Raw genomic sequence first — 57,671 nt, 5'->3', positions numbered from 1 at the left:
ATTTTACTTTTTGGCTTGAGTTTGGCTTTCCCTGCCATAGCTCAACAAAAGGACACGACTGCAAGCTTTAGTCTTCAAGAAGCTATCTCTTATGCGCAAACACATCAAACCAGCATTTTAAATGCAAAAATTGATGAGCAGATTGCAATTAATACTGTTAAGAAAACGATTGGAATTGGATTACCACAGGTTAGCGCAAATGCTAGCTTTCAAGATTTTTTAAAAGTAGCTACAAGTTTAGTTCCTGGAGAATTTTTTGGAGCTCCAGCAGGCACATTAGTTCCTGTAAAATTTGGAGTTAAATATAATTCATCAGTGGGATTAGATATTAATCAATTATTATTTGATGGAAGTTACTTAGTTGGCCTAAAAGCCTCTAGAACTTACAAAGAACTTTCTGTAAAAAATACTGGAAGAACCCGAATTGAAACTAACGTAGCTGTAACTAAAGCTTACTATTCTGTGTTAGTTAGCAACGAGCAACTTGCTTTGATTGATGCTAACCTAGAACGTTTAAAAAAGTCTCTAAACGATACTGAGCAGATGTTCAAAAATGGTTTTGTTGAAAAAATTGATGTCGACAGGTTAAGTGTTTTAAATAACAACTTACTAACAGAACGTGAAAACGTTATCAGATTATTGGCCTTAAATGTAAACCTACTAAAGTTTCAGATGGGGATGACAGTAGGTAGCAACTTAACTTTAAAAGACAAGATTAGCGATATTAAAGTAGATCAGGCACAAGTTTTATCTGATGGACAGGTTTATAACAAAAGAATTGAATATTCTTTATTGCAAACCCAGAAAAAATTAAATGAACTAGATGTTAAACGATATAAAAGTTTGTTTTTACCGAGCCTATCTGCTTTTGGAAGCACTTCTGCAAATTTCCAAAACGATAAGTTTTCAAACTTATACGATACGCGCTTCCCAACTTCTGTAGTTGGCCTAAGATTATCTATCCCAATAATTTCTGGTGGACAAAAGCTTTACGACCTTCGCAATGCGAAATTAGAATCGCTAAAAACAGACAATAATTTAGTTAACCTCCAAAACACAATTGAACTAGAGGTTGCACAGGCACAAACCATTTACTTAAACGGTCAGAAATCTCTAGAAAACCAAAAAAGAAACATGGATTTAGCCAAAGAGGTTTTACGTGTTACAAAAATTAAATACGATCAGGGTGTTGGTTCTAGTTTAGAGGTAACCACTGCAGAAACTTCATTAAAAGAATCTCAAAATAATTACATCAACGCTTTATATGATATGCTGATTAACAAAGTAAATCTAGATAAAGCTTTAGGAAACATAAACTACTAACCTTACAAAATCCCAATTTATAATGAAAAGAATATTATTTATAGCAGCCATCGCATTTTTAGCGGCATGTTCTAGCAAGAAAGACCCGAAAGCTGAGTTAGCAGACTTAAAAAAACAACGTACAGAGTTAGATGCTAAAATTGCGAAATTAGAAACTACAGTTGGTTCTACTGATACTACTAAAGCAGTTGCAAGAGACATTTCGGTTTATGAAGTTACAGAGACCAACTTTAAAAATTATTTAGAAATTCAAGGAAGAATTGACGCCGAAGAAAATATTCTTGTCACATCAGAAACTCAAGGCGTTGTTACAGCAGTTTATGCAAAAATTGGTCAAAATGTTAGAAAAGGTCAAGTTTTAGCTCAAATTGATGACAAAGTTTTACGTCAGAACATTGCTGAACTGCAAACACAATTAACTTTAGCTACAAGTTTGTACAATAGGCAAAAAAATCTTTGGGATCAAAAAATTGGCACAGAAGTTCAATTTATTAATGCAAAAACTCAAAAAGAAGCTGCAGAAAATAGAATTGCAACCTTACGCTCTCAAATAGCGATGTACAAAATTAAATCGCCAATTAATGGTACAATTGACGCTATGGAATTAAAGGTTGGTGATGCTGTTACTCCTGGCCTATCTGGCATTAGAGTAATAAATGCAAGTAATTTAAAAGCAAAAGCTCAAGTTGCAGAAACTTATGCAGCAAGAGTAAATCAAGGTGATGAAGTAAATATTATTTTTCCTGATGTACCAGATAGCTTGAGAACGAAAATCAATTTTGCTTCTAAAACCATCGATCCAGCTTCTAGAAGTTTCGAGGTTCAGGTTAACCTGCCATCAAGCAAAAAATATCGTCCTAACATGTTAGCCGTGCTAAAAATTGTTGATTATCAAAATGCAAAAGCTATTGTAATTCCTATTGCAGCAATTCAAAAAGCAGAAAATGGAGATTTTGTCTTCATTGCAGTAAATGGAATAGCTAAAAAAGCGGTAATTAAAGCTGGTAAAACTTATGAAGGCAAGGTAGAAATTCTATCGGGTCTTAAAGTTGGCGACAAAGTAGTTACTGCTGGTGCCCAGAATTTAAACGAAGAAGATACCGTTAAATTCTAATTATAAACACACAAAATATTTACGCTTAATCTTAAAATAGATGAAAGACGATTTTAAAAAAGAATTTGGTCCCTCAAGTTGGGCAATTGATAACAAAACAGCCGTTTATGTCTTAACTGCTATCATTGCTATAATGGGATATCTAGGATATCAAGGATTACCTAAGGAAAATTTTCCTGAGGTTTTAATTCCGAAGATATTTGTATCTACGATTTATCCAGGTACATCGCCGGCAAACATGGAGACTTTAGTTACCAAACAGATTGAAAAAGAACTAAAATCAACCAAAGGATTAAAAAAGGTTACTTCTAATTCTTATCAAAATTTCTCGATAATTACTGCTGAATTTAATACAAATGTAGAAGTTGCAGATGCTAAACAACGAGTTAAAGATGCGGTAGATAAGGCAAAGCAAGACTTACCAAACGATTTGCCAAATGACCCTACGGTTAGCGACATTAACCTTGCGGATATGCCAATCATGTATCTTAACTTATCAGGAGATTATGACCTGAAAAGCTTAAAGAAATATGCGAAAGAGCTGCAAGATCGAATTGAAAGCTTTAAAGAGATTTCTGGAGTAGACATAGTTGGAGCATTAGAACAAGAAGTTCAAATCAATGTAGATTTAAATAAAATGAGTGCAGCTAAAATATCATTTACTGATATTGAAAATGCTGTTAAATACGAAAACGCAACTATTTCTGGTGGAGACATTAAAATGGATGGTTTACGTAGAACATTAAACGTTAAAAAGGAATTTACAAATGCAGATCAAATTGCAAATTTGATTATTAAAACTCCAACAGGTTCGTCTGTATATTTAAGAGATATTGCCGAGGTTAAAGATAGTTTTAAAGAGCAAAATAGTTATGCCAGTTTATATGGCAAAAACGTAATTACTTTAAATGTTAAAAAACGTAGTGGAGAAAATTTAATTGAGGCATCCGACAAAATCAATGCTCTAATTAAGGAAATGAAAGGTACCTCATTACCAAAAAATCTAAATATAACAGTAACTGGTGATCAATCTGACCAAACTCGTGTTACATTACACGATTTGATCAATACCATTATTATAGGCTTCATTTTGGTTACCATCATCCTAATGTTTTTTATGGGTGTAAAAAATGCGCTATTTGTTGCATTATCCGTTCCACTATCAATGTTTATTGCTTTTATAACCATGCCTGCATTAGGTGGATTATTTGGCTTCAACTTTACCATGAACATGATTGTACTCTTCTCTTTCCTTTTGGGATTGGGTATAGTAGTAGATGATGCTATTGTGGTAATTGAAAACACACACCGTATTTTTAATAATGGTAAAGTGCCAATTGTAAAAGCAGCCAAGGCCGCAGCTGGTGAGGTATTTATGCCAGTTCTTTCAGGAACCTTAACAACACTTGCACCATTTGTACCACTGTTATTTTGGCCAGGAATTATTGGTGAGTTCATGTTCTTTTTACCAGTAACATTGATTATTACTTTATTGGCATCGTTAGTTGTTGCTTACATCATTAATCCTGTTTTTGCAGTAGATTTTATGGAAATTGAAGACCATGAAACCCACAAACCTAAGTTCGATAAAAAGGTAAAGAAAACAGTGTTGATTATGGCTGGTTTAACCCTCCTTGCTTATCTCATTGCATTCGGATTAGGAAACTTTATGGTTTTAATGATTTTACTTTATTTATTAAATCATTTCTATTTAGAAAATGCGGTTAAAAATTTCCAAAATAATTTATGGCCACGTTTTCAGGCTAGTTACGCAAGACTTTTAACAAAGGCATTAAATTGGCCAAGGGCTATGCTTTTTGGAACTTTCGGCCTTTTGGTATTCTCATTTGTGCTAATGTTTGTAGTGCCTCCTAAAGTTGTTTTCTTTCCAGAAGGAGACCCTAACTTTATATATGTTTACCTAAATCTTCCTATCGGAACTGATCAAGCACATACCAATGAAGTTATCCAGCAATTAGAGAAAAAAGTAACTAATGTTGTTGGTAAAGACAATAAAGATGTATCATCAATTATATCTAACGTAACTGTTGGTGTTACAGACCCACAAGATGAGGATCAAGGCGAATATACCAACAAAGGAAAAATTACCGTTGCCTTTGTAGAATTTGGTAAAAGAACTGGCGCAGAAACATCTAGTTATTTAAGTAAAATTAGAGAAGCTGTTAAAGGTGTGCCTGGAGCAGAAATTACGGTAGCAAAAGAACAAGGTGGCCCACCAACGGCAAAACCAATTAGTATTGAAATTACTGGTGATGATTTAGACTCTTTGGTTAAAACATCCGAAAGTCTTAAAAAATACATCGTCTCTAAAAAGATTGATGGAATTGAAGAACTAAAATCAGATTTCTTAAATAATAAGCCAGAAATCGTTTTTGATCTTGATCGTGAAAGAGCTAATAGAGAAGGTTTATCTTCTGGCCAGATTGGATTAGATTTACGTACTGCAATTTTTGGAAAAGATATTTCTAAGTTTAGAGATGTTGATGAAGATTATGATATTACTTTACGTTCTCAAGAAAATCAACGTAATAACCTTGATGCTTTAAGAAACATGAAAATGACTTATCGTGATATGGGTATGGGTGGTATTATTCGTCAAGTTCCATTGTCATCATTTGCCAATATAGATTATGTAAATACTTATGGGGGTATTAAACGTAAACAACAAAAACGTATCATTATTTTATCATCAAATGTATTGGCATCTGCTAACCCAAATGAGGTTGTTGCTAAAATTCAGAGTGAAATAAATGAATTTAAAGTACCAACCGGTGTAGAAGTAAAAATGGCAGGTGAGCAAGAAGAGCAATTAGAAACAGCAGCATTTTTAGGTAGGGCGATGCTAATTGCCCTAGGCTTAATATTGGTTATTTTGGTAGCACAATTTAACTCTATTACAAAACCAATGATTATTTTAAGTGAAATCTTATTTAGTATTATTGGTGTTATTTTAGGTATAACTATATTCGGTATGGAAATGTCTGTAGTAATGAGTGGTATTGGTATTGTTGCCCTTGCCGGTATAGTTGTTCGAAACGGTATTTTGTTAGTAGAATTTACAGACTTGCTAATTGAACAAGGTATGCCAATTAAAGAAGCTGTAATTGAGGCTGGCCGTACGCGTATGACACCAGTATTATTAACTGCAACTGCGACCATGTTGGGCTTAATTCCTTTAGCAGTAGGCTTAAATATGGACTTCACCACTTTGTTCACCGAGTTTAATCCACACCTTTATTTTGGAGGAGATAACGTAGCTTTCTGGGGCCCATTATCATGGACAATGATTTTCGGTTTAGCTTTTGCTACCTTTTTAACTTTAGTTTTAGTACCATGTATGTATTTACTGGGTGACGTTAATTCTAAATTAATTAAAGGCTGGTTTAAGAAAAAACCAGAAGCTGTTGATCCTTTTGCTAAAACAGCAGAAGAGCCAGCTCACTAGTAATAACACAAAATAAGCCTAGGCCCTTTAGTCGAAAGATTAAAGGGCCTTTTTTATGCTCACCCCTCCTTGGTTGGTGTCCTCACCAACCAATAACAATAGCATGTTAGTAATTAGAAAAGCAAATGCAGCAATCTAATTAATATTAGTCGGGCTATACGCTGCAATCTTTTGTATCCTTCGACTACGCTTGGATGACACAAAAGGATTTTCACTGCTATCCCGTTTAGCTTAGGTAGGGATTTGCTACTATTTAGGGCTGGAACCTGCCAAGAACCAATTACTTTGTTAAATAAACACGATTGATAGCGATAGCTCTTAAGCTGAAAGCGAAAGACTAAAGCAGAAAGCGGGACTGCATTACCCAAAACTACTGCCCTTGTTTTTCAAAAACTTACAACTTATTACTTAAAACTTCTCACTTTATAGCACTAATCTTAGCTACAACAACTGTAATTAATAAACCAAAACAGCCAATAACTGCATAAGAATAACGCAAACTAGACAAGGCAGAAATGTAACCAATTAATGGCGGTCCCATTAAAAAACCAAAATAACTCACACCAGAAACCATTGCCAATGCAATACCTGGTGAAACTTTGGTGTTAGTACCGGCAATGCTATAAACCATTGGCACAATACCCGAAACACCAATACCAACCATCATAAAACCAATAGTTGCTGGAACGAGATAAGGAAAAAGTACTGATAAAAACATACCTACAGAGATGATAACACCACTAACTTGTAGTGATCTTTTTCTGCCGTAACTAGCAATTATTTTATCGCCTAAAAATCTTCCTGTTGCCATCATAATCATAAAAGAGGTATATCCTAAAATTACAAGTGCATGCGGCGCTTTTACAATTTCTTTAAAATAGATACCACTCCAATCGAACATTGCTCCTTCTGTTGCCATGCTACAGAAACCAATGATACCAAGTTGAACAAGTACACCTTGGGGTTTTGTAAACAGTTTTGGTTTTTGAGTAAACGTTGGTTTTTGACCGCCAAGTAAAAAACGATAGTTGATGCAAATGTGCACCCAAGCCAACAATGCTATAATGCAGAAATGAATATAAGGTGTTAGATGCAAGTTAATCATTAACAAACCAACCAATGCCCCAGAAAAGCCTCCAACACTCCAAGCGCCATGAAAGGAGGTCATGATAGGTTTGCCATAATAGCTCTCACCTGCTACCCCCTGTGTATTTAAAGCAATATTACAGATGTTACCAGAAATCCCTAATAGGAAAAGAAATATAGCCAATTGCCATCCTTCGGTTGCTAGCCCTAAAATAGTTAATGCCAAAGCATAAAGTGGTGCGCCAATGGTAAGCATTCTTCTACTTCCGAAAATGGTAGTTAACCTTCCAGACACTGGCATGGTTAACAATTGTCCTAAAGGCAATGCCAATAAAATACTACCTAAAGCAGCATCAGAAAGTTGCAGGGTTGATTTTAAATCTGGTATTCTGCTCGCCCAAGATGCAAAGACAACACCTTGACCAAAATAAAATAAAGAGATGGCTAATCGTACTCTTTTTCTACTGTATTTGCTTTCGAAAGTTTTTGGATCTAATGAGGTAAGTATTTCTGACATAATATCATTTCAATGTGGGGCGTTACAAATTTGCCAAAATTTGTAATGAAAAACGATTGCTTTAGGCTAAAGCCGATCACTGTATTGATCGGCCAATTTCTTGTACAAAGCCATGAAAGTTTATTTTCTTTTGGCGACCCCCTAAACGTACAATAATTACTTTGTTTTTTGGGTTAACATAAACAGATTGATGAAACATACCTTGAGCTTTAAAGTCATAAACTTTTTTGGCGTAAAAATACCTGCCATCAGGGCTTTTCTCTACAGGATAAGTTAACTCTTCTTTTTTAAGCTGGTTTACAGCACTTATTGAATCTTTAAAATACCGATAGTCTCTAGTTGCCCAAAACTGGTTTTTGTATCTCTTTTTAGTTAACGAATCTGGGTTGGTAGTAGCATCTACCCATTGCTTAGAAATAATTTGCTTGCCTTCCCAATTACCCCCATTTAAATAAAGCCTGCCTATTTTAGCAAAATCTAATGCAGTAGCATTGATGCAGCAGAAAGCTTTGATATAGCCTTTATTATCCAAACTCCAAAGGGCATCGCTCTCTGCTCCCATAGGTTTCCATAAATTTTCTTGCAATAGAGTCTGAACACTTTTACCAGTTACCTTTTCAAGGATCATAGCTAATATTTGTGTATTAATGCTTTGATACTCAAAAACAGTATTTGGTTCATTTTTCATCTTTAATTTGCTTACCATTTTTTTTAAATCTGCACCATAATAACTACGTACAATTTTAGAAAAGGGGTTAAACGAACGCTCATTAAAATCAAAACCACTTCTCATATCAAGCACATGTTGAATAGTTAATCGGTTAAAGCGTTCATCATTTTTAGCAAGCTCTGGCAAATACTTAATTACCAGTTCATTTGTTGATTGTATTTGTTTACGATCTACAGCGATACCAGTTAGCGTACCAACAAAAGATTTAGCCATAGAAAAACTAGGCTGTTTATTAGCTAAGGTATTGTTAGCCGAAAGGTATTGATATATGATCGTATCATTCTTAATAACAAGAAAAACATTAGTTTTTGTATTTCTTAAGGAAGTATCAATCCGTGTTTTTAACCCAGCATAAGTTTGATTTGGATAATTATTTTTGAACCTAAAAGGCACAGTCGATTTTTCGATAGTAACATTATTAAATCTTGCACTATCTCTTGCATCAGGCACTAAATATTGAATAGATTTAAGGGGTACACATGCAGCTAAAAAAAATACCAGCGCTGTTAAAACAAGAATGTATTTCTTCATGGTTAATAATTACAATTTTGAATAGCTGGTGTTTTAACAATTTGATGCATATATTTATTTGAGGGAGAAATATAAAGAAGTGCAAAGTTCCTTAAATCTATCGGCAAAAGAAAGGTGCTTTTATCATTTATATCTAATTATTAGGCTTTCGTATGTGAAGAGCGATTGCATCCTGTGCTCGATGAAGTGTCGAAGGATATTTTTGTTAAGTTTAGCTTTAGTGTCTTCGACTACGCTCAGACTGACAATGAAAACAAAAGAGCCAGTAATTGCTTACTGGCTCTTTTTATTAAATATATCTTCCGGACTTTATCGACTCTCGGTCTTCAAACAGTCTTATTACAATTTATCAGGCTGATAAAATCTTACTGTACCATCTCCCTCATTAGAAACTATCAGCATGCTTTTACCATTAGGACTGTCTTTTGATTTAACAAACATTAAGCCTTCTGGTGCATCGCCAGTGGCAAATAACTGTACAAATTCTGGCTTTGAAGGAATACTGATGTCATAAGTAGCAATCATATCTACTCTTTCCATACCAATAAAAGCTAATGTTCTTCCATTTACTTTGGCAACGGTAACGCTTTCTACTTCTACACCTTTATTGTCAGAACGGTCATCATCATACTTACCTGCATTAATTACTCTTTGCTCTAAATCTTTACCAATGTTTGCAACTAAAATACCTGAAGTGGCATTGATGATGCTCAAGCTTCTTCCTCCTGGGGCATAAAGTTCTTGGAAAATTTTATTACTTCCAGTACCAGTAAATCCTATGGTATTAGTAACTGTTAAACGACCTAGATTTTCATCCTTCTGTAAAGTTGCAGCATTAGGAAATTTAATGGGATCCAAAATAAGATTTTTTACACGAGCCTCTTCTTTAGCATCAGGGTTGGTATAATCTTCTCTAGTATCTCCCTCATTGGCTAAAGCCAAGTAATTGTTATCGTTAACTGAAAAGTAAGAAACCGCATCTGGCAGATAAAAAGCCTTAATTGGCCAAGTACCTAATTTTTGTTGTTTGTCATCTTTATCGCTTACATCCCAAGCGTTATCTGCAAGACTGATGTCTCTAACACCCAAAGGCATTATTTTAGTGATGTTTGCAGCTAAAATATCAACTTCTGCCACACCGTTGTTTTCTTGTAAAGTAACATAAGCTTTCTTTGAATCATTGCTTATAGCAATATATTCTGGTTCAATATCTTGTGCGAAAGTAGCGTTTAAACCATAAATTCTGAATCCTCCAGCCATTAGTGCAGCTTTTGATGTTTCAAATTTCTTAAAATCCAATGTCTTAACTTCATAATTGTTTTTAACGTTTATGATCGAGATAGTTCCCTCTGGATCGATAGTGTAAGCCAAGTTAGGCTCTCCTTCGTTTGCAGAAATGATATAATTACCATCTGGACTAAAAGTTACCATATCTGGCATAGCGCCTACAGTAATTTTCTTTACCTCTGATAAATCTGATGTTTTTAAAACTATGATATCTCCATTAGATTGAGGTGTAACACCATTTAAAGCAATTGCCAATAAGCCATTACTAACAGCCACACTGTTTATGCCTATATTATTTGCGTACGTTAATGTTTTTAATTTGGTTACTGTTGGATAGGCACTTAAATCTACTACATCAACCTTTGTTCCACCATCATTACTTACTACAAATAATTTTTTTGTAGATGGATCATAAGCAGAAATTTCTGATGCAAATTCTCCGCCTAGATCAATCGTTGCAACTTCTTTAAAGCTATCAATCTTTTCCGGCACAAAAGCTTCTGTTTCTTCATTAATAGGAGTTAATGGGTTGTTTTTTTTACAAGCTCCAAAAGCAATTGCAAAAAAAGCAAGAGCAGTAAATAGTTTTGTTTTCAGGGTCATTTTTTATCTGTTTATTTAAACGCAAAAATATTCCCCATTACTCAAACCTATATTTGCTATAAGTTATCTTTATATTAATTTTTGAATGTAGAGAAGAGACTATGTAAAAATGATTTTCATGATTTAGTAGTTGAGTAATTTGAAGGTCGTCATACCCAACTTCCCGAAGTAAATTCGGGACAAGTTAATTGGATATCTTAATGCGGTTGTTATTATACCTTTTTTTTATACGCTTTAAGATTCCAGCTTTTGCGGGAATGACGCGATGACGAATAGACTTGCGCCCATAAAACTTTACAAGAGAGGATTGAATAAAAGCAAAAAGCCAGTAATTACTTACTGGCTCTTAATATATCTTCCGGAATTTCGGACTTCTTAACTTTCTGACTCTCTCTATATATGTATCGCTCTATTTTCAGTAGCAGCCATTGCAGCTTCTTTTAAAGCTTCTGTATAAGTTGGGTGAGCGTGGCAAATTCTTGCAATATCTTCGGCAGATGCACGGAATTCCATTGCAACAACAGCTTCAGCAATCATATCTGCAGCACGTGGACCAATCATGTGTACGCCTAAAACTTCATCCGTTTTTTCATCTGCCAATACTTTAACAAAACCATCGGTATCCATACTGGCTTTTGCTCTTCCACTTGCTTTGAAAGGGAATGAACCAGTCTTATATTTTACACCAGCAGTTTTCAATTGTTCTTCCGTTTGTCCAACAGAAGCAACTTCTGGCCAAGTATAAACCACACCAGGAATTAAGTTATAGTTAATATGTGGTTTTTGTCCTGCGATAGTTTCTGCTACATAAATACCTTCATCTTCTGCTTTGTGTGCTAACATTGCACCAGTAATTACATCGCCAATGGCATAAACACCCGGAACCGAAGTTTCTAAATGTGCATTTACTGGAATCTTCTTACCTCTTTCTTCTAGCGTGATTCCAATTTTATCTAAACCTAAACCTTCACTATAAGCTGTTCTACCAACTGCAACTATACAGTAATCGGCTTCGAACTTAACAGCTTCACCTTTGGCATTATCTGCAGTAACTGTTACCGTTTTACCTTTAGTTGTTGCGCCGGTAACTTTGTGCCCCATAAAGAATTCCATGCCTAAAGATTTTTTTAGCACACGCTGTAATTCTTTACCTAAACCAGCATCCATTGTAGCAATGATAGATGGCATAAACTCAATTACAGAAACTTTTGTTCCTAAACGAGCGTAAACAGAGCCTAACTCTAAACCAATTACGCCACCCCCTATTACCACCATTGTTTTAGGCACTTCTTTAATATTTAAAGCTTCAGTAGAAGTGATGATCCTTTTTTTATCAATTGGTAAAAAAGGTAAGGCAGTAGGCTTAGAACCTGTAGCTATGATTACATTTTTAGCAGAAAGTGTTTCTGTAGATCCATCAGCTTTAGTAACTAAAATGGTGTTTTTATCTACAAATGAACCAAGGCCTTCAAACGTATCGATTTTATTTTTCTTGAATAAATAAGTGATACCAGCAGTATTTTGTGAAACAACATCATCTTTGCGAGCTATCATCTGCTTCATGTCAACTTTTAAATCTTTTAAATTGATGCCATGAGTTGTAAAAGTATGTGCTGCATTATGAAAATGCTCAGATGAATCTAACAAAGCTTTTGAGGGAATACAACCTACATTTAAGCAAGTTCCGCCATAAGTTTTATATTTTTCGATCACTGCTGTTTTCAATCCTAATTGTGCACAGCGAATGGCACCTACATAACCGCCCGGACCCGAGCCAATAACAACTACATCGTATTGCATATCTTTTTAAAATTTTATGAGGCTAAGTTACGGATTACCTTGGAAAGTAGAAATGTTAGAATGTTGTAAAGTTGTAAAGTTCAATGGGGGATTGTTGGATTGTTATATTGCTAGATTGTTGAAATCAATCGAATATGCAATACACACATCTTAATATGCTATTCTATCACAATCTTGATACTTCTTACTAAATACCTGTACTAGTTAATATATTTATGCTTTGTAAAAATCCCATAAAATTATGAAGCGTTTTATACTTTCTATTGTCTTATTATTTTCAGTTTTCATAGCATATGCCCAAGAGACAGATTCTGCTTATGTAAGAAGTCATTACACTAAAATCGAAAGGCAAATTGCCATGCGTGATGGAGCGAAATTATTTACTTCCATTTATATCCCAAAAGATCAGACTAAAAAATATCCTTTTTTAATTACACGAACACCCTATACAGTTTCGCCATACGGTGAGGATAAATATAAAATGAGTTTAGGTACTTTTCCTGCGCTAATGAAAGAAGGATTTATTTTCGTTTACCAAGATGTGCGTGGCAGATGGATGAGTGAGGGAACTTTCGAAGACGTTAGGCCGCAGACTACACAAAAGGGAAATAAAGCAATAGATGAAAGTACAGATACTTATGACACTATAGATTGGTTGGTTAAAAATATTCCGAACAACAATAACAAAGCTGGTATTTCTGGAATTTCTTATCCTGGATTTTACTCAACTACGTCTTTACCTAATTCACACCCAGCTTTAAAAGCTGTTTCTCCGCAAGCACCAGTTACAGATTGGTTTATGGGAGATGATTTCCACCATCGTGGTGTACTATTTTTAAACGATGCTTTTAGCTTCATGAGAAGTTTTGGTGTTCCACGACCTAAACCTATTACACCAGATAAAGCGCCAAAACCATTAGAATTTCCTATAAAAGATAATTATCGTTTCTATTTAGAAGCGGGCTCTGTGAGAAATTTAAAGGAAAAATATTTTGCAGATAGCATTAAATTTTGGAATGATTTATTTAAACACCCAAACCTAGATACTTTTTGGAAAGCAAGATTAATATTACCCCACTTAACTAATGTAAAACCTGCTGTAATGGTAGTTGGTGGCTTTTTTGATGCAGAAGATGCCTATGGTACTTTTGCTACTTATAAAGCCATTGAAAAACAAAATCCAAATGCCAACAATATTTTGGTAGCCGGACCTTGGTATCATGGTGGTTGGGTTCGTAGTGGTGGCAACAGTTTCGGAGATATAGAATTTGGTCAGCCGACAAGTACTTATTACCAAGAAAATTTTGAGTTGCCATTTTTCAAATTTTACTTAAAAGGTGAAGGGGATTTTAATGTTGCCGAAGCAAATATTTTTGTAACCGGTAGTAATGAGTGGAAGAAGTTTAAAACTTGGCCACCCGCAGAAACAGAAAGCAGAAATTTATATTTACAACCTAGCGGGAAGTTGGCATTTACAAAGGTTGGCAGAACCGATAGTTGGGATGAATATGTAAGTGACCCAAATGCTCCAGTTCCTTATCAGGATGGTGTGCAAGACAGAAGAACACGGGAATACATGATAGACGACCAACGCTTTGCTGCTCGCAGACCAGATGTAAAAGTTTATCAAACAGATGTTTTAACTGAAGACATTACGCTAACCGGACCAGTTTTGGCAAACCTTGTAGTTTCTACTACAGGTACAGACGCTGATTATGTTGTAAAACTGATTGATGTTTATCCAGAAAATGCGCCCAATCCAGTTCCAAACCCTAAAAATTTAATTATGGGTGGATACCAAATGTTGGTTCGTGGTGAAATTATGCGTGGAAAGTACCGCAATAGTTTCGAAAAACCAGAAGCATTTGTGCCAGGAGCAATTACAAAAGTTAATTATCCTTTGCCAGATGTTGCCCATACCTTTAAAAAAGGTCACAAGATTATGATTCAAATTCAGAATTCGTGGTTCCCATTGGCAGATAGAAACCCTCAAAAATTCATGGATATTTATCAGGCCTTACCAGCAGATTTTCAAAAGGCTACACACAGAATTTACCACGATACATTTAACAGTTCATTTATAACCGTAAATGTTTTAAAACCATAAACAATCTTATGAAGAAGTTAATTCTCCCAATTTTTTTAATTCTATTATTTAGTTACCAGTCCAAAGCCCAGCTTGGTGTGGCTAAAAAAGAATACAATAGAGCAGATAGCTTAAGGGGGATGTTAACCCCTTTGCGTACTTGCTACGATATTAATTATTACCATTTAGATGTTAAAATTAATATGGATCACAAATCTGTAAGTGGTAGTAATGAATTTGCTTTTACAGCTACACAAGATTTTACAAAACTGCAATTCGATTTATTTGCAAACTTGAAAATAGATAAAATTCTTTATAAGGGAGCAGAGGTTCCATACACTCGCGAATTTGGTGCTGTATTTGTAACTTTCCCAAAAACCATTAAAAAAGGAACTAAGGATCGTTTCACGGTTTGGTATAATGGTAATCCACCAATTGCCCGCAACCCTCCTTGGGATGGTGGCTTTATCTTCAAAAAGGATAAATCTGGTAATCCATTTGTGTCGGTTGCTTGTCAAGGCTTAGGTGCTAGTGTTTGGTGGCCAACTAAAGACCATCAAAGTGATGAGGTAGACAGCATGCTGATCAGCATTTCTGTTCCAAAAGATTTAGATGAGGTTTCTAATGGGCGTCTGCGGAGCATAGTAGATAAACCAGATGGATATAGACAACACAATTGGTTTATTGGCAATCCAATCAATAACTATACAGTTTCATTTTACATTGGTAAATATTCACATTGGACGGATACTTACAATGGAGAAAAAGGTCCTTTAACTTTAGATTTTTGGTCGTTAAAAGAAGATAGCGCAAAAGCTCGCCCACATTGGGATGCAGATGTAAAACCTATGCTAGAGTCATTTGAGCACTGGTTTGGCCCCTATCCTTGGTATAAAGATGGTTACAAATTAGTTCAGGCTCCCCATTTGGGCATGGAGCACCAAAGTGCTGTGGCTTATGGTAATCAATTCAAAAAAGGGTATTTAGGTGGGGACATGTCAGGTAGTGGTTATGGCTTAAAATGGGATTACATTACAGTACATGAGAGCGGTCACGAATGGTTTGCCAATAACATAACTACAAAAGACATTGCAGACATGTGGGTGCATGAGGGTTTCACCACCTATTCTGAAGTCTTATTCACAGAATCTACCCAAGGTAAAAAAGCAGGAGAAGCTTATTTAATTGGGTTGCGTGGGAATATTACCAATCGTACTCCGATTATTGGGTCTTATAATGTAAACAAGGAAGGTAGCCCAGACATGTATCCTAAAGGAGCAAATATGATTCACACTATTCGCCAATTGATCAATAATGATGAGAAATTTAGAGAAATACTAAGGGGTTTAAACAAGGTATTTTATCATAAAACTACTACTTCTGCAGAAGTTGAAGCTTATATTGCTAAACAAAGTGGTTTAAAATTAGACAAAGTATTCGATCAATACCTACGCTATTCCAAAATACCAGTATTAGAATATAAAATCAATAATGGTGTATTATCTTATCGGTGGATAACTGATGTAACAGGATTTGATATGCCTGTTAAAGTTTCATTAAAAGCAGGTGAATATACCTTGATTAAACCAACTAATGATTGGAAGACCACTAAAGTTGATGCCTCTGTAACTATGGATAGTTTTAATACAGAGCCTAACTTTTATGTTAAGGTGAAGAAGGGAGAGTAATAATTTTTGTCATTCAGAGCGCAGCGAAGAATCTCTAAGGTAAACTCCTTTTAATAAAATAGATTATGAGATTCCTCCAAAGTCGGAATGACAAACTTTTTTTTACCACCATGCAACTTTTCACCCACAACCATCGTCTTATAAGAAAAACAATAAAACCATGAAGAAATTATTCCTATCATTTAGTCTTATTTTGGTTCTTACTTCTTTGAGCCTTCAATCTGTTTTGGCATCAGATCCAATTATTATTGGTCTATCTAAATTTAAAAAAGAAGATAGAGATGTGAAAAATTTTAGTGGTGTTGCTGCTGGCGGCCCTATTAATGTTGTAATTACATTAGGAAGCACTGAGGGTTTAAGATTTGAAGGTGATGCAGATGCTATTGCTACTTTAATTACAGAAGTAAAAGGTAATATATTAATCATTAGACCTCAAAATAGTTGGACTAGCTGGGCCAGAAAATATGAAAATAAAAAAATCATAGCTTATGTTTCTGCAAAAACAATTAAAAGCCTAACCATGAGTGGTAATGGGCATATGAGTGTAACTGGCAAAATTAAAGAAAATTCTTTAGCGACAACTTTAAGTGGCTCAGGTAGTATTTCTGCAGGTGCAGATGTAAACAACTTTACAGGCGTTATTAGTGGCTCTGGAAATTTAAACATCTCTGGCAGTGCTGATGATGCTACGATTACCATCAGCGGTTCTGGAAGTTTTACCAAAAAAGGTTTTTCTGTAGGTTCAATGTCTTCAGTAATTAGCGGCTCAGGTTCTGTATATGTTAATGCAGAAGACCACATCAATGCTGTGGTTAGTGGCTCAGGAAGCATCAATTACAGTGGAAATGCTACTGTTGAGCAAAGAGTATCTGGTTCTGGCCGAGTAAGAAAAATATAAACGCTTTTAACACACACAAAAAGCTCAAGCTCTTCGATATTATTCGAGGGGCTTTTTTTTGTCATACGTGTGCCGATTTCATCGGTAGCCTGCTAGGAATCCAATTCAATAAGTTTTGGCTGATTATCACTCAAACTTATTCTATAAGGTTCGCAAGGTACGTCATACCCAACTTGATTGGGTATCTTAATGCGATAGAAATCTAATTTAAGTTGCTTGACACTTTACGATTCCCGTTTTCACGGGAATGACGGAATATGGCTCCATCTAAATCACTAAAACCTTGTATATAAAGCTAATTGAGCAACCCGATTTGATGTATTTATAGTTTTTCCATTGCTATACTGATTTAAGTAACCAACCTCTAAATCAAGCTTTTTAGAAAAACGATAACCCCCTGCAATGTAAAATCTGTTTTGATCGAACAAACTATCATTTAACAATTCCTTGTTTTGAATATTTAGAAAAACTTCATTTTGTAAAGCAACAAATGCACCCTTATCAAACACCCCTACTTTTCCTTGCAAAGGCAACATTAATCTAAAGAAATAGCGAAAGCGTTGCGCAAATATATCGTTTCCATTTGCCTGCTCTATAAAACGTTGTTCCACTCGCCCTCTATGGGTTATAAAACTAGATTTAAGTTTATGAGTGAAGATATATTGTTCCCATATTCTATGCTCATTGGTGTTGATATCTGGAGCACCAAATGTTTCGGTTTTGGTTGTAGCTAATAAGTAACCAATAGTTGCATTATTTCTATTATTGATATAATAAGTTATCCCTGGTCTAATTAAAACGTTTCTCAAATAAGACCAATTATCCGCAGATCGAGCTTGTAAATCAAAATGTATTCCCCATTTTTCACTCAATTTAGTGCTATTTAAAATAAATAGCCAACCAGAGTTTTGGATTTGCGTTTGTGCTGATATTTTTCCTATTGCCATAAAAAGCAATATCGTAAGTGCTAGTTTTTTCATCAAATGTTTTTAATTTTTTTTGTCATTCTGAGCGTAGCTAAGAATCTCGAATATTACTTTCCTTTTGTGTATTCCAACTATGAGATTCCTCCGAAGTCGGAATGACAAAACTGGGAGTTTATATTTGTGATATCAAAAAAAAGCCCCAATGCATAAACATTAGGGCTAAATATTTAGTGTAAATTATATACCTAATAATAATCTAGCAGGATCTTCTAGCAATTGTTTAACACGTACTAAGAATCCAACTGATTCACGTCCATCGATAATTCTATGATCATAAGATAAAGCGATATACATCATTGGGCGAATAACAACTTCTTTATTTTCAGCGATTGGACGCTCAATAATATTGTGCATTCCTAAAATTGCAGATTGAGGAGCATTGATAATCGGCGTAGACATCATAGAACCAAAAACACCACCGTTTGTGATTGTAAATGTTCCACCTGTCATTTCTTCTATGGTCAATTTGCTATCTCTTGCTTTAGTTGCCAATTCGATAACTGTTTTTTCAATTTGAGCCAAAGTCATGCTTTCTGCATTTCTTATAATTGGCACTACTAATCCCTTTGGAGCAGAAACTGCTATAGATACATCTACAAAATCGTTATACACAACTTCTTCAGCTTCTATACGAGCGTTTACAGCCGGAAAATCTTTTGCTGCCTCACAAACCGCTTTGGTAAAGAAACTCATAAACCCTAAGCCTACACCATACTTCTCTTTAAATTGATCTTTATATTTAGCTCTTAAATCCATGATCGGTTTCATGTTTACCTCATTAAATGTGGTTAACATGGCCGTTTCATTTTTAACTGTTACCAAACGTTTAGCTACCGTTTTACGTAATGGAGACATTTTCTCTCTACGTTCGCCTCTTGAGCCAGCAACAATTGGAGCAGATGCAGCTTTTGGCGCTTCAACTTTCGGACTTCCTGGCTTCGAACTTTCGGACTTTAAAGCATCATCTTTAGTAATTCTACCATCAACACCTGTTCCTTTTACCGAACCTGCATCAACACCTTTTTCTGCCAAGATTTTAGCAGCTGAAGGAGAGGGAGTACCTGTAGCATAGCTTTCGCTAGGCTTTTCTGCAACTGGGGCGTTAACTTTATCAGCCACGGGAGCTGAAGCTGTTTCTGCTTTTGGGCTTTCTGACGTCGGGCTTCCTGCTCCTTCTTCAATAGAACAAACTACTGCACCTATTGGTAAAGTATCACCTTCGCTAGCTACAATTTTTAAAGTCCCTGCTTTTTCAGCGGTTAATTCGAAAGTTGCTTTATCAGACTCTAGTTCTGCAATGATTTCGTCCATTTCAACAAAATCTCCATCGTTTTTAACCCAACGAGATAAAACTACTTCTGTAATCGATTCGCCAACTGGCGGAACTTTGATTTCTAAACCCATGATAAAATTATATTTTTTTGTTTGGCGTATTGCGTAAAACGTCTAGCGTAATTGCACGCGGGGCAATTACGATTAGCGCTAGTCTATATTAACTAATTTTTTTGTTGCTTTTTTTACAATCTCTTTTACTTTTTCAGTTACAGGAACATCAAAGGCAGTAGATACAATGTAAGCTTGTTGATTGGCATGTTGTTTAGCATAACCGGTTGCTGTACTGCTACTTTCTTTTCTTGAAATCACATCCATTTGGCTAAATGAAGTTTTTCTCAACCTACGTAACAAGTATGGCCAAGCGCCCATATTCTCAGGTTCTTCTTGTACCCAAACTGCATCCTTAGCATTTTTATATCGTTTGTATACTGCTTCCATTTGGTCAACAGGAGTTGGATACAATTGTTCAACTCGTACCAAGGCTACATCTCCTTTTTGGTTGGCTTTCTGAGTTTCCAATAAATCGTAATAAATTTTACCGCTACAGAAAACTACTCGTTTAACATCAGCAGGTTTAACATTTACATCATCAATAACCTCTTTAAATTTACCATCGGTAAAATCTGCTAATGGACTAACACAAAGTGGATGACGCAATAAACTCTTAGGGCTAAATACCACTAAAGGTTTACGGAAATCGCGTTTAAATTGACGACGTAGGGCGTGAAAGAAGTTTGCTGGTGTTGTGCAATTGGTTATTTGCATGTTATAATCAGCACAAAGCTCCATGAAACGTTCAATACGTGCAGAAGAATGCTCTGGACCCTGACCTTCATAACCGTGTGGCAATAACATTACTAAACCATTTTCTCTTTGCCATTTAGTTTCTGCACTAGCAATATATTGGTCAACTACAATTTGAGCTCCATTAAAGAAATCTCCAAATTGTGCTTCCCAAATCGTTAATGCATTTGGATTTGCCATTGCATAACCATATTCAAATCCTAAAACACCATATTCTGATAAGTGAGAATTGTAAATATCAAATTGTGCTTGTTGACCTGAAATATTAGCTAATGGAATATATTCTTCTTCGCTATCTTCTAAAGTTAATACTGCGTGGCGATGAGAGAAAGTTCCTCTTTTCACATCTTGTCCACTTAAACGAACTCTTTTACCTTCAGCTAATAAAGTTCCGTAAGCCAATTGTTCACCCATTGCCCAGTCAAAAACATGAGAAGTGGTTGCCATTTTATTACGCTCATCAAATAATTTTTCAATTTTTTTGAAGAATTTTTTATCTGCTGGTAAAGTAGAAATACGTTTTGCTACCTCTAGTAAAGTTGTTTTTTTAACAGATGTATCTGGAGAAACGTCGAAATCTTTTGCTGTAGCCAAACGCATATCTGCCCAGGCTCCACCAAATTTAACATCAGCGTAAGTTGATGTTATTTCTTTAGCTTCGTTTAAACGTTCTTGTAAAATACCTTTAAACTGCTTCTCCATCTCTTTAGCCAAACCAGCTTCTAGTTCACCAGTTTTAGTTAATTTATCAATATAAATATCACGCGGATTAGCATGTTTTTCTATCGCTTTGTACAACAATGGTTGTGTGAATTTTGGCTCATCAGCTTCATTGTGACCAAATCTGCGATAGCATAAAATATCAATAAACACATCATTTTTATATTTCTGACGGTACTCCATCGCTAAATTAATAGCATATACTAAAGCCTCTACATCATCTCCATTTACGTGGAAAACTGGAGATAAAGTAACTTTAGCAATATCTGTACAATAAGTACTTGAACGAGCATCTTTGTAATTCGTAGTGAAACCAATTTGATTGTTAATTATCAAGTGGATAGTGCCACCAGTTTTATAACCTTCTAAACCAGCCATTTGTATCACTTCATACACTATACCTTGTCCAGCAACAGAAGCATCACCATGAATTAAAATTGGTGCTAAACGATTGTTATCACCAGCATATTTAAAATCAATTTTCGAACGAGACATTCCTTCAACCACGCCATTTACTGTTTCTAAATGAGATGGATTAGGGCATAAGCTTAAGTGAACGCTCTTACCAGCATTTGTAGTTATGTCTGTTGAATAACCTAAGTGGTATTTAACATCCCCACCAAATGGAGACTCCGCACTGTAACCCTTACCTTCAAATTCTGCAAAAATATCTTTGTATGTTTTTTGCATGATATTGGCAAGCACATTTAAACGGCCGCGATGGGCCATTCCTATAACAAACTCTTCAATACCTAACTCAGAACCTTTTTCAATTACTGAATCTAAGGCAGGGATCAACGCCTCCGCACCCTCTAAAGAGAAACGTTTTTGTCCTAAAAATTTAGTCCCTAAAAAATTCTCGAAACTTACTGCTTCATTTAATTTAGTAAGAATGCGTTTTTTCTCTTCAATAGAAAACTTAGGCGTATTGCGCTCGCTTTCCATTTTAGTCTGTATCCATTTTAAAACTTCTGGAGTACGTACGTATAAATATTCAGCGCCAATAGAAACACAATAAGTTTGCTCTAAAAAAGCAACTATCTCGCTTAATTTTGCTGGTGTACCAATACCAGTTTCAATTGCCGAATTAAATACAGTATCTAAATCAGCTTTTGATAAACCAAAATTTTCAATTGCTAGCGTTGGTGAGTGTTTACGTCTTTCTCTAACCGGATTTGTTTTAGTAAACAAATGACCACGTTGGCGGTAACCGTTGATTAGATTTAATACGTTTATTTCCTTTAAAAAGTGATCGGGAGTTTCTGGACTCACGTTGGCAGCATCGCCTCCTCTTCCAAAATCAAAGCCTTCAAAAAATTTCTGCCAGCCAAATTCTACTGAATTACGGTCTTCTTTATAGCTCTGATATAATGACTCTATATATTCGGCGTTGGCGCCATTGAGATAAGATAAGTTATCCATTTTGTGTTTTTACGATAAGTATTGCAAAATTAGGATTTTACCTTAAGAAATGGGAATAATATTCAGAATAAAATCAAATAAAAAACGCTTTTTTTAAGAGAATATTAGCGTTACTCTATTTTATTACTTAGAAATATAATTCTCACAGTTTTTAAAATCCTAGTTCTGGGAAAATAATTAAAAATTATGCTCTTAAAGCTTGGGCATAAATTCCCTTTGGATCTACAGCCTTAAGTTGTTTCTCAAAATCAAAACTGTTGGTTAAACGTTGATCATTTCCTACGCCTGCTATATTCGCCCAATTCCCCCAATTACTTGCTGGTGCATAATCGATCAGTTTTTCTTCTAAGTAAGCAGCACCCATCACCCAATTGATATTCAATTCGAAAATTAAATAAGTTGCAACTAATTGCCTTGATGCGTTGTTGATATAACCTGTAGTATTTAATTCCTGCATTATAGAGTCAACCAATGGCTGTCCAGTATTCCCTGTTTTCCAGGCAAGTAATAATTCGCTATCAGTATTACCAACTTGTGTACCGTTTACCTTAAACCCTTCTGGCTTAAAAAAAGTATTCCGATATTTCTTAAACATGAAGCGATAATAATCTCTCCATAAAAGACCAACAACAATCTGATTAAAATAAGGCTTTAATCCATAATTCGCTTCTGCCTCCTTCATCTTCCAATACACCTCTCGCGGCGACAAACAGCCTAGCGCTAGCCAAGGAGACAATTTAGATACAATTTCATTCTTTTTTAAAGATGCATTAGCTAAGGCCATCCCCTCTCCAGTATGCAAGAAATTATGAAGGTGTTTTAATGCTTCTTCTTCTCCCCCCTTAAATTCAGAATTTTGAGGTAAATCGGTTAGATCTTCGTTTACTACCAAGTCACTCAATTCTGGTAAAAAACCCCAGTCTTCTACCTTTACAAAATTGATAGTTTCTGGTATTAAGAAACAAGGTTTTACAATAGCATCTCTTTCTGTTTTCTTTTTAAATTGCGCAAAAACATCTGGGATATCCTTAATTGGGAAAGGTAAATCTTCTTTATTATATAGTGTGTGGCCAATAAAATGTTTTAAGTTTACTTTTTGCTTCCAAAGTAAATCTTCAACATAGGTAGAAATTTCTGTTTCTTCGCTTGCAACCTCCCTATGGTGATAAACTTCAGCAATATCATATTTATTTACTAGGTCAGGCAAGATATCTTCTGGTCTTCCTTTTATGATTAAAATATCCCCTCCCAAATTTTGGAAAGACTTACGTAAATCTTGAACACTTTCTAATAAAAACTTTGTGCGAATTGCCCCAGTTTTGATAGTTTGATAGCGGGTAAGCTCAAATTGACGCGGATCGAAACAATAAACAGGCAAAATTTCATCAGATTTAGTAATGGCTTCTACCAGCATTTCGTTATCATGCAGACGTAAATCATTCCTAAACCAAACTAAAATCTTCTTGCTCATATCCGTAGCCATTTATATTGGGTTGCAATATCCGCATTTTTAAGCAAATACCCTTTTAAACATCCTATTTTTTACATACGGTTAACACATTTTAAACATAATGTTCATAATTGATTATGATTTTGTACTCTAAACTATAAAAATGTTGACACAATAACTTAAAGTAAATAGCTATCTTGCTTCAATCAAAACCAAAATTAGAATTAAGGGTTTTTAGGGTATGTCGAAAAAAATTTTAATAACCGGAGCCACGGGTTTAGTTGGCAGGAAACTTATTTCTGCATTACAAGCATTAGGACATGAGATTGCTATATTAACTAGAAAGCAAATAGCTATTGATGGTGTTAAGGTTTACTTATGGGATGTTTACAACCAAACAATGGATGTAAATGCATTGAATGGAATAGACACAGTTATCCATTTAGCGGGAGAAGGCATTGCAGATAAAAAATGGACAGATAAACGAAAAAAGCAAATCATTGATAGTCGTGTTCTTTCTGCGAAACTACTATACAAAACCATACAAGAAACAAAAACACAGGTAAAATCCTTCATTTCTGCATCTGCCGTAGGCTATTATGGCGATAGAGGGGATGAGATTTTAACAGAAAATAGTAATAGCGGCACTGGATTTCTATCTGAATGCTGTATGAAATGGGAAGATGCGGCCAATGAAGGCTTAGTACTTGGTATTCGAGTTGTTAAAATAAGAATTGGCTTAGTTTTGAGCAAAAACGATGGCGCATTAGCAGCAATGGCAAAACCAATTAAATTCTTTGTGGGCGCTCCATTAGGTAGCGGTAAGCAATGGATGCCGTGGATCCATATAGATGACATTATACAAATCTTTATAAAGGCAGTTGAAGATAAGGAGATGGCTGGTGCTTATAATGCCTCTGCTCCATTTCCTGTTACTAATAAATTATTAACCTATAGAATAGCCCAAAGATTAAATAGACCTGTTTGGCCAATTCATGTTCCTAAATTTGCTTTAAAATCTTTAATGGGTGAAATGTGTATTTTACCATTAATGAGTAACAACACAATGGTGCAAAAGCTTTTAAATACAGGCTACAAATTTAGTTATGTTAACCTTGATGAAGCTTTAGATTCGATCTATAATAAATGAAACAACCCATTAGTATCTGTTGGCTAAGAAGAGATTTAAGATTAGAAGATAATGCTGCTCTTTATCATGCGTTAAAAGGCTCATATCCTGTTTTATTACTTTTCATCTTCGACAAAAAAATTCTAGAAAAACTCCAAAATAAAACTGATGCAAGAGTTACTTTCATTTATAAAACATTAAAAAAATTACAGGAAAAATTAAGTAAAAACCATTCTTCTATCATCGTAAAATACGGTACTCCAGAAAATGTATGGGGCGAAATTCTGCACCAATACCAAATAAAGGCTGTATATACCAATCATGATTATGAGCCGTATGCAACTAAAAGAGACGATAATCTAGCGGAGTTCTTAAGAAGCGAAGAAATAGATTTTTATAGTTTTAAAGACCAGGTAATTTTCGAAAAAAATGAGGTAGTTAAAGCTGATGGGAAGCCCTATACAGTTTTTACACCATATTTTAGAGTTTGGCACAAAATGCTAAATGATTTCTACGTAAAACCTTACCCTTCAGAAAGGTATTTACAAAATCTTCTTCCTACAAAAGAATTACCATTTCCTATGCTTAATGAAATGGGCTTTACAATTTCTGATCTGGAATTTCCTACACTAGACTTTGAGAGGAAGCTAGATTCTTATGAGAAGAAGAGAGATTATCCGGCAGCTGATGCTACTACACACGTTGGATTACACCTAAGATTTGGGACAGTGAGCATTAGAACAGCTGCAAAAAAAGCAATAGCACATAAAGCAGAGAAATGGCTTGCTGAATTGGCTTGGAGAGATTTCTATATGATGATACTTTGGCATTTCCCTCATATCCCAAACAAAGCTTTTAAACCTGCTTATGACAACATTAGATGGAGAAATAATGAAAAAGAATTTGAGGCTTGGTGCGAAGGAAATACAGGATATCCTCTAGTTGATGCTGGGATGAGGCAGCTAAATGAAAGTGGATTTATGCACAATAGAGTAAGAATGGTTGTTGCCAGCTTTCTCTGTAAGCATTTACTAATAGATTGGCGTTGGGGCGAAGCCTACTTTGCAGAAAAACTTTTAGATTATGAGCAAGCAAGCAATGTAGGTGGTTGGCAATGGGCTTGTGGTTCTGGTAACGATGCAGCTCCGTATTTTAGAGTATTTAATCCAGAACTTCAACTTAAAAAATTCGACCCTAAAATGGAATATGTTTTTCGTTGGGCACCAGCTTATAAGCTAACTCTTGCACCGCCTCAAATAGTAGAACATACTTTTGCAAGAGATAGGGTTTTGAAAGAGTATAAAAAGGCTTTAACATAAAAAAGCCATCAATATAAATTGATGGCTTTCAATTTATATTGAAGAATTAGTTTGTTACATCAACCAATTCAATATCAAAATCTAAAACTGAACTGGCAGGAATACTAGTCTGTGCAGCAAGTCCATAACCAAGGTCTGAAGGGATAAAAATTCTTACTTTAGCCCCTTTTTGCATACCTAGCAATACTTTCCATCCTTTAATTAAGCTGGATAATGGTGATTGTAGCGTTGCGTCACCAACTGATTGATCGAATACTGAACCATTCAGCAATCTACCAGCATATTTTACAGTAATAGTTGAAGCAATATCAACTGAGATTCCAGTACCAACTGTTAAAACTTGATAATAAACTCTTGATGGACTTTTGGTGGCAGTAATACCTTTTGCTGCTAAAAAATCTCGTATTAACTTATCATCAATATCAATTTGTGAAGCTTCTGGGTAAATAGTAAGAGTTGAAGAGATAATTTCATTTGATGGAATTGCTCCCGATCCATTTTTACCATACGCTAAATGAGAAGGCAAAATAACACGAACCTTTCCTCCTCTTTTTATCCCGTTTAATGCAATTCTGTAAGGAGGAGGCACCATGTAACCTAAATACGTACCTTCATTGCTATACTGGGCGGTAGTATAGTAACTTGTACCAGACAATGACTGAACGTTTAAGTTAAAGAAAATAGAATCTTTATTAAGGACTACTGTTCCAGTACCTGGATCTAAAACTTGATAATAAAATCCTGATGGATCTTTTGTCATTGTTAAATTATTCTGCTTGATGTAAGCCTGAATTTTTGCATCATCAATACTTTCAATTGATTCATATTCTTTTTTACAAGAATTCAAAAGAACTATCATGCCCAATAAGGCAACAGTATATAATGTAATTTTTTTACGCATTTGTATATTATTGTACATTGATTAAGTCGATTGTAAAATCTAAAACTGCATTTTGGGGAATTCCTGCTCCTGGAGATTCATTTCCGTAAGCTAAAACTGATGGAATAATTAATCGGATTTTACCACCTTTTTTAATCAAAGGAACTCCAATTTTCCAACCTTGAATTAAATTTCCTGCTAATGAAAAAGAAACAGGTGATGTAGATTTATCAAATTCAGACCCATCCAAAAGTTTACCTTGATAATTAACAGTTACCGTATTTGATGTTGTTACCTCATTGCCAGTTCCTGGATTTAAAATCTGATAGTATAACCCTGAGCTATGTTTTACGGCAACAATGCTGTTTTTTGCAATGAAATCTAAAATTAACGCGTCGTCTTTTTTAAGTTGCTCATCTGCATCATAGCTATTTTTTTTGCAAGAAGTTAAGACTCCTACTATTAAAAATAGACCTAATAAAATTTTGGTTTTTAACATAATTGCACAAAAATAAGCTTTTATTGCCGTTAGCACAATTTTTAACCAAATTTAACAATTATGAGAGTCAAAAACTGAAAGACCAAAGATTAAAGCAAGATTGTATCTACACAAATCTTCGCTTTAACCTTCAGCTTTTGTCTTTCAGCTTTCTTAAAAAATATACTTATTCGCTTCTATAATTTGTTGAGCCACATTCTGGCGAGCTTGTTTCACATTAAATGGCTCCATTTTGGTAAACCTACGTAAACCTACTAGCATCATTCTTTGTTCATCTCCTTCCGCAAATGCCCATAAAGCCTCTTTACCCGCTTTTTGAACACCATCAACTGCTTCTACAAAATATATTTTCATCATATCAATCTGCCCCTTACAAGCCTCTTCTCCACGCAATGAAACTAATTTTTCTGTTCTAAGCATAGCTGATTCTGCTACGTAAACATAACTTGCCATATCGGCGATACTCATTAAAATCTCTTGTTCTTTTGATAAGCTCATCATTAACTTTTGAACCGCAGCACCAGCTACCATTAATGTTGCTTTTTTTAGATTTGAGATAATTTTTTTCTCTGCTGCAAACAAGGTTGTGTCTTCTTCTCCAAAATCAGGAATAGACATCAGTTCTGCTGCTACAGCTGTTGCAGGAGTCATTAAATCTAATTCGCCTTTCATGGCACGTTTTAACATCATATCAACTGTTAAAAGTCTATTGATTTCGTTTGTACCTTCAAAAATTCTGTTGATACGTGCATCACGATATGATCTATCCATCGGTGCATCGGCTGAAAAGCCCATTCCACCATAAATTTGAACACCTTCATCTGTTACGTAGTCTAACACCTCTGAGCCCCAAACTTTAAGAATAGCACATTCTACAGCAAATTGCTCGGTAGATTTTAGTTTTGCTTTTCCTGCATCCATTCCACCAGCCACTAATTCATCATAAGCATCATCAATATTTTGTCCTGCTCTATAATTTGCCGACTCTACAGCATAAATTTTAGTTGCCATCTCGGCGATTTTAAATCTGATCGCGCCATATTTAGAAATAGGTCTATCAAATTGAACACGCTCATTTGAGTAATTTACAGCAAGATTCAACACCCCTTTTGAACCACCAATTGCTGCAGCAGCCAATTTAATACGCCCAATATTTAAAATATTTACAGCGATTTTAAATCCATTCTCTCTATCCGAAAGCATGTTTTCAACTGGCACATGGCAATCATTAAAAAATACTTGACGGGTTGATGAACCTTTGATCCCCATTTTATGTTCTTCGGGATTCATGGTAATACCACCAAAATCTTTTTCGACGATAAATGCTGTTAAATTCTTATCATCATCAATTTTTGCAAAAACGATAAAAATATCTGCGAAGCCACCATTGGTAATCCACATTTTTTGCCCGTTGATTACATAGTGTTTTCCATCTTCAGTTAGTTTTGCTTTCGTTTTACCAGAGTTCGCATCAGACCCAGAATTTGGTTCTGTTAAACAGTAAGAGGCTTTCCATTCACCTGTCCCTAATTTCGGAATGTATTTTGCCTTTTGAGCTTCATTACCGTAATATAAAATTGGTAAGGTACCTATACCAGTGTGTGCCGATAAGGCTACTGCGAAAGAGTGTCCAGCGCCGCAAACATCCGCTACTAACATAGAGGTATTGAAGTTTTTGCCAAAGCCACCAAACTCTTCAGGAATTGAAACACCTAGAATACCCAGCTCTCCTGCCTTATCCATCAAAGCAGGCATCAAACCTTCTTCTTGACTATCAATCCTATCTAAAATTGGATTGATCTCCTGCGTTAAAAAATCACGGCATGTTTGCGCAATCATTTGTTGCTCTTCATCAAATTCTTCAGGAATAAATACATCCTGGTAAGTGGTTTCTGTAATTAAGAACTCGCCACCTTTAATTGTTTTTTTCATTTTAATAAGTATCAAGTAGCGAGTATCAAGTATCGAGACACTCAACAATCGCTAAGTTTAATTTCTAGTTAATTTTCTCTCTAAAGAATAAATCATTTTCTGAATTTCTGTTGTTTGATCAACAAGAATTTTAGTTAAATCACCATCTAATAATTCTAATTTATTTGAAATGATAAGCTGAGTTTCTAACTCAAATGCAGAACCTTGGCTTATGTTTAAAAAATGCTTGAATTGTGCATCACTTCCTCTCCCTGCTCCTTCTGCTATATTTGAAGATATTGAAACCGAACATCTTTTCATCTGTGAAACCAAGCCATATTTCTCATTTGTCGGCAATAATGCCATTGCTCTGTAAATATCAACTGCCAAGTCAATAGCTTTTTGCCAAACTTTTAAATCTTTGAAATTATGCATATTTAAAAAGTATCGAGTAACAAGTATCGAGGATATACTCTAAAACCCAAACTCTCAATATCTTTATTATCACTTATTCTAATTGTTTGTTTTGCTCATTATACGGCCTTGATACTTTATACTCATATATTGATACTAAAACACCTCAAATATCCCTGCTGCTCCTTGCCCTGTTCCCACGCACATCGTTACCATTCCGTATTTTTTATTTTGTCTTTTTAATTCATTAAATATTTGTACAGATAGTTTAGCTCCAGTACATCCTAGTGGATGCCCTAATGCAATCGCTCCACCATTTACATTGATTTTACTTTGGTCTAAACCTAATGTTCTGATAATTGCTAATGATTGTGATGCAAAGGCTTCATTTAATTCAATTAAATCAATGTCATCTTGTTTTAAACCTGCTTGTTTTAATGCTTTTGGAATAGCTTCAATTGGCCCAATTCCCATGATACGTGGTGGAACGCCTGCTACACCATAACTTACCAAACGAGCAATTGGCTCAGCACCCAACTCTTTCATTTTCTTTTCAGAAACAACTAAAACAAATGCAGCACCGTCTGACGTTTGCGAGGAATTACCAGCCGTAATACAGCCATTTGCTGCAAAAACTGGTTTCAATTTAGCCAAAGCCGCTACAGTTGTGTCAGCCCTCGGACCTTCATCTGTATCTACCACATAAGAACGAGTTTGTTTCTTCATATTCGCATCTAAAAAGTTTTCGTTTACCGTAATGGGTAAAACGCCAGCTTTTAGATGGCCATTTTTAATTGCTTCAACCGCTTTTTTATGAGAGTTAAATGAAAACTCATCTTGGTCTTCTCTATTTACGTTGTATTCTGCAGCTACGGCTTCTGCAGTTAGGCCCATTCCCCAATACCAATCTGGATTGGTTTTAGCCACCTCTGGGTTTGGAACTAATTTCCAACCACCAAATGGCATGCCCGACATCACCTCTACACCTCCAGCAACAATACAATCGGCCATACCAGCTTTAATTTTCGCCACTGCTGTTGCAATGGTATCTAAACCAGATGCGCAATAACGGTTAATGGTTACTCCAGGAACTTTATCAGTATCCAAGCCCATTAAGCTGATCATACGGGCAATGTTTAAACCTTGCTCTGCTTCAGGAGTTGCATTACCAACTATCACATCATCAATTTGCTCCTTATCCAAATTCGGAACCGAAGCCACTAACTCCCTAATTACATTTGCCGCCAATTCATCAGCTCTTGTAAAACGAAATACACCTCGGGGAGCCTTCCCCACTGCCGTCCTTAAACCGGCTATAATATAAGCTTCTTGCATATTTTTGATATTATTTCTTAGGCAATTAAGCCCATATTATCTTTAACTTATCGTTATTTATACATCTTGCCGTCATTGCGAGGCACGAAGCAATCTTAAAGCGAAATAAAACCCTAAAGGGATTGCTTCGTGCCACGCAATGACGAGACGGTTAAGCACATCTAATTTCTAAGTGGCTTGCCTTTTGTAACTATCGACTGAATTCTTTCAAGTGTCTTTCTTTCTCCGCATAGTGATAAAAAGGCTTCTCTCTCTAAATCTAAAAGGTATTGTTCTGTAACTTCTGTTGGTGAAGATAAATCTCCACCGCACATTACCCAACCTAGTTTTTCAGAGATTTTTTTATCATGTTCTGAAATGTAATTGCCAGAATACATGGTATTTGCGCCTGCATAAACGATTCCTAAACCTTGCTTACCTAAAACCTTAATGTCTTTACGTTGAATAGGTTTAGTATAACCGGCGTCTGCTAATTCAATTGCTTTTGCTTTGGCATCGGCGATTAAACGACTTCGGTTCATGCTGATTGCGAATTTATCCTTTTGTAAATAACCTAATTCAAACGCCTCAACAGCTGATGTAGAAACTTTTGCCATTCCTATGGTTAAGAAACGATCTTTCATGGTGTTCTGCACAATTTGGTCGGCTTTATATTCATCAGATGCACGCAAAGCAAACTCCTTACTTCCTCCACCACCAGGGATAACACCAACACCAAATTCTACCAAGCCCATATAAGTTTCTGCATTTAACTGCACAAAATCTGCGTGTAAACTAAACTCACAACCACCACCTAAAGTTAAATTATGAGGGGCAACTACCACCGGAATTGATGAATATCGAATTCTCATTGATGTATTTTGGAACAAACGAACAGCCATATTTAACTCTTCCCATTCTTGCTCTACTGCCATCATAAAAATCATCCCTACATTGGCACCAGCTGAGAAATTTGCCCCATCGTTTCCAATTACTACACCTCGGTAATCCTTTTCGGCCATATCAATAGCTTTATTGATTGCTGCTAGTGTATCTCCACCAATGGTATTCATTTTAGAATGAAATTCTACATTGATGATACCATCGCCTAAATCGATAATTGATGCACCGCCGTTTTTCCAAAGTACTTTATTTGCTCTTAAATTATCAAGGATGATAAATTCATCAGCACCAGGAATTGCTTTATAGCTTTTAGAAGGAATATCATAGTATTTCTTTATACCATCTTCTATTTTATAAAATGAAGTATATCCTGCAGCCAATAGCTCTGTTACCCAAGCTGCTGGTGTGTGGCCATATTGTTTCATCCCATCTAGCGAAGCTTGAATACCCACTGCATCCCAAACTTCAAACGGACCTAAATCCCAACCAAAACCTGCTCTCATTGCATCGTCAATACGATACAATTCATCAGAAATTTCAGGAATACGATCTGAAACATATTCGAACAAACCAAAGAAAGAAGCTCTAAATAGCTCAGCTGCTTTATCCTTACCGGTTGCAAATACTTTCATTCTATCCGCAACTTTTTCAATGGTTTTAGTCATTTCTAAAGTGGCAGATTTAACTTTCTCTTGCGGACGATATTCTAGTGTTTTTAAATCAAGTGCCAGTATTTCTGTTTTGCCTTCGGCAGTTTTTGTCTTTTTATAAAATCCTTGTTTGGTTTTATCGCCCAACCAATTGTTAGCTTCCATTTTCTGAACATATTCAGGAAGCTTGAACAAATCGTGTGCTTTATCATCAGGACAGTTATCGTATAAGCCTTTTGATACTTTAATCATGGTATCTAAACCTACCACATCAGTAGTACGGAAAGTAGCAGATTTTGGCCTGCCTAATGCTGGACCAGTAAACTTATCTACTTCCTCAACCGTTAAATCCATTTTTTCTACCAAATGTAGTAAAGCCATGATAGAGTAAACGCCAACTCTATTGGCAATAAATGCAGGTGTATCTTTACATAGTACGGTTGTTTTACCTAAAAATTTATCACCATAGTGCATTAAGAAATCTACTATATCAGGATTTGTAGCTGGTGTTGGAATGATTTCTAACAGCCTCAAATAACGAGGTGGATTGAAAAAGTGTGTTCCGCAGAAGTTAGCTTTAAAATCATCACTTCTACCTTCGGCCATCATGTGTATTGGAATACCAGATGTATTTGAAGTTACCAGAGTACCAGGTTTACGGAATTGTTCTACTTGTTCAAATACTTTTTTCTTGATGTCTAAATTTTCTACTACAACTTCAATAATCCAGTCGTAATTGGCAATTTTAGACATATCATCTTCAAAATTACCTGTGCTAATTCTTTTTAAAACACTTTGCGAGTAAATTGGTGATGGATTAGTTTTTACAGTTGTTTGCAAAGCCGTATTTACAATACGATTTTTAACTGCTGGATGCGTTAAAGTCAATCCTTTTACCTGTTCTTCAGCATTTAATTCTTTTGGCGCTATATCTAAAAGCAAAACCTCTACGCCAATATTAGCGAAGTGGCAAGCAATACGAGAACCCATAATACCCGAGCCTAATACTGCTACTTTATTTATTTTTTTGTTCATCATGATCTTTTATAGGGGCGTAGGCCAGTGTAAGTTGGTTTACTTTATCTAAGGTTAAAATCAATTGCTCTTTTTCTTTGGCACTTAGTTTTGCATTCAGGTATTCATTAAACTTAATAACTACATTACTGGCCAATTTTCTTTTTTCTATTCCAAATGGTGTTAAAAATACTTTTACAGATCTTTTATCTCCGGTAGAAGTTTCACGATAAATTAAACCCAACTCTTCCATGTTGTTTAACATTCTCGATAAGCTAGTTGCCTTTACGCCAAGCAGGGCTGCTAAAGCAGACACAGCTGTTCCTTCGGCCTCAATATTGATTAAAACGTAGCCAATAGCTTGCGTAATACCAAAACCACTTGCAATTTGGTTGTAGGTGTTTGAGACATTTTGCCAAACCACCTTTAAAAAATAATCTACTGTTTCTTTCTGCTTCATTAATTACTATGCTTGCATAACAAATTTAATAATTAATATTTAGAAAGCAAATAGAAAATTAAAATATTTTATCAAGATGATTATTGTGTGCAAAAGCCGACATTAATTATGTTTTGCAGGAGATATTACAATGAAAAAATACCTTTATTTAATTAGGACAGGAAGATATTTACTTTAAAAAGCAAAATGGGTTGCCGATCGGCCGAGTTACACCAAATCTTTAAAAAGAATCAAAATGAATATTTCTGATGTGGGTTATAGATGTAAGCCCAACCATCAACTAAAAGGAATAGTAAAAAGTTATCAGGGGACAAACGCAAGTTCGCTTGCCCCCGATAATAACTACATTTATTTTATCTTGGATAAACTGCTGCAATAAAAGCTTTGTCTGTTGCCGAAAGATCAGTATTCCATCCCACCGCATAAGCACCTATTGTCAATTCTTCTTCTACAGGATAATGCATGATCGAAGTTGGGTCATACGCGCTAAAATTAGTCTGTGCTTGGGTATAGGTAGCAAAAAGATTATTGTCAACCTTTGCTTTATCCCAACCTTGTGTTCTTGCATAATAATCATAAACCAATGGTTTATCCCAAGGAATATTTACATTAGGATGCTGATGTTCATGGATCATACCCAATGCATGTCCAAATTCATGAGTAGCTACACGGCGGATATCCTCATCGGTATTTGCATTGGTAAACTGTAAATTCATCGTTGGATTTCTCGAGCTTATTAATTTAGCATCGGTACCCATATAAGACCAGTGTCCAGTAGCACCAAAACTTACTCTAATTGGAGCAGTTCTATCATTGGTTACAAACTGAAAATCGATATTTGCATATTTTTCCCATTCACTTGCATACTGGATCACTTTATTGCGGATGGCTAATGTAGAACCATTTAAGCTTACTTTAATAATAGATCTATTTGGCCATTGTTTAGCTTTAATAGTGGCACCTCTAGGGGTGGTACCATCTGGACTTAGTATGGTGCACATATTATAATTAGGTGCATCTTCAGTACTCATTGTGGTTTCTGGTTCTGAAACTCCGTCTACAATTTTGTCTTTTTTACATGAAGAAATTACCGCTACAAAAGCGATCAATAACATCAGGGTTCTTAGGTTTTTCATAATTTAGTTTTAATTTTAAATAATAATTAGACTTATAAATGCACGGCATTTATTTAAATAAAAGGCACCTCACTTCAGAAAACTGCAGCAATAGGTATCCTCATCCTTTTTAAGGACAAAACATAGTTAAACAACATATAATATAGATTTAGTAGTATTAAAAATCAAAAACTAAACAATACACTAGAAAGGACCAACAACACATCATGTAATTGTGGTCAGCTCGTTAAAAAAGTATAGGCTGATCAGGTGGAAAAGAAAATTACGCCAAAGGATCTTGGGATGTCTTCTTTTGTTTTAATAGTAGGTACAATTTTCATAGGTAGATGGTTAGGTGTGAATTAAAGTAAAGAAACCTAAAGTATGATATGGGGTGACAAGGATTTCTCTTTTTTAAAATAAATCATTTATTTTTTCCCTTATCATTTTTAAACCTCTTCTTTTTTGCGTTTTAACGGTATTAATGCTAATACCTAATTTTTTTGCGATGTCTGTGTTACTCAGGTCTTCTACATATCCAAGATAAAAAATATGCATACAGGCTTTAGGCAAAGTATTAATTAACCTATAGATGGCTTCCAGTTGTTCTGCCCTTATCATATCTTGAAGCAATAAAGAATCTTCATAGAGAGCGGCCTGATGAATTTTGAAATAGCGTTCCTGAACCTTAACATGTCGTGAAATATTGTAGCAGGCATACCTAATGGATGAGTATAAGAAATTTTTAATAGCGATCTCATGATCAGCTATTGATTCTTTATTATTCCAGTAGGCAATAAAGGCATCTTGTACTAAATCTTTAGCTAATTCAACATCTGATATCAATTGCTGTGCAAACTTACAAAGCGGCTTATAATAGATTCGAAAGAGCAGATCAATAGAATGAAATGTCATAGTAATACGCAAGGCTTAATTTTATGATAAACGGGATGGAACTTGTTAAAAAACAAGTTGAAATGACAGTGCAAAAAGAACACACTCCTTCACTAAATCACATAGAATGGATTTATAAAGCATGGTACTTCAAGAAACTATAAGAATATGTTATCCCGTTTTAAGATGATAAAAGTGCGCCTCAGGCCAATTGGACTTAAGACGTATTATGCCTATTACTGCTGATTTCATCCAGGCGAAAATTTGATTTCGCTGATTGCGTGTTAATAAGCCATGCTTAACAACTTGATTTAACCTTAAAAATATTTTTTGGGTATTTACCGATAAAGTCGATATGGCAATCGGTGTGCCCTGCAAAAGGTGGTATAACATGTTTTTCATTTAGATAGGTTAGGTAAACCAAACATACAAAAAAAACATTTCGCCACAAAAAAGTTACAATAATAAATAAAAAAGCGTCCCGGAAAATCGGGACGCTTTTTTTAAGACTTAGTTTTTTACTAGTATAAAGTAAATTCTACTCTTCTATTTTGTTGACGACCAGCTGCGGTATTGTTTGTTGCAATTGGTTGGCTTTCACCATAACCTGTTGCTTCAACTCTACTTGCATTGGCACCTTGAGACACTAAATAAGATTTAACTGATTCTGCTCTGTCTTTAGATAAACGCATGTTCAATTCATCAGAACCTGTGTTATCTGTGTGACCAGCCAATTTTAAGCTAAAGTTTTTCTCCATTAATAATGCAGCAACTCTATTTAAAGTAGCATAAGATTTAGAACGGATTGTTGCTTTACCCAAATCAAATTCTAAGTTTTTAATCGCATCAGCAACAACTTTACGATCTGCTTCAGTAACTATTACTCTTTCTGTTACTTGTGGTGCAGGAACTTTTAAAGGACAACCAGCACCATCTACTACAGTACCTGCAGGGGTTCCGGCACATTTATCTAATTTATCAGCAACACCATCACCATCGCTATCTTTTAACAAGCCATCCATATCTGAACGTAATCTAGCATTTTCTGCTTTTTGGGCATCTAAATCAGATTTTAAACCGTTTGCTATATTTTTAGCAGCGATAGCTTCGTCATAAGTTGCAGCAGTTGGACTAAAGAAAGCCAATTGTTTTCCCTTACCTAACGCAAACTCTAAGCCCGCATAACCATAGTTATATTTATCGTTAGATCCTCTTGCATAACCATCAAATTGGTCATTATCAACAAAGCTAATTGTCCAGCCTAAATCTAAATTAATAGCTTCTGCTAAACGAAACTTAGCACCTAAACCAACAGGAATAATCATCTTATTTTTTGTTGGCATTTCTGTGCTAACATTAGCTGCTGTAGTAACAGTTGGTGTATAGTTTACAAAACCACCACCTGCAGAAACATAAAGCTGAGCATTGTTTTGTTGTTTAAACATGCTCCAATTAAATAAATTGGCAACCGCACTTAAGCTAGCTGAATAATTTAAATCTGTAGAGTAAGCACTAATTGGACTTGTATTTACAGTTCCGTCTTCATAAGGTTGTGAATTATCACCTTTAACCTGACCTCTATTTCCATCTAAACGTAGAGAAAAACCAGGTGTAATTTGCTTTTTAATATACAATCCATATCCAAAGCTATTTTTCCAATTTGAAAAATCATTTTGGCCACCTAATGGAGATACTCCAGTTAGGACACCTGCATTAACACCTATAGACCAAGTTCTCATTGGTTCAACAGAAGTTGTAGTGGTAGTTTGTGCCATTGTAGCACCTGAGATAAATAATCCAGCTAAAGCCGCTGGCAAATAATTTAAAAATTTTGGTTTCATAATATTGAGTTTACAAATAAGCGTTACTGTTATTTGCAAGCTTATAATCAATACCTATACCAAAGAAAAATACTAAATACTAAATTTAACAATAAAACATTAACTATCAGCTGATTAAATCTTTATTTGAACTTAAAAAAATGTTAAATTATGTTAAAAAGTGTGTACTTTGCTATACAAAAAAACATAAAGTGTTGGGGCTCTGTGAATCAAATGAGCTATAGGTTTTGTCTGTTTTTAATTTATTGCACCTGCGAACTTCCATTTTGTAGTAAAATTTTCAGGCAATATTTGATTGGTTAAAAGAGCTCTTACCATTTCTACTGGCATGTTGTTTTCTTTTAAAATCCTGTCATGAAATTGAATATTGCTCATTTTGCCGCTTGTTACTAGTTCTTTATGTAAAGCTCTAAATTCTAAACCACCCAACATGTAGCCGATTTGGTAAAGTGGTCCGTAACCACCAGTAAAAGACCTTCGAACTTCAGCTTCGGCATTAGCTCTTTCAAAACCAACTCGTTCTACCAAAAAATCTATACATTGTTTTGGTGTCCATTTTCCTAAGTGATAATTCATAGAGAAAATAATCCTGGCACAACGGTGCATTCTCCAAAACAACATACCTATTTTATCCTCTGGTGTTTTAGCAAAGTTTTTATCCCAAAGTAACATTTCCCAATATAACGACCAGCCCTCTGTCCAAAATGGGGTGCTAAAGCCCCTACGATAAGGTTTATATCTACTTTGCATAAAATATTGGAGATTATGACCAGGTATTAATTCATGGAAAACTACTGCTCTAGAAAAATGTTTATTATTCCCCCTCAATGTCATCATCCTTGCATCTTCACTCATATCTTCAGTAGGGTAAGCTATCAATACAGATTCTCCTCCTAAAAAGAATGGTGCAAATTGTTGCTCTTGTGGGCTAAGCATTCTCATTCTCCAACCTTCTTTGGCAATCTCTGGCACATCTAATAGCTTATTTTTCTCTGCAAAATCAATTGCCTCATTAGCCAGTTCATAAACTAGTTCTGGTTGTTTACCTAATTCTGGATAATCGGTTTTTACCTTTTCCAACGCCTTTTTCCAATCATTGCCAAAGCCCATCGCAGTAGATGCCTTTAACATTTCTGCATCACACCAAGCAAATTCTCTCATTGCAATAGCTTCAATTTGTTCAGGTGTATAAGCAATCATCTCGTCTTGCAGCAGGTTTAAAAAAGCATTTCTCCCAATCGGATTGCCGATTATACCACTTCCATCGTCTTTGGTGGTTGATAGTTTTGCGGATTTACCTAATTCTGTAGCATAACTCCTTAAGGCATTTAACACATCGGGATAAACACTTTTAGTTGCTTTTGTAAATTGGGGATCATATCCATCATAAAACTTATAGGCTTCTGTAAAAACAGTTAGGTATTGATTTACCGTTTGCTGTGCCCAATTGGCCTGAACAGGATTAATTTGTAATTGTTTATTCTCAAAAGCTTTGGTAATGGCATTTATAACTGATACCAATTGCGTAAAGGTTTTTGCAGTAGCATTTCCATCCTGCTGTTTTCCTACTCTACGCTTTTGCTCAAAGTCGATCAATGCATTTGCAAAAGGAATGGTAAAATTTGTAGCTTTAAATTCTGTGTAGCTTTCTTGTAGAGTTCTTGAATCTACATTTATATCACGTTTAAGCAAAATATAATCTACTCTCTCATTTACAGTAAGCTTTGCGAATGGCAGTGTTTTTAATTTGGTTAACCAGCTGGCATAAAAACTTTCCATTCTTTTAAAATATTCTTCAGAACGCTTTAAAGTATATTTACGATTGAGCATATTTTCGTCTGCCTGATATTGATTAATCAGTGGGCTTAAAAGGCTTGCTTCGTTTTGTGCAATTGAAATCTGGACCGTTACTAATAAAAGCAAGAGCGAGAATAAAGATTTACGCATAGCGGATGATTATTTATTTATATCTAAATATGCAATAACTTGTTTAATCCAATCTTTATCTCTTAATAATTTTACATCAGGTGGGATGCCAACTGTTTCATAAATCTTAAATGCTGGATATTTATTTTCTGTAATTTCTGAAATATAATTAAAACAGGAGGTTTTTACTGTAATGCTAGATCGATTTCCATAACCATAACCCATATACCCAGCTGAATTTTCTCCGTAGGTTTTTACTTTAGGATTTTTGCGCATGGCCAGTATAAAATGTTCACCTCCGCTAGCACAAGATAGATTTTGAATGATGGCAACTTGATTTGCAGCACATGCAGCACTATTTACAAAATTAAGAAACATGTTATAGCTTCGTTCACCACCACCTGTATTATTTCTTACGTCTACAATTAATTTTTTACCTTTTAATTTCGGGATAAGCTCTTTATAAAATGTATCACTTTCATAGGCCAGCATTCCGCTAAAAGTTCCTAGATAAACATAATCGGTTTCATCATCTAGTTTTTTGTAATCCCATTTTTTTTTGGTTGGCACGATGAAAGGATTAATTGGTTCCAGCTTCATTCGTTCTTCTTTAACCCATTCTACACCAACTAATTTCTGATCGGCATAAGTAATATTAGTATATTTTGCAAAATGGATGTCATCATAAAAAAAGCCATCGTATGTATTGTCTTCGTTTTTCTTTAAAACAAATTTCACTTGGCCACTTTTCCAAAGTCCACTTTTACTTGATAGAATAATGCCAACATATTGGTTTACTTTGTTGGCATCTTTAATTAAAGCAACTTTATAATACCGATATACATCGATATAAATACCTTCCAAATCATCAGTAAATTTTAAGTTATTAGAGTCTATTTTGATCTGCTGTGTTTGTTTGTATAATTCAGATTCAAATACATCTTTTTGGGATTTTATTTTGCTGTAATCGATATAAAGCGATAAGTGTTTATCCTTAAAAAGGCTTAAGTATTTTTGAATATAAGCAGAACAGTTCTTTTTAATTAATGGATCGACTGCAATTTCTGCCTTAATTTTTATAAGTTCAGCTGAGAAGTATTCTTTTCCCCTTTCCTTAATGCCATCTTTATAACTGGGTGATTTTTTCACTCCTGTTGCAACTTCATCTAAAGCGGTTATGCAATTGCAATCTTGTGCTTTAATTAAGCTTGAGCCTGTGAAAATAAACAATGAGAATAGTAGTGATTTGATTTTCATAAAATGAATTTAATCAAATGACGTTGTAATTTAATAAATGGTTGCAAGTATATTTGTTAAATTACGTTTACATCTTACCAACCCACTGCTTTATCATCTCCTCTGGGATCGGCCCCACCTTGATAATAGCCCCATTTAGTTTTTAGAATGGCATCTACCCTACCAATTGCACCACGAGGAACTAGCTTATAACCTTTGCTTTTTAACTTCACAGTAGTTAAGCTATCTAATGCTTTATCTTCAACAGCAACTTCATCTGGCAACCATTGGTGATGGAATTTCTTTGCCGAAACTGCACTTTGCATAGACATATTAAAATCTACCACATTTAAAATTGTCTGAAAAACAGAAGTGATAATAGTTGATCCGCCTGGTGTTCCAACAACCATAAACAACTCTCCATCTTTCGATAAAATAGCTGGGGTCATAGAGCTTAACATCCGTTTGCCAGGCGCAATTGCATTTGCTTCACCTCCTACTAAACCATACATATTTGGTGCACCTGGTTTTACAGAAAAATCATCCATTTCGTTGTTTAACAAAAACCCAGCTCCCTTAACTACAACACCAGCCCCATAAGAGCCATTTAAAGTTGTTGTAATTGCAACTGCATTTCCATCTCTATCAACGATAGAAAAATGGGTCGTTTCTTCATGTTCAGTTGGTGCAATTTCACCCGCACTAACCGAAGCACTTGTACTTGCTGTTTGCCAATTGAAAGAACTCATTCTTTGTTTAATATATGAATCTTCAATTAATTTTTGGGCTGGTACTGGATAGAAATCTGGATCGCCTAAATGAGCAGCCCTATCTGCATAAACTCTTCGCTCTGCTTCTATCATCACTTGTACGGTAGAATCAGAATTAAAGCCCCATCTTGTTAAAGGATAAGATTCGACTGATTTTAACAGTTGAATCAAAGCAATTCCGCCGCTTGAAGGGGGAGGCATAGTAACAACATCATAGCCTCTATATTTTCCATTGATAGGTTTACGCCAAATAGCTTTATAAGCTGTTAAATCTTGTTTGGTAATGATACCACCACCGCGTTGCATTTCTGCTACTATAAAGTCGGCTACAGGCCCCTCGTAAAACCCTTTTCTACCTTCTTGTGCAATCAATTTTAAAGTATTTGCCAATTCGGTTTGTATTAAAACATCTCCTTCTACCCATTTCACGTCTTTTATTAGAGCAGTACCTAAAGGATTTAATTTCGTGAACCTTGTTTTTAATCCATTTAGTTCATTTGCTTGTCTAGCTGTTAATTTGAAGCCATCTCTTGCCAAATGAATTGCAGGTTCAATTAAATCTTCCCATTTTAATTTACCATATTTTTGATGTGCTTCTTCCATTCCTGCTACAGAACCAGGAACCCCTGCAGCCAATTGTCCATATAAACTTTTTTCTACTATCGGATTGCCCGAAGCATCTAAATACATATCTCTCAGGGCCGCAGCACTTGCTTTTTCTCTAAAATCTAACGTGTTTGTTTCACCCTTAGCAGAACGATAAACCATAAAGCCACCACCACCAATGTTACCAGCATTTGGATAAACAACGGCTAAAGCAAACTGAACAGCAACAGCAGCATCTACTGCATTACCGCCTTTTTTTAAAATCTCAATTCCGACTTCAGATGCCAAAGCATTTGCAGAAACTACCATCCCATTTCTAAACTCTCCACTATTGTTTTTACCGAGGTGATTACCAACACAACTTAAAAACACACTGCTAGCCAACAGAATACTTGCTAAACTTGCATAGTAAGATTTACCCTTTATAATTCTCTGCATCTTTATAAATTTTATCGATGGTATTTTTATTTTTTTCTAGAATGACTTTTCGCTTTAAACTCAATTTAGGAGTAAGCTCACCTCCATCAATGCTAAATTCTTTTGACAACAATGCAAATCGTTTTACCTTTTCCCATTTGCCAAATTCAGCACTTAGCTGAATAATCACGTCATTATATTTAGCTAAAACTTGCTCATTATTAATTATTTCTTCATTACTTGTATAAGGTATTCCCTTTTTTTCGCACCAGCTTTTTAATGCTGGGAATGTAGGAACAATTAGCGCCGCTGGAAATTTCATATTTTCTCCCAACACCATTATCTGCTCAATTAATGGAGACTCTTTATACTTGTTTTCTAACATTTGAGGTGCAATATATTTTCCACCAGCTGTTTTAAAAATTTCCTTTTTGCGGTCAGTTATCTTTAAAAATTTACCCTCTAATATCTGACCAATATCACCAGTATGGAACCAGCCATCTGCATCTATACTTTCAGCAGTTAAATCTTCTCGTTGATAATAACCTTTCATTATATGGTGCCCACGAGTTAAAATCTCTCCATCTTCTGCAATTTTAATTTCTACTCCTTCAATTACAGGCCCCACTGTCCCGAACATTGTTGCTCCGAAGTGGTTTACTGTAATTACCGGGGAGGTTTCGGTTAAGCCATAACCTTCGAATACTGGAATGCCAGCAGCCCAAAAAATTCTGCATAATCTAGGATTTAAAGCCGCACCGCCAGAAGCTAAAACCACAATGCGGCCGCCTAAAGCCTCTTGCCATTTTTTAAAAACCAATTTACGGGCAATGCCTAATTTAAAATTATACCACCAGCTATTTTTCTGATCAAATTTTTCAGCCAATGCTAAAGACCAAAAGAAAATCCCTCTTTTGATTCCTTTTAAGTCTTTGCCTTTTTCCATTATTTTATCGTATACTTTCTCTAATAAACGAGGAACTGTAGAAAATGAATTTGGCTTAACTTCTTGTATATCGGCAACAATGGTATCCATACTTTCTGCATAAAATATAGAAACGCCAGAATAATTATACAAGTAAATAATCATCCTTTCGAAAATATGAGATAGTGGCAAAAAGCTGAGCGCAACCTTAACTTCTTTTGGGAAAATAATAGCTGATTTTTTAAAATTTTGTACCAAGTTATTATGTGTAAGCATTACGCCTTTGGGAGTACCTGTAGTACCAGAGGTATAGATGATTGTTAAGATATCTTCAGCATCAACTGCATTTCTATAATGCTCTAAATCTACATTTGTAGCTTTTCCTTTTATGATTAGATCTTGCCAATTATCTGCTCCATCAACCTTGTTAAAAGTGTAAATTTGAACAGGTTTTTTTAAGGATTGATTAACAACATTAAGCTTTTGAAAAAGGCTTTCATCGCTTACAAATACAATTGTAATTTCTGCATCTTCTATAATAAACTTAATATCATGCTCTGCTAATGTAGGGTATAATGGAATTTGATAGGCTCCTAACTGCATAATTGCATAATCACAGATATTCCATTCTGGTCGATTGGCAGACATCACCGCAATTCGAGAACCTTTTACCACACCCTTTGTAGTTAAGCCACGACTAAGGCTATCTACTTGTTCACAAAATTCATTTGTACTGTATTTATTCCATTTTCCATTCGTTTTCCCACTGATAAACTCTTCTTTCGGAAAGTTATCGAGGTTATGTTTTAAAAGGTCGAATACCCTAGTTATTTGTATAGACATGGAATAACGATTTAATTTGGCAAGTATTTTCCACAACAATTAACTTCACCTAGTTGTTGTTTATCAAATCTAATAAATTATCTTTTCTGCAACAACCGATTTTAAATTTATTCTGCATGCATAGCAATTTATTACTTTCATCAAATAATATAATCATATCAATTGCACTATTTTCAATAAAATGAGTACAACGGCACAAATCTTGCTAAGCTGTTGGCATTAGAAAAATAAAAAACATATGATTATGAAAAAATTACTATTTACTTTAATTACTGGCGTAGCACTTCTTGCAATAAGCTCGTCTGATGTAAAAGCCCAAGATTACAAAAACGCTATTGGTGGTCGTTTTGGATCTGCCAATGGAATAAGTTTTAAAACTGGCTTAAATGATAATGCCATGTTGGAACTTATCGGAAATTTTAGAAGTAAAAACAGTGTAAACCATATCCAAATTACTGGTCTGTACGAAGTTTACAACCCAATTAAGGGTGCCGAAGGTTTAAATTGGTTTTATGGCGGTGGTGCTACTGTTGGGTCTGTTAAAGTGAAAGGTTATGATGGAGATATATACTTGGGCTTAAATGGTGTATTAGGTTTAGACTATAAATTTAAAGGTGCGCCAATTAATTTATCTTTAGATTGGATCCCAACTTTATTATTAACACCAGATACTGACTTTTACAGTGGTGATATCGGTTTAGGTGTTCGTTTCACTTTCTAAGCTCACTAACCAACCTTCTTCTTTATTGAAGAGACATAAAAAATCCCGCTAGGAAAACCTAGCGGGATTTTTTATGTTAACTTGAAATTATTAATTAATTCCTAACCATTTTTTTCGTACAACCAATTGTGCAGGTGTAGCATCTTCATTAATTGTACTTTTAAATCTTACGGTTGGGTTTGCCGTTAAGGTGATATCTAAATCTCTTTTAAGACCATCTCTAACAATACTAACTTTAATTACATCTCCAACTTTTTTGTAAGTAATTTGGCTCATTCTTTCTAACATCATTTCAGCCGGGGCACCATCAATAGAAACAACTTCGTCATTTACATTTAATCCACCATTCCAAGCACCAGAACCACGACTAACAGCGCCAATAATAACTTTACCTGTTCCGGCAGAAGTTCTTGCAGCTGCAGCTCCTAAGTAAGGAACACTTTTACCTTCATTCTCGTTTATTACATCGATACCTGCATAGGCGAAATATTTAGCATATTCTACATCAACAGTTCCGGTAACGTATTTATCCCAGAAATTAGTGAAGCTAATGCCACTGATTTTTTCTACCATTGCCTTAAACTCTGCATCAGTATAACCTCTTTTTAAGGTTTTGCATTGTAAATACATTGCTTTCATTACATCATCTAAGCTTTTGGCACCTTTTGTTGCGTTTATAATTTCTAAATCCATTAATAAACCAACAACTTGACCTTTTGTATAATAAGAGATAAAGGTGTTATTTGCATTTTCTGATGGACGATAAGCTGGGTTAATCCATGCATTGAAGCTAGATTCTGCGGCAGAGTTAATTTTAGAACCTGGTGTATTCATTACAGTACCTATGGAGCCCAAATTGCTAGTTATAAAACCTTCTTGATTTATAAAGCCAGCTCTTAGCATCACTTTAGTAGGATAGTATGAAGTAAATCCTTCAGCTATCCAAAGATTTGTTGTATAGTTTTCATTTTCATAATCAAATGGACCTAAAGCTATTGGACGTAATCTTTTTACATTCCATAAGTGAAAATATTCATGCGCTACCAAACCTAAAAAGCCACTATATCCTCTCTCAGTTCCATATCCATTTCTGCTAGCACCTAAAACAGTAGAGTTTAAATGCTCTAAACCACCTCCACCTTGTGCATAATTATGTACAATAAACGTATAGTGTTTGTTAGGGTTTTCACCAAAAACAGCTGTTTCCTGTTCAACTATTTTAGCCATATCTACTTTTAGGCGTTCTTTATCATAGTTGCCGCCTCCGTACATGGCTACTTCGTGTCTAACACCAGCTGCATTAAATTCAAATATATCTTGGTTACCAACTTCTAGCGGACTATCATACAAAATATCAAAATCAGGTGCTTTATAGGTAAAGTTTTGTCCTGCTACTGGCTCTAAACCAGTACTTACTTTATCCCAGCCTGTAAAAGGAATAATTTTAACTGTACTTGGTGTTTTTATCATCCCTGCTGGGAACATAAAAATATTAGCTGGAGATAAAAATGCATGTGAAGCATCTATAAATGCGGTACGAACAGAAATTTCAAAAGCATAAACCCTATAGTTTATTTTTACAGCATTTGCTTTTGCATTATAAACTCTCCATGTATTTTTGTTTACTTTTTCGGTTTTAACTGACTTACCACCAGCAGTGGCACCAAAACCTTCTACGCTTTTAGCAAACTCACGCACTAAATAAGAACCTGGGGTCCATACTGGCATTTTAACATCTACATAATTTTTTGCAGTTATACCTGCAATATTCATTTCTACCTCTGCATAATGTGCTTGAGGTTCTTTAAAGCTAACTTCAAAGTTTATTTTAACTTGAGATTTGGCTGTCATAGTAATAGATAGTAGGATTACTAATCCTAAAATTGATTTTCTCATCTGTTTATATTTGTTTTTCATTTGGCGATAAATTATCATGATAATGCATTTCACCCATTACAGATAGAAACATGATATTTCATAAATTGTAATCTTATGGCAAATTTATAATTTATTGCTTTTTGTTGGACGCAAAATCGAAATTAAGGTGTAACATATTAAGTACATCAAATGATAAGACAAACAATTAAATAATTTTGTACGTTACAAATGCACAAACACACACATGAAAAAAAGATATATCTTTTACATTATCCTATTGTTAGGGATAGCATATTTGGTTTACTATAGAATTTCGGACAATAAAAAAATTGCCGCAGAAGGTGGCGGTGGAAAAGGAGCAGGCGGAGGTTCGAAAGATGGCAAAGGCGGTAAAGGCGGCCCTGGCATGTCTGTTGAAGGAATTGTTGTAAAAACGATGCCTTTTAATAGTAACCTAGAAGTTTCTGGAAGTATTGAAGCCAATGAATCTGTTATTTTACGGAGTGAGGTAGCTGGCCTAGTAACTGGAATTTATTTCAAAGAAGGCACCAATGTAAATAGGGGAGCTGTTCTTGTAAAAGTTAATGATCGTGATATACAAGCTCAATTACGAGAAGCGCAAACCAAACAAAATTTATCAGCTACAAATGAAAGCAGAGCAAAACAGCTTTTACAAAAAGGGGCAATTAGTCAGGAAGAATATGATACATCCCTAGCGGATCTTCAATCTTTAAAAGCACAAGCCCAATTGATTAGAGCTCAATTGGCTAAAACTTCAATTATAGCTCCTTTTAGTGGTAAAATTGGTTTGAGATCAATTTCCGTTGGGGAGTATTTGACTCCATCTACACAAATTGCAAATTTATTAAGCACAAATCCCGTTAAAATTAGTTTTTCTGTTCCAGAGAAATATGTGGGACAGATTAAATTGAACTCAACTATTTCGTTTAAAACGGATGCCTCCAACAAAACATATACTGGGAAGGTATTTGCAATTGAACCGGGAATAAATCAAGATACAAGAACATTACAGATTAAAGCGTTAGCAGCAAACCCTAGTGGCGAACTTTTACCGGGCTCATTTGCACAAGTAAAATTAGCATTGAGTACGCTTAATGATGCGATTCTAGTTCCTACTGAAGCAGTAATCCCTGTTCTAAAAGGTAAGATTGTTTATGTTAGTAAAGATGGGAAAGCAAAACAAGTTAACGTAGAGGCTGGTACAAGAACTGCGGAGAGTGTTGTGATTACATCTGGCTTAAATGTGGGTGATACTGTTCTAACAACTGGATCTATGTCTTTAAAACCTGATGCACCTGTAAAAGTTAAAATAGTTAAATCTAAACAATGAGCATTTCAACCACCAGTATCAAGCGACCGGTTCTTGCCATTGTAATGAACCTTGTTATTATCCTTTTTGGGGTAATAGGTTATAATTTTTTAGGCATTAGAGAGTATCCATCTATTGATCCTACTGTTGTTTCGGTAAGAACATCTTATCCTGGAGCAAACTCTGATATTATAGAATCTCAAATTACTGAGCCATTAGAAAAATCCATTAACTCTATTGATGGCATTAGAAATATCTCATCATCAAGTAACCAGGGTTCGAGTAACATTACCATAGAATTTAACTTAGGGAAAGATATTGATGAAGCGGCCAATGATGTAAGAGATAAGGTTTCTCAAGCTGCTAGAAACTTGCCTAAGGATATTGATGGCTTACCAACCGTAACTAAAGCCGATGCAAACTCTGACAATATCATTTCCATGACTGTACAGAGCGGTAAAAGAACTGTAACAGAATTAAGTGATTTTGCCGAAAATGTAATTGCTGATAGAATACAGACAATTCCTGGAGTAAGTGGAGTGCAAATTCAAGGGCAAAGAAAGTATGCAATGCGTATTCGCATTGACCCGAATAAATTGTCGTCATACGGATTAACATCTCAAGACATCATTACTGCGCTTACAAATGAGAACGTTGAGCTTCCTTCTGGAAAATTAACTGGAGCAACTACAGAGTTAACTGTAAAAACCTTAGGGAAATTAACAACAGTAGAGGAGTTTGAAAATCTAATTGTTAAAAACGACAGTCTAAATGTCGTTAAACTTCAAGATGTTTCTGACGTAGATCTTGGATCAGAAAACGAAGAAACTGTGCTTCGTGAATCTGGAATACCAATGGTAGCTGTGGCAATTTTGCCTCAACCTGGCGCAAATTATCTAGAAATCAGCAAAGAGTTTAACAAAAGATACGAAAAATTGGTAGCAGACATGCCGGCAGACATCAAGCTCAATGTGTCTTTAGATAGCACTTTATTTATTAAAAGATCGGTTACTGAAGTTGCCGAAACCATATTAATAGCGTTAGTACTGGTAATTCTTATTATCTATCTTTTCTTTAGAGATTGGGCCATTGCTTTTAGGCCATTAATCGATATTCCAGTATCGTTGATTGCTACATTTTTTATCATGTACATTTTTGGATTTTCTATCAATGTACTTACACTTTTAGCAATTGTTTTGGCCACAGGTTTAGTGGTTGATGATGGGATTGTAGTAACTGAAAACATCTTTAAAAAAGTTGAGGAAGGCTTATCGCCTATTGAAGCCGCTATTAAAGGTTCTAATGAAATTTTCTTTGCTGTAATTTCCATTTCCATTACACTTGCAGCCGTATTTTTACCCGTAATATTTTTACAAGGATTTGTTGGGCGGCTCTTTCGAGAGTTCGGTGTTGTAATAGGTGCAGCTGTTCTAATTTCGGCGTTTGTTTCGCTTACTTTAACACCAATGCTAAATGCCTATTTAATGAAAAAAGGCGGCCACAAACCAAGCAGGTTTTACAATTTTACAGAGCCTTATTTTGTGAAATTGAATGAGGCTTACAAATCGAACTTAGATAAGTTTTTAGATAGACGCTGGTTAGCGGCGCCAATTATTATAGTTTGTGTTGGCTTAATTGTATTGTTCTGGAATTTGTTGCAAAAAGAGACTGCTCCTTACGATGATAGAAGTGCAATTAACATGAACTTAAGCACTCCAGAAGGTGCATCATTTGCTTATACAGATAGGTTTATGAGCAAGGTTGCTCAAACAATAACCGACTCTGTGCCCGAAAAGAAAGTGCTAATTACAATTACGTCACCTGGGTTTGGTGGAGCTGGAGCAACTAATTCTGGCTTTTTGCGAATGGGTTTAGTAGATCCAGGAGACCGAGAAAAAAGTCAAAAAGAAATTGCTGATAGATTAACAAAAATCACTAAAAAATATTCTGAAGGAAAAGTAACCGTTACCCAACAACCAACTATTTCTGTTGGTAGAAGGGGTGGATTACCAATTAGTTATATTATTCAGGCACAAAATTTTGAAAAGCTGAGAGAGAAAGTGCCTTTGTTTATGGATGAAGTTTCTAAAGATCCAACCTTTACTGCTTCTGATGTAAATTTAAAATTTAATAAGCCAGAAATTAACTTAACGATTGATAGAGACAAAGCAAGAAATTTAGGTGTTTCTATTGTTGATATTGCACAAACTTTACAGTTAGGCCTAAGTGGACAGCGTTTTTCTTATTTCTTTATGAATGGAAAACAATATCAGGTAATTGGGCAGTATGATGTAAGCGACCGTAAAGACCCATTAGATTTAAGCTCGGTTTATGTAAGAAATGATAAAGGAAAGTTAATACAGTTAGATAATCTGGTTACTGCAAAAGAAGAAAGCAGTCCACCACAATTGTATAGAAATAACCGTTTCATTTCTGCAACCGTTTCGGCAGGTTTATCACCGGGTAAGAGTATAGGCGATGGGATAAAAGCCATGGATGAAATAGCTGCTAAAGTATTGGATGAAAGTTTTAGTACCGACTTAAGTGGAGAATCTCGAGATTTTCAAGAAAGTTCATCAAATACGATGTTTGCATTTGGTTTAGCTTTATTGTTGGTTTATCTTATTCTTTCTGCCCAATTCGAAAGTTTTAAAGATCCTATTATTATCATTTTAACTGTACCAATGGCGGTTGCTGGAGCATTTTTATCACTTTGGTTATGTGGTCAAACTTGGAATATTTTTAGCCAGATTGGCACCATCATGTTGATTGGTTTGGTAACTAAAAATGGAATTCTGATTGTTGAGTTTGCCAACCAGCTAAAAGAAAAGGGCGCAACAGTTCAAGAGGCAATTAGAGAGGCTTCTATTTCTAGGCTTCGCCCAATTTTAATGACAAGTATGGCAATTGCTATTGGAGCTTTACCTATTGCAATGGCTTTGGGTGCTGCAGCAAAAAGTAGAATGAGCATGGGAACTGTTATTATTGGCGGAACATTGTTCTCGTTAGTTTTAACACTATTTGTAATTCCCGCTATTTACTCATACTGGAGTAAAGAACACAAAGAAAATAAAGATTTAAAAGATTCATTAGCTGCAGCAATGGCTGATGAAAAGGCTGCAAAAAGTAATGACTAAAATGAAATTGAAGTATATTATATTTTCTATTGCCCTCTGGATAGCCTGTGCTAACCAAAATGTTTTTGCGCAAGAAAGGTTAAGTCTTCAGGACGCTATTACTATTGCCTTAAATAACAATTATGATATTAAATTGGTAAATAATGAAGTTGCTATTGCCAAAAACAATGTTAATTTAGGTAATGCAGGAATTTTGCCTGTTGCAGTTGGCACATTTAATACTGGTGGTAGTAAACAAAATACGGTTCAAACTCAATCTACCGGAACCCAAAGAATTGTGGATGGTGCAAGAAGTACAAACATGTCTTACGGGGTTGGCTTAGATTGGACAGTTTTTGATGGCTTTGCAATGTTTGCTAATTATGATAGATTAAAAGCCTTAGAACAACAGGGTAGAATTGTGGCAAAAGGACAAATTATAACTACAATTTCTGATGTAATTAATGCATATTATAATGTTGTAAAACAACAGCAATTGGTTGTAGCCTCTGATAGTGCTATCGATATTTCAACTTATAGATTGAGAATTGCAAATAACAAACTAGATCTTGGTCGTGGTTCTAAACTAGATGTACTGTCTGCAAAAGTTGATTACAATACCGATACCTCTAACTATTTGCAACAAAAAAACTTACTGAACAACTATATGGTTACCTTAAATCAGTTAATGGCCAGAGATGCTAACATTAAGTTTACAGTAAATAGTGATATGACCATTGATAATAATTTAAATTACGCAACATTAGCTTCGCAAACAGAAAATCTGAATCCTGATTTACAAAGTGCATTTATTAGCAAAAAAATTGCAGAATTAAACTTAAAGCAAATTAAGGGCAATCGTTATCCTCAAGTGAGTATAAACAGTGGTTATGATTTTAATCGAAGTGCTAACCCTACAGGCTTCAGTACCAAATCAAGATCTAACGGATTTACTTATGGGTTAACAGCAAGTGTTCCCATTTTTAATGGCTTTTTGCAAAGACAAAATGAGCGTAATGCTAAAATTGGAATAAATTCGTCTGAGTTAACATTAGAAAAAACTAGGCAGGATATTATTGCTCAATTAACTTCAGCTTACCAAAGCTACAGTACCTACCTAGAATTAGTAAAGTTAGAGCGTGGTAATGTAGAAATTGCCAAACAAAATTTAGATATTACCTTAGAGAAATATCGCTTGGGTAGTATAGCGCCTTTAGAGTTAAGAGAAGCACAAAGAAATGCATTGGATGCCAATAGCAGATATGTAGAAATACAATATCAAGCTAAATTGGCAGAAATTACATTAAAAGAACTTAGTGGCACTTTAAATATTCAATAAATTACTATTTTTAGTGCATGATTTTAGTCGCAGATAGTGGTTCTTCGAAAACAGATTGGATGGCCTATGGCCCAGGACATACACTTACTTTCAGTACACAAGGAATAAATCCTTATTTCGTAAATGCAAATGATGTTGTAAGAATTCTTTCTAAGAATAGAGATTTATCAGCTTATGCGAATTCTATTAAAGAAGTCTACTTTTTTGGTTCAGGCTGTTCATCGCCAGATAAGCATGAAATTATATCTAATGGGTTATCTGCTTTCTTTACCAAGGCTTTTGTAAGTGTAGACCATGATTTGACGGGTTCTGCCTATGCAACTTGTGGGGATAAAAAAGGTTTAACCTGCATTTTAGGAACTGGTTCTAATATTACCTATTATGATGGAACTAATGTGCATGACGGAAAGCATGGTTTAGGTTATGTGTTGGGTGATGAAGGTTCTGGAACTTATTTTGGCCGAAAAGTTTTAGTTTCTTACTTGTATGGCACAATGCCAGCTGACCTGATGGCTGTATTTGCCGAACAATTTCAGGTAAACAAAGACATAGTTATCCAAAACATTTATCAAAAGCCTTTCCCAAATTCATATCTTGCTACTTTTAGCCGTTTTATGATTGGGCATAAAGCACATCCTTTTATCCAAAAGATGTTAAAGGATGGATTTCAAGAATTTATAGATACCAATGTAAAAGACTATAAAGAATATAAAACTTTAGAATGCAACTTTGTGGGTTCTATTGCCTTTTACTATCAGGATGAGCTAAGAAGCGTATTTGCCGAAAACAACATCAAAGTTGGCAAAATTTTGCAAAAACCAATTGAAGGTATTTTCGAATATATTCTTAAACGTGAAGGAATAGCAGTTAGTTAATATAACTGAAATGCATTCTATTTGGATTCATCCATTTCATAAGCTACAAAATTCCAACTGCCTTTGGCATCTTTTTCATAGCTTACTTTATAGTTAGAAGAAGGTGGAATTGTAAAATGAAAACTCAATTTAGTTTCTTCAGGGTTTTTAGGAATGAAATGATTTACGATTGAATTGGCCGTAGCTTCAACCTGTTCTTTTGAATGTTGTTTCATAATTTATTTTATACCACCAATTGTATGTTCAACAAACTCACTTTCATTTCCTGTCCTATCTATGGCAGTAATGGCAAATGAGCTTAGCATTTTTCTTTCCGCTCCCTTTAAACCTTCAACAGAAACCAATAAATCTAATGATTCTTCTTTCCTATTCATAATTCGATAATTCCATTTATCACCATATTTATAATAAACAACCCATCTAAAAACATCGCTTCTTTCCGGGTGATTCCATCTAATTTCCCAGAGTTTATCTTTTGGAGCTACCGTTACTATTGGCTTTTCTGGTTTTTTATGATCTAACCATGAGCTTGATGGTACTAAAGCTTGTTTTTGGTATGGGCCATCTGTTAATCCCTTTCTTAATTTCTCATGGGTAATTAAAGCCGCAATACTCCAATAAACAGCACCTTTACTCTGGGGCAGCATCCCTCTCGTTATCATAACTTGATTAATTACTTCGTCTACATTTTTATCATCACCACCCAAGCCTACATTCATGCCCGGCCATAAGTGTCTACCTTTGGTGTTTTCACTTTGCCACCAGCCTAACAATACAGGAAAACTGTGTGGAATATCATTTACTTTCCAATACAATTGTGGTGTAAAATAATCTATCCAACCCTCATTTAGCCAAAGTTTAGCATCAGCGTATAGTTTTTCATATTGGTCATAACCTTCAATAGATTGCGGAAAACCTGGTCTCCAAATACCAAATGGACTTAAACCAAATTTCACGTATTTTTTTTCTGCTTTTATCTCTTTATAAACTCGTTTGATAAATGTGTTTACACTTTCTCTTCTCCAATCTGCCCTACTTAATTTTCCGCCACTTTTCTGATAAGCATTCCAACTTACACTATCAGGAAAATCAGCACCCCCATTATAAGAATCGTAAGGATAGAAGTAATCATCAAAATGAACGCCATCAATATCATAACGTTTAACAATATCTTTTACCACAGCAGATGACTGATCTTGCACACCTTTTAAAGATGGATCCATCCAGTATTGGCCATCTTTAAGCTTTACCACTAATTCTGGTTTAGATTTCACAACAGAACCCGCACTTTCATCTTTACCAGATAAATGATGGGCACGGTATGGGTTTAACCAAACATGTAATTCCATTCCTCGGTCATGCGCTGCTTCTACCCAAAAAGTTAAGGGATCATAATAAGGTTCTGGAGCTTTCCCTTGTGTTCCCGTTAAAAAATAAGACCAAGGTTCTATTTCGCTTTTATACAAGGCATCAGCCTGAGGCCTAATCTGTAAAATTGCAGCATTAAAATTCAACTTCTGCAATAAATCTAACAATGCAATTGCTTCTTTTTGCTGCTCTGCGGTTGATAAGCCTGGTTTACTTGGCCAGTTGATATTTGCTACAGAAGCAATCCAAGCCGCTCTAAATTCTTGCATGACTTTAGGCTGACTAGCTTTTAAGTCTTCTGGTTTTTGCCCAAAACAAAACTGAAAGCACAATATACCAGATAAAGCTATTATTATAGATTTTTTAAACATGGGTTTGGTTTGTTGTGTGATACTTACTAATAAATAAATTGTCATTCTGACGAAGGAAGAATCTAAATAATGGAATAAAATAGATGCTCGTTCTTCAGAATGACAATGTGAAAATGATATTATTAGTTCAAACCACCTTTACGATTTGCCTTAACAGGAGCTGGCCAAACACCTGGTTGATTTGTTCTAGGGTTGATTGCCATTGGGGCTTTCTCTGTTGAAGTTTTCTCAGGATCTTCACAAGCCATATAAACTAATATTGCTGCTAAAATCACATTGCTTCTCACTTCATCAAAAACAATTTTATCATAAGTATCACGATTGGTGTGCCAAGTGTAGCTGAAATAATCCCAAGGCAATGCACCTAAAGAAATCCCTAAAGCACCTGCGGCAACAAATGACGCATTATCTGAACCTCCACCACTTGGAGTACCCGGAAAACTTGTTTTGATTTGATTTTTAATGGTATCAGGAACTGCAGCCAACCATCTTGGTAAAAAGTCTTTGGCTTTTGCAAAACCTGCACCACCAATATTAACAACTCTTCCCGTACCATTATCTTGATTAAATAAAGCTTGTAAATTATTTATAATTTCTGGATGGTCTTCTACAAAAGCCCTTGAACCATTTAAACCTTGTTCCTCACTAGCCCAATGCCCTACTAAAATTGTTCTTTTCGGATTTGGGTAGAATTTTTTCAAAATACGCATTGCTTCCATCATCATAATGGTACCAGTACCATTATCTGTTGCACCGCTTGATGCATCCCATGAATCAAAGTGAGCTGATAGCATCACATATTCATTTGGTTTTTCTGTACCTTTTATCTCTGCAAGGGTATTAAAAGTAGGAACAACACCTAACTCTTTCGATTCAGATTCGATTCTAAGCATTGGTTTATTACCATACTCTGCTAAACGATAAACTAATCCATAATCTTCTACAGATAAATCAACCGTAGGAATTTTAGTTGTATTTGCACTAAAAACTTTATCAACTCCCCAACCAGCAGACCAGTTGTTAATGATAATACCAGCTGCGCCAGCCTTTTCTATTGCCAAAGCCAAATTTTTAGCATTTAAACCAGTTTTAGCTAATCTATCTCTCCACGCTTTTGCAGCGTCTTCTTTTTCTTTTTTAAATTTTGCTAAACCATCTTTAGTTGAGAAATCTTCATAGTTTTTATCTGGTCTGCCAGAAATTTGTGCTTGAGAAATCAGCACCAATTTTCCTTTTACATTTGGCAACCACTTCACAAATGCCATTGAATCTGTAACCAATGGCAATACAATCGCCTCAGCATTAATTGGCTTGCCCTTAACAGTAGATGGGCTCCAAGCCAATTGCGTACCTTCTAGGGTTCTTAATCTTGGGCTTATTAAATCTATGTGGGTAATACCTCTTTCCCAGCCTCTCCATTCACCCCATTTTTCTGTTTTAGCAGAAATTCCCCAGTCGCCATATTTTTTCACTGCCCAATCTCCAGCTTGTTTCATTTGTGGTGTTCCAACTAAGCGTGGACCAACAACATCTAAAAGTTCGTGAGCTAGTTTTTCTAATTGAGAATTTTCATTTGCTTCCTTAGTAACACTTGCTACAAATGCATCTTTGGTTTGCGCAAAAGTTAAACTGCTACTTAGCAATGCCGCTATAAAAAGCAACAATAGCGATTTTTGGGTAATTTTCATTTTATAAGTTAATTAGTTTATTTCCTGTCTGAAAGATAAGAATTGCTTAAGTTTTAAGCAACAATCATCAAAT

39 protein-coding genes (1 of these 39 running past the window's edge) are annotated in these 57,671 nt (G+C 35.2%); 13 read left to right on the top strand and 26 right to left on the bottom strand.

Annotated elements, in window-relative coordinates; all coding sequences use genetic code 11:
• The 3 genes in view from FA048_RS06370 to FA048_RS06360 are tightly spaced (at most 40 nt apart) and all read left to right on the top strand, a layout consistent with a single transcriptional unit that may run on beyond the window.
• A protein-coding gene (locus FA048_RS06370; protein WP_136839349.1) for a TolC family protein crosses the window boundary here: on the top strand, positions 1–1,323 show its 3' portion. Its footprint begins 18 nt before the window's first position; the window shows 1,323 of its 1,341 coding nt (coding positions 19–1,341); its start codon lies off the left edge, out of view; it ends in the stop codon at positions 1,321–1,323.
• 22 nt (positions 1,324–1,345) lie between these two features.
• Positions 1,346–2,437, top strand: coding sequence for an efflux RND transporter periplasmic adaptor subunit (locus FA048_RS06365; RefSeq protein WP_136839348.1), 1,092 nt, complete (start codon positions 1,346–1,348; stop codon positions 2,435–2,437).
• A gap of 40 nt (positions 2,438–2,477) precedes the next feature.
• Positions 2,478–5,903, top strand: coding sequence for an efflux RND transporter permease subunit (locus tag FA048_RS06360; protein WP_136839347.1), 3,426 nt, complete (start codon positions 2,478–2,480; stop codon positions 5,901–5,903).
• Positions 5,904–6,321: 418 nt separating this feature from the next.
• Here the strand turns inward: FA048_RS06360 and FA048_RS06355 are convergent, their stop codons facing one another.
• From FA048_RS06355 to lpdA, 4 genes are all read right to left on the bottom strand, one after another.
• Positions 6,322–7,506: an MFS transporter gene (locus tag FA048_RS06355; protein ID WP_136839346.1), complete on the bottom strand. Its 1,185-nt coding sequence runs from the start codon at positions 7,504–7,506 to the stop codon at positions 6,322–6,324.
• A gap of 76 nt (positions 7,507–7,582) precedes the next feature.
• Positions 7,583–8,767 (bottom strand): serine hydrolase domain-containing protein, encoded by a 1,185-nt coding sequence (locus tag FA048_RS06350; RefSeq protein WP_136839345.1) that lies wholly within the window; start codon positions 8,765–8,767, stop codon positions 7,583–7,585.
• Between the two features lie 339 nt (positions 8,768–9,106).
• Positions 9,107–10,657 carry a choice-of-anchor I family protein gene (locus FA048_RS06345; protein ID WP_136839344.1) on the bottom strand — a complete coding sequence of 517 codons (1,551 nt, stop codon included), beginning with the start codon at positions 10,655–10,657 and terminating at the stop codon, positions 9,107–9,109.
• 393 nt (positions 10,658–11,050) lie between these two features.
• Entirely contained in the window at positions 11,051–12,457 is a 1,407-nt protein-coding gene (lpdA, locus tag FA048_RS06340; protein WP_136839343.1) for a dihydrolipoyl dehydrogenase, read from the bottom strand.
• Between the two features lie 241 nt (positions 12,458–12,698).
• Here lpdA and FA048_RS06335 point away from each other — a divergent pair, with 241 nt between their 5' ends.
• The 3 genes from FA048_RS06335 to FA048_RS06325 all read left to right on the top strand — a co-directional run bounded on the left by FA048_RS06335 (position 12,699) and on the right by FA048_RS06325 (position 17,129).
• The gene (locus FA048_RS06335; protein ID WP_136839342.1) at positions 12,699–14,564 is read left to right on the top strand and encodes a CocE/NonD family hydrolase; all 1,866 of its coding nucleotides are present in this window, start codon (positions 12,699–12,701) and stop codon (positions 14,562–14,564) included.
• Between the two features lie 8 nt (positions 14,565–14,572).
• Complete coding sequence (locus tag FA048_RS06330) at positions 14,573–16,231, top strand: M1 family metallopeptidase (protein ID WP_136839341.1); 1,659 nt, start codon at positions 14,573–14,575, stop codon at positions 16,229–16,231.
• Between the two features lie 160 nt (positions 16,232–16,391).
• Positions 16,392–17,129, top strand: coding sequence for a head GIN domain-containing protein (locus tag FA048_RS06325; protein WP_136839340.1), 738 nt, complete (start codon positions 16,392–16,394; stop codon positions 17,127–17,129).
• A 275-nt stretch (positions 17,130–17,404) separates the two neighbouring features.
• Here FA048_RS06325 and FA048_RS06320 read toward each other — a convergent pair whose 3' ends face one another.
• The 4 genes from FA048_RS06320 to FA048_RS06305 all read right to left on the bottom strand — a co-directional run bounded on the left by FA048_RS06320 (position 17,405) and on the right by FA048_RS06305 (position 23,867).
• Positions 17,405–18,109 carry a DUF2490 domain-containing protein gene (locus tag FA048_RS06320; protein WP_136839339.1) on the bottom strand — a complete coding sequence of 235 codons (705 nt, stop codon included), beginning with the start codon at positions 18,107–18,109 and terminating at the stop codon, positions 17,405–17,407.
• A gap of 183 nt (positions 18,110–18,292) precedes the next feature.
• Positions 18,293–19,519 carry a 2-oxoglutarate dehydrogenase complex dihydrolipoyllysine-residue succinyltransferase gene (odhB, locus tag FA048_RS06315; RefSeq protein ID WP_136839338.1) on the bottom strand — a complete coding sequence of 409 codons (1,227 nt, stop codon included), beginning with the start codon at positions 19,517–19,519 and terminating at the stop codon, positions 18,293–18,295.
• Positions 19,520–19,597: 78 nt separating this feature from the next.
• Complete coding sequence (locus tag FA048_RS06310; protein ID WP_136839337.1) at positions 19,598–22,396, bottom strand: 2-oxoglutarate dehydrogenase E1 component; 2,799 nt, start codon at positions 22,394–22,396, stop codon at positions 19,598–19,600.
• 184 nt (positions 22,397–22,580) lie between these two features.
• Positions 22,581–23,867, bottom strand: coding sequence for a DASH family cryptochrome (locus tag FA048_RS06305; RefSeq protein WP_136839336.1), 1,287 nt, complete (start codon positions 23,865–23,867; stop codon positions 22,581–22,583).
• Between the two features lie 220 nt (positions 23,868–24,087).
• On the opposite strand from FA048_RS06305, the gene FA048_RS06300 reads away from it, so the two are divergent.
• Together FA048_RS06300 and FA048_RS06295 are read left to right on the top strand one after the other, a co-directional pair.
• The gene (locus FA048_RS06300; protein ID WP_136839335.1) at positions 24,088–24,996 is read left to right on the top strand and encodes a TIGR01777 family oxidoreductase; all 909 of its coding nucleotides are present in this window, start codon (positions 24,088–24,090) and stop codon (positions 24,994–24,996) included.
• Entirely contained in the window at positions 24,993–26,294 is a 1,302-nt protein-coding gene (locus FA048_RS06295) for a cryptochrome/photolyase family protein (protein ID WP_136839334.1), read from the top strand. The genes FA048_RS06300 and FA048_RS06295 overlap by 4 nt, the downstream gene beginning before the upstream one ends.
• A 46-nt stretch (positions 26,295–26,340) precedes the next feature.
• Here FA048_RS06295 and FA048_RS06290 read toward each other — a convergent pair whose 3' ends face one another.
• The 14 genes from FA048_RS06290 to FA048_RS06225 form a co-directional block, all read right to left on the bottom strand.
• A complete protein-coding gene (locus tag FA048_RS06290) occupies positions 26,341–27,213 on the bottom strand; it encodes an FKBP-type peptidyl-prolyl cis-trans isomerase (RefSeq protein WP_136839333.1) in 873 nt (290 codons plus the stop codon).
• Complete coding sequence (locus FA048_RS06285; protein ID WP_136839332.1) at positions 27,203–27,673, bottom strand: FKBP-type peptidyl-prolyl cis-trans isomerase; 471 nt, start codon at positions 27,671–27,673, stop codon at positions 27,203–27,205. The genes FA048_RS06290 and FA048_RS06285 overlap by 11 nt, the downstream gene beginning before the upstream one ends.
• 153 nt (positions 27,674–27,826) lie before the next feature.
• On the bottom strand, positions 27,827–29,605 hold the full coding sequence (locus FA048_RS06280; protein WP_136839331.1) for an acyl-CoA dehydrogenase family protein: 1,779 nt from the start codon (positions 29,603–29,605) through the stop codon (positions 27,827–27,829).
• Between the two features lie 57 nt (positions 29,606–29,662).
• Positions 29,663–30,019 carry a four helix bundle protein gene (locus FA048_RS06275; RefSeq protein WP_136839330.1) on the bottom strand — a complete coding sequence of 119 codons (357 nt, stop codon included), beginning with the start codon at positions 30,017–30,019 and terminating at the stop codon, positions 29,663–29,665.
• Between the two features lie 135 nt (positions 30,020–30,154).
• The gene (locus tag FA048_RS06270) at positions 30,155–31,333 is read right to left on the bottom strand and encodes an acetyl-CoA C-acyltransferase (protein WP_136839329.1); all 1,179 of its coding nucleotides are present in this window, start codon (positions 31,331–31,333) and stop codon (positions 30,155–30,157) included.
• A gap of 161 nt (positions 31,334–31,494) precedes the next feature.
• The gene (locus FA048_RS06265; RefSeq protein ID WP_205943442.1) at positions 31,495–33,900 is read right to left on the bottom strand and encodes a 3-hydroxyacyl-CoA dehydrogenase/enoyl-CoA hydratase family protein; all 2,406 of its coding nucleotides are present in this window, start codon (positions 33,898–33,900) and stop codon (positions 31,495–31,497) included.
• On the bottom strand, positions 33,881–34,339 hold the full coding sequence (locus FA048_RS06260; RefSeq protein ID WP_136839327.1) for a MarR family winged helix-turn-helix transcriptional regulator: 459 nt from the start codon (positions 34,337–34,339) through the stop codon (positions 33,881–33,883). The genes FA048_RS06265 and FA048_RS06260 overlap by 20 nt, the downstream gene beginning before the upstream one ends.
• A 353-nt stretch (positions 34,340–34,692) precedes the next feature.
• Positions 34,693–35,475 (bottom strand): M12 family metallopeptidase, encoded by a 783-nt coding sequence (locus tag FA048_RS06255; RefSeq protein WP_136839326.1) that lies wholly within the window; start codon positions 35,473–35,475, stop codon positions 34,693–34,695.
• 393 nt (positions 35,476–35,868) lie between these two features.
• Positions 35,869–36,369 carry a sigma-70 family RNA polymerase sigma factor gene (locus FA048_RS06250; protein WP_136839325.1) on the bottom strand — a complete coding sequence of 167 codons (501 nt, stop codon included), beginning with the start codon at positions 36,367–36,369 and terminating at the stop codon, positions 35,869–35,871.
• Positions 36,370–36,869: 500 nt separating this feature from the next.
• On the bottom strand, positions 36,870–38,189 hold the full coding sequence (locus tag FA048_RS06245) for an OmpA family protein (RefSeq protein ID WP_136839324.1): 1,320 nt from the start codon (positions 38,187–38,189) through the stop codon (positions 36,870–36,872).
• Between the two features lie 237 nt (positions 38,190–38,426).
• On the bottom strand, positions 38,427–40,136 hold the full coding sequence (locus FA048_RS06240; RefSeq protein ID WP_136839323.1) for a DUF885 family protein: 1,710 nt from the start codon (positions 40,134–40,136) through the stop codon (positions 38,427–38,429).
• 9 nt (positions 40,137–40,145) lie between these two features.
• The gene (locus tag FA048_RS06235) at positions 40,146–41,372 is read right to left on the bottom strand and encodes a S41 family peptidase (protein WP_136839322.1); all 1,227 of its coding nucleotides are present in this window, start codon (positions 41,370–41,372) and stop codon (positions 40,146–40,148) included.
• A gap of 74 nt (positions 41,373–41,446) precedes the next feature.
• Positions 41,447–43,165, bottom strand: coding sequence for a gamma-glutamyltransferase (gene ggt / locus FA048_RS06230; RefSeq protein ID WP_136839321.1), 1,719 nt, complete (start codon positions 43,163–43,165; stop codon positions 41,447–41,449).
• Positions 43,143–44,912, bottom strand: coding sequence for an AMP-dependent synthetase/ligase (locus FA048_RS06225; RefSeq protein ID WP_136839320.1), 1,770 nt, complete (start codon positions 44,910–44,912; stop codon positions 43,143–43,145). The genes ggt and FA048_RS06225 overlap by 23 nt, the downstream gene beginning before the upstream one ends.
• A 244-nt stretch (positions 44,913–45,156) precedes the next feature.
• Here FA048_RS06225 and FA048_RS06220 point away from each other — a divergent pair, with 244 nt between their 5' ends.
• Complete coding sequence (locus tag FA048_RS06220) at positions 45,157–45,633, top strand: hypothetical protein (RefSeq protein WP_225872487.1); 477 nt, start codon at positions 45,157–45,159, stop codon at positions 45,631–45,633.
• 90 nt (positions 45,634–45,723) lie between these two features.
• On the opposite strand, the gene FA048_RS06215 is transcribed toward FA048_RS06220, so the two are convergent.
• Complete coding sequence (locus FA048_RS06215) at positions 45,724–47,529, bottom strand: M61 family metallopeptidase (RefSeq protein WP_225872486.1); 1,806 nt, start codon at positions 47,527–47,529, stop codon at positions 45,724–45,726.
• 226 nt (positions 47,530–47,755) lie between these two features.
• Between FA048_RS06215 and FA048_RS06210 the strand changes: the two genes are divergently transcribed.
• Genes FA048_RS06210 through FA048_RS06195 form a run of 4 tightly spaced genes read left to right on the top strand, consistent with a single transcriptional unit; the run spans position 47,756 to position 54,171 of the window.
• Positions 47,756–48,862, top strand: coding sequence for an efflux RND transporter periplasmic adaptor subunit (locus tag FA048_RS06210; protein WP_136839318.1), 1,107 nt, complete (start codon positions 47,756–47,758; stop codon positions 48,860–48,862).
• A complete protein-coding gene (locus FA048_RS06205) occupies positions 48,859–51,978 on the top strand; it encodes an efflux RND transporter permease subunit (protein WP_136839317.1) in 3,120 nt (1,039 codons plus the stop codon). The genes FA048_RS06210 and FA048_RS06205 overlap by 4 nt, the downstream gene beginning before the upstream one ends.
• Position 51,979: 1 nt before the next feature.
• The gene (locus FA048_RS06200; RefSeq protein WP_225872485.1) at positions 51,980–53,296 is read left to right on the top strand and encodes a TolC family protein; all 1,317 of its coding nucleotides are present in this window, start codon (positions 51,980–51,982) and stop codon (positions 53,294–53,296) included.
• A gap of 17 nt (positions 53,297–53,313) precedes the next feature.
• Complete coding sequence (locus tag FA048_RS06195; protein WP_225872484.1) at positions 53,314–54,171, top strand: N-acetylglucosamine kinase; 858 nt, start codon at positions 53,314–53,316, stop codon at positions 54,169–54,171.
• 17 nt (positions 54,172–54,188) lie between these two features.
• On the opposite strand, the gene FA048_RS06190 is transcribed toward FA048_RS06195, so the two are convergent.
• From FA048_RS06190 to FA048_RS06180, 3 genes are all read right to left on the bottom strand, one after another.
• Positions 54,189–54,386, bottom strand: a complete 198-nt coding sequence (locus FA048_RS06190; protein ID WP_136839316.1) for a hypothetical protein — start codon at positions 54,384–54,386, stop codon at positions 54,189–54,191.
• 3 nt (positions 54,387–54,389) lie between these two features.
• The gene (locus FA048_RS06185; RefSeq protein ID WP_225872483.1) at positions 54,390–55,955 is read right to left on the bottom strand and encodes a glycoside hydrolase family 10 protein; all 1,566 of its coding nucleotides are present in this window, start codon (positions 55,953–55,955) and stop codon (positions 54,390–54,392) included.
• 77 nt (positions 55,956–56,032) lie between these two features.
• Positions 56,033–57,598: a M20/M25/M40 family metallo-hydrolase gene (locus FA048_RS06180; RefSeq protein WP_136839315.1), complete on the bottom strand. Its 1,566-nt coding sequence runs from the start codon at positions 57,596–57,598 to the stop codon at positions 56,033–56,035.
• Positions 57,599–57,671 lie beyond the last annotated feature (73 nt).

This window comes from Pedobacter polaris, assembly GCF_005116505.1.
Lineage (GTDB): Bacteria > Bacteroidota > Bacteroidia > Sphingobacteriales > Sphingobacteriaceae > Pedobacter > Pedobacter polaris.
This window is presented reverse-complemented; position numbering and strand designations above follow the sequence as displayed.

Coding starts and splice junctions, on each gene's coding strand:
- FA048_RS06240 (WP_136839323.1), bottom strand. CDS start 40,136: ATGCGTAAATCTTTATTCTCGCTCTTGCTTTTATTAGTAACGGTCCAG.
- odhB (WP_136839338.1), bottom strand. CDS start 19,519: ATGGGTTTAGAAATCAAAGTTCCGCCAGTTGGCGAATCGATTACAGAA.
- FA048_RS06180 (WP_136839315.1), bottom strand. CDS start 57,598: ATGAAAATTACCCAAAAATCGCTATTGTTGCTTTTTATAGCGGCATTG.
- FA048_RS06360 (WP_136839347.1), top strand. CDS start 2,478: ATGAAAGACGATTTTAAAAAAGAATTTGGTCCCTCAAGTTGGGCAATT.
- FA048_RS06285 (WP_136839332.1), bottom strand. CDS start 27,673: ATGTTAAAAACCAAAATTTTATTAGGTCTATTTTTAATAGTAGGAGTC.
- FA048_RS06225 (WP_136839320.1), bottom strand. CDS start 44,912: ATGTCTATACAAATAACTAGGGTATTCGACCTTTTAAAACATAACCTC.
- FA048_RS06245 (WP_136839324.1), bottom strand. CDS start 38,189: ATGAAACCAAAATTTTTAAATTATTTGCCAGCGGCTTTAGCTGGATTA.
- FA048_RS06310 (WP_136839337.1), bottom strand. CDS start 22,396: ATGGATAACTTATCTTATCTCAATGGCGCCAACGCCGAATATATAGAG.
- FA048_RS06210 (WP_136839318.1), top strand. CDS start 47,756: ATGAAAAAAAGATATATCTTTTACATTATCCTATTGTTAGGGATAGCA.
- FA048_RS06290 (WP_136839333.1), bottom strand. CDS start 27,213: ATGTACAATAATATACAAATGCGTAAAAAAATTACATTATATACTGTT.
- FA048_RS06255 (WP_136839326.1), bottom strand. CDS start 35,475: ATGAAAAACCTAAGAACCCTGATGTTATTGATCGCTTTTGTAGCGGTA.
- FA048_RS06350 (WP_136839345.1), bottom strand. CDS start 8,767: ATGAAGAAATACATTCTTGTTTTAACAGCGCTGGTATTTTTTTTAGCT.
- FA048_RS06215 (WP_225872486.1), bottom strand. CDS start 47,529: ATGAGAAAATCAATTTTAGGATTAGTAATCCTACTATCTATTACTATG.
- FA048_RS06320 (WP_136839339.1), bottom strand. CDS start 18,109: ATGAAAAAACTAGCACTTACGATATTGCTTTTTATGGCAATAGGAAAA.
- FA048_RS06205 (WP_136839317.1), top strand. CDS start 48,859: ATGAGCATTTCAACCACCAGTATCAAGCGACCGGTTCTTGCCATTGTA.
- FA048_RS06300 (WP_136839335.1), top strand. CDS start 24,088: ATGTCGAAAAAAATTTTAATAACCGGAGCCACGGGTTTAGTTGGCAGG.
- FA048_RS06330 (WP_136839341.1), top strand. CDS start 14,573: ATGAAGAAGTTAATTCTCCCAATTTTTTTAATTCTATTATTTAGTTAC.
- FA048_RS06325 (WP_136839340.1), top strand. CDS start 16,392: ATGAAGAAATTATTCCTATCATTTAGTCTTATTTTGGTTCTTACTTCT.
- FA048_RS06265 (WP_205943442.1), bottom strand. CDS start 33,900: ATGAACAAAAAAATAAATAAAGTAGCAGTATTAGGCTCGGGTATTATG.
- FA048_RS06235 (WP_136839322.1), bottom strand. CDS start 41,372: ATGAAAATCAAATCACTACTATTCTCATTGTTTATTTTCACAGGCTCA.
- FA048_RS06190 (WP_136839316.1), bottom strand. CDS start 54,386: ATGAAACAACATTCAAAAGAACAGGTTGAAGCTACGGCCAATTCAATC.
- FA048_RS06220 (WP_225872487.1), top strand. CDS start 45,157: ATGAAAAAATTACTATTTACTTTAATTACTGGCGTAGCACTTCTTGCA.
- FA048_RS06275 (WP_136839330.1), bottom strand. CDS start 30,019: ATGCATAATTTCAAAGATTTAAAAGTTTGGCAAAAAGCTATTGACTTG.
- FA048_RS06305 (WP_136839336.1), bottom strand. CDS start 23,867: ATGAGCAAGAAGATTTTAGTTTGGTTTAGGAATGATTTACGTCTGCAT.
- ggt (WP_136839321.1), bottom strand. CDS start 43,165: ATGCAGAGAATTATAAAGGGTAAATCTTACTATGCAAGTTTAGCAAGT.
- FA048_RS06260 (WP_136839327.1), bottom strand. CDS start 34,339: ATGAAGCAGAAAGAAACAGTAGATTATTTTTTAAAGGTGGTTTGGCAA.
- lpdA (WP_136839343.1), bottom strand. CDS start 12,457: ATGCAATACGATGTAGTTGTTATTGGCTCGGGTCCGGGCGGTTATGTA.
- FA048_RS06345 (WP_136839344.1), bottom strand. CDS start 10,657: ATGACCCTGAAAACAAAACTATTTACTGCTCTTGCTTTTTTTGCAATT.
- FA048_RS06200 (WP_225872485.1), top strand. CDS start 51,980: ATGAAATTGAAGTATATTATATTTTCTATTGCCCTCTGGATAGCCTGT.
- FA048_RS06185 (WP_225872483.1), bottom strand. CDS start 55,955: ATGACAATTTATTTATTAGTAAGTATCACACAACAAACCAAACCCATG.
- FA048_RS06195 (WP_225872484.1), top strand. CDS start 53,314: ATGATTTTAGTCGCAGATAGTGGTTCTTCGAAAACAGATTGGATGGCC.
- FA048_RS06295 (WP_136839334.1), top strand. CDS start 24,993: ATGAAACAACCCATTAGTATCTGTTGGCTAAGAAGAGATTTAAGATTA.
- FA048_RS06280 (WP_136839331.1), bottom strand. CDS start 29,605: ATGAAAAAAACAATTAAAGGTGGCGAGTTCTTAATTACAGAAACCACT.
- FA048_RS06270 (WP_136839329.1), bottom strand. CDS start 31,333: ATGCAAGAAGCTTATATTATAGCCGGTTTAAGGACGGCAGTGGGGAAG.
- FA048_RS06365 (WP_136839348.1), top strand. CDS start 1,346: ATGAAAAGAATATTATTTATAGCAGCCATCGCATTTTTAGCGGCATGT.
- FA048_RS06250 (WP_136839325.1), bottom strand. CDS start 36,369: ATGACATTTCATTCTATTGATCTGCTCTTTCGAATCTATTATAAGCCG.
- FA048_RS06355 (WP_136839346.1), bottom strand. CDS start 7,506: ATGTCAGAAATACTTACCTCATTAGATCCAAAAACTTTCGAAAGCAAA.
- FA048_RS06335 (WP_136839342.1), top strand. CDS start 12,699: ATGAAGCGTTTTATACTTTCTATTGTCTTATTATTTTCAGTTTTCATA.